Genomic DNA, 57671 nt, shown 5'->3' with positions numbered 1-57671 from the left:
AAGGTGTTCTCGAGATACGTGAAATTCAGACTGCCAACTCGAAACGCATGTTGGTCGGACAATTCCTGACTGGACATAAGGTCACGGTCGGTATGCGACTGGGCTCATCGGTCGCATAATCCTTTTCCTCACAACCGTTTTCACTTCTTAGATCAGATGAAAGCCCACGAACGAAATGTGGACAGTAATGCGCCGGGACCGTCATCGCGAGCGGTCGCCCTCTCTATCCTTCTCTCGAGTCGGCGGTCTGACCACGCACTTGATGAGTTGATCGAACAACAAGCCGCATCGGTGTCGCAGCCACGTGATCGTTCGTTGATTATGGAACTGGTGTATGGGGTTTTACGGCGGCAAGAGACGATCGATTGGAGACTCGACGCAGTACTCTCCAAGCCTCTCCACAGATTGCCTACCGTCGTTCAAATGCTGTTGCGGCTTGGCGCCTATCAGCTGTTGTTTCTAGATCGCATCCCTGCTTCAGCAGCGGTGAATGAATCCGTCCGGCTGGCCAAATCCTACGCCAAACAACTGGGACGCGATTGGAGTGGGTTGGTGAACGGAGTCCTGCGCACCCTCATTCGTGTACCGGCGCCGCCTTTTCCAGATCCAGCCGTAGACCCGGCTCGATCTCTGTCCATCCGCTATGGAATCCCTGAACGGCTGACGGAACGGTGGCTTGATCGTATGGGACTTGAGCAAGCAGAATCGGCTTGTCGAGCAAGCAACAGGGTTCCGAGCGTCACGCTTCGGGTGAACTCCAATCGACTAACCAGGGAAGAGTTCCTGGAGCGTTTGGGACAAGGAGGAGTGACTGCCCGCCCTACCATTTTCAGCCCGGTAGGAGTCGTGCTGGAAGAAGGCCAGGATGTCACGTCGCTGCCGGGGTTCCAGGCGGGCGATTTCTACGTGGAAGATGAGGCGGCTCAACTCATTCCTCCGATCCTTGATCCCCAACCGGGCGAAATCGTGCTGGATGCCTGCGCCGCTCCGGGCGGCAAGACGACGCACCTTGCCGAACTCATGGGCGATCGCGGAACGATCTACGCGGTGGATCGAAAGACTTCCCGGATAGACCTGCTGCGACAAAATTGTGGAAGATTGTACGTTCAGAGCGTCGTGCCGATCGTCGGCGATGTGAGAAACCCGTCCGAATGGTCTGGAGTGATTGCGCAGGGATCGAACCTTCGTGATGGACCGTTGTTCGATCGCATCCTCGTGGATGCCCCTTGCAGCGGCGTGGGCGTGTTGCGTCGACATCCTGAAGCGAAATGGCGGAAGGACAGTTTGGCGTTCGCCAGGCACCAGAAGCTTCAAGCCGAAATCCTTGCCTCGGTGGCTACTTGCTTGCGACCCGGTGGAGTGCTGGTCTATAGTACCTGTTCAACCGAAACGGAAGAAACCGAAGAGGTCGTGAGCCGTTTTTGCCAGGCCTATCCTGGATGGATGCGTGAATCCGTGGCTCCGTGGCTTCCCACCATCGCGCTTCCTTTTGTGACAGACCGAGGGGCGCTCTCCACTATGGGTAATAGCTTCGGGATGGACGGTTTTTATGCCGTCCGCTTGCGGAGGAACGAGTGATGGGTCATCCGATTTACATCGCGCCCTCGATTCTTTCTGCGGATTTCGCGCGCTTGGCCGACGAGGTTTCCGCAGTGGAGCGAGCGGGTGCCGACCTGCTGCATGTCGATGTGATGGACGGTCATTTCGTTCCCAACCTGACGGTGGGGCCGCCCATTGTTGAGAGTCTGAAAAAGGTCACCAAGCTGCCGCTCGACGTTCATTTGATGATCACCAACGCCGATGCCTTCATCCCTGAGTTTGCTGAGGCAGGCGCTGATTATCTGACCGTTCACGTTGAAGCCTGTCCACATCTTCACCGGACGGTTCAATCGATTAAGGAACGGGGAGTCAAGGCCGGAGTGACGTTAAATCCTGCCACTCCCCTCTCGTTGCTTCAGGAGATCTTGGGGGATGTCGATCTGGTGTTGATCATGTCGGTGAATCCAGGATTCGGTGGGCAGACATTTATCCCATCGGTACTCAAGAAAATCGCCGAAGCCCGGACGCTATTGGACAGGATCAACAGCCGGGCCCTGCTTGAAGTAGATGGCGGCGTGAAGGTGGACAATGCACGGGAAATCGTGGCTGCCGGCGCCACGGCTCTTGTAGCAGGCTCAGCTATTTTTTCTCACCACGACTATACGGCGACGATCGCCGCCATGCGAGCAGTCGCAGAGACGGTCGTTCAACCGGCGCCCCGCGCAGCGGTCAATCGATAGGCCATTGAGGGTGGACATCTCCACAGTCATCGACAGCCTTCATCCCCTCGAAATCAAAGTCCTCACGACGTTGGGTGCAGGGCCGCCTGGAACCGCTTTGGACAGCGAGCAGTTGGCCGCAGCCGCTGAATTAGAGCCTTCCCAACTCAGCATGGCCGTGGAATGGCTGCTTGCCAAATCGCTGATCGCAATCCAGACAGAGACTGTGACTCCCATGGTGTCGCTGACGAAGATTGGGGAGGAGTATTACCTGACTGCTTCGCCTCTCGAGCGAGTTCTGGCTGCCGCGCGTGAAGCAACCGGCACAGGGACGCGACTGACCATTCCCGATCTTCAGGCCCAAGGAGGACTAGATCCTTCCGATGTCAGCAAAGCCGTTGGACGACTCAAGAAGGAAGGGGCGCTCCTGATCATTCAAGGAGGTTGTGTCGAAACGACCGGACGCCAGAGTCCTACGGCTGAGGCACTCCGAACGCTCCTGGGAGAAATACATCACTCGCCGAAGGAGCTGAAGAGTTTCACGGAAGCCCATCGACAGGTCATTGAAGACTTTGCCGTGAAACGTGGCAATGCCAAAGAGCCGTTTCGGATAGACGAGCGAGCGGCCCGCTCATTCATATTATCTACGGATGGCGCAAGCGCGGCGGAACAACTGCTGAAGCAAGGCGTGGCTGAGGAGGTATCGCAGTTGACTCCCGACCTGTTGAAGGATGGGAGTTGGCGTCAGAAGCGATTTAGAAAGTACACGATCAGTCTGCGCCCGCCTCGCATCGGAACCGGGAAGAAGCACCCCTATCGCGAATTTCTCGATACCGTAAAAACTAAACTCGTGAGCATGGGGTTTCAAGAGATGCGGGGAGCGCTGGTCGAAACGGAGTTCTGGGACATGGATGCCCTGTTCATGCCGCAATTCCATCCTGCCCGGGACATTCATGACGTCTATTTCGTCAAGGAGCCCAGTCATACTACCGCCGTGGACGAGCCGTTCTTGTCGCGTGTTGCCAAGGTGCATGAGAACGGCGCAGAAACTGGTTCCACGGGGTGGGGTTATTCCTTCGATGTTGACCGGGCCAGACGTTTGGTGTTGCGGAGTCAGGGCACGGCGGTTTCGGCTCGAACGCTTGCCGCCTCTCCCAACATTCCCGGGAAGTATTTCTCGATTGCCCGGTGTTTTCGATATGACCAGGTTGATGCCACCCACGCAACGGATTTTTTCCAGGTGGAGGGGATCGTGCTGGGAGAAGACATCAATTTCAGGACGCTGTTGGGGCTCCTGAATTTGTTTGCCCACGAAGTTGCCCAGGCCAAGGAACTGAAGTTCGTGCCGGCGTATTTCCCCTTCACCGAACCGTCGGTCGAGTTGCATGTGCGGCATCCACGCTTGGGATGGATCGAACTCGGCGGTGCCGGTCTCTTTCGTTCAGAAGTGACCCTGCCGCTCGGTGTTACGGTGCCGGTCATTGCTTGGGGGTTGGGGCTTGATCGCATGGCGATGGTGGCGTTGGGCATCCACGACATACGTGAACTCTTCACCGACAACCTGGAATTGATCCGCACGACCAGAGGACTGTTCTAACTGCGCTCATGCCCACGATCACTATTTTTAAAGACGATTTGGAATCGCTTCTCACGAGTGATCGCGGTGCCGGCCGTGGCATCACGATGGCTCAGTTGGAGGAGTGGCTCATGCTCGTGAAAGGCGAGTTGAAGGGGCACAACCCTGAAACCGGAGAGCTGCGCATCGAACTACAAGATAGCAATCGGCCGGACCTCTGGTGTTGCGAGGGAATTGCCAGACAAATTCGCATTAAGCAACAAGGCGGGCTGACGCCCTATGCTTTCTTCGTTCAAAAACCGAGGTCGCTGCATTATCTGATCGTGAAACCCGGTATGGAGCAAGTACGTCCATATGTGGCAGCCTGTACGGCCAAGGGGTATCGAGTGACTGAGAAAGGCTTGGCTCAGCTGATTCAAACGCAGGAGAAGTTGGCCGACATCTTTGGGCGCAAGCGCAGGACCGTCTCCATAGGGATCTATCAATTGCCCAGGGTCACGTTTCCCATTACCTATGAGCTTGTGAACCCGGATGAGGTGCGGTTTACCCCATTGGGTATGGAAACGACGATGACCCTCTCGGAAATTCTCATGGTTCACCCCAAGGGATTGGAGTATGGCCACATCCTGGCCGTAAAAAGCCTGCTGCCTGTTCTCCGCGATGCGAAGAATCAGCCGTTATCGTTCCCGCCGATCATTAACAGCCGGGAAATCGGAGAAGTACGGGTAGGTGATGATGAACTCTTCGTCGAGGTGACCGGGACAGATCTGCGCATGGTGATGCTTGTGCTGAACATCTTCGCGGCGAATTTGGCCGACCGTGGCGCAACCATTGAGCCGGTGGAAATACAGTATCCGACGAGCACGATCCTGGGTAAACGGGTGAAAACACCTCAAGATTTCGGGAAGCCAAAAACGATTCGAATCAAAGCGATTGAACAGGCGCTGGGCCAGGAACTCGGCGAGACGGTTGTGAAGCAAGCGCTTGAGGCGTATGGGTACGGCGTGTCGGCAGAAAAGGGATCGGTTAAGGCAAAACTCCCGCCGTACCGGCACGATTTGATGCATACGATGGATGTGGTCGAAGACGTTGCGATGAGCCGTGGCTATGCCGAGTTTACCCCTGTCATGCCGGTGCAATTTACGGTGGGCGGATTGTCCGCCATTGAGCAGCTGTCCGATCGATCCCGAGAATTGATGGTGGGGCTCGGGTTTCAAGAAATCATTTCGAACATTCTCGGCTCACCGGATCATTATTCCCGTCTTATGCGTCTGGAGGGAACGGAATGGGGACGTATGGTTGAGGTCGACAATGTCATGTCCTTGAGCTTCTCTTGCCTCCGACAATGGATGTTGCCCTCTTTGCTGCGCATCGAAGCGGCCTCGAGCCGGGCGTTCTATCCCCATCGGCTCTTCGAAGCGGGCGATGTGGCGATTCCCGACGGAACCCATGAGTTGGGGTCTCGAACGGAAACCGTCTTGGGCGCCTTGATCGCTCACGCCACCACCCATTTCTCAGAAATCCATTCCAGTCTCGATGTCCTGTTTTACTACCTCGGTAAGGAGTACAGTCTGGAGCCAATGCAGCATCCGTCCTTCCTAGAAGGCCGAGCCGGCCGGATTCTCGTCTCAGGCAAGCCCGTCGGCGTCATCGGCGAAGTCCATCCTGAAGTCCTCGAACGTTGGCAGATCGCCATGCCGGTCGTCGCCTTCGATGTGAACCTGTCGCAGCTAGCTTCTTGAGTCGAAAACCCTTCTCAAAATTGCATCGCGGCACTCGATCGGAGGCGAACCCTCCTCATGGGACCAAATGGCCTGGTATGGTATAAGGCCATCTTCTGACTTGCGTATTTTCAGGAATTCCGTAGAGTCTCACCCGTATATGGTTACCGCGACTGTCTTACCCGCGTAGTTTGAGAGAGCACTCGGTTCCTAAATCACAAACGTGAGACCGGAGTGATGATGCACGCGACCCTGTGGTGTCTGTGGCGGTCACTGAAGCGTCGAGGGCTGGTCGCCGCTACGGCATTTGCCCTGACCTGCCTCGTCATTCTGTCCGGAGTCGCCGCCGACATCAGCTACGTGTATGACGATGCGGGCCGCCTCATGGCGGTCATCGATCCAGCCAGCGACACGGCGATGTATGCCTACGATAGCGTCGGCAATCTGACTGGCATCACGCGGCAATCCTCTTCGACCCTGGCCATTATCCAGTTCACACCTTCCTCTGGTCAGGTCGGGATGACAGTGACCATCTACGGCACCGGGTTCAGCGCCACACCAGCCTCAAACACCGTCAAGTTCAACGGCACGACCGCGACCGTCCTGACGGCGTCCACGACCGTCTTGACCGCCAATGTCCCCGGCGGCGCGACGTCCGGTCCGATCAGCGTCACAGTCGGAGCGACCACCGTCACCAGTTCCACGTCTTTTACCGTCGGGGCAAGTCCTGTCCCAACCATCTCCAATTTTTCACCGTCGGTCGGGACTGCCGGCACAGCCGTGACGATCACAGGAACGAGCTACGACACCACGCCTACCAAGAACAAGGTAACCTTCAGTCCCACCTACTCAGTGGTGGCCACGGCGTCGTCTACCTCCCTGAGTACAACCGTGCCTGTAGGCGCTCAATCCGGCAAGATTGGTGTGACGACAGTGAATGGAAACGTTCTCAGCGCGAACGAATTCTTCGTGACCCCCTCGGGTGTGTCTTCTGCCGATGTGCAATATACAGGTCGCATCGTCGTGGGCGGGAGCACCTTGACCGCCACGATCAGCACAGCAAACAAAGTCGGACTGGTCGTCTTCGATGGAGTGGCGGGACAGCGAGTCAGCCTTGGTATGACGAGCGTATCCATCACTTCCAGTACGGTGTCTTTGTATAGACCAGATGGGTCCCTGATGAATTACGGCACGTACAGTACTGGGGGAGGCGTATTGGACTCGCCAGTACTGCCGGTGACTGGTACCTATGCCATCGTCATTGATCCGACTAGCACTTACACAGGCAGCATGACGCTGACTCTATCGACGGAACTGACCGGCACCATTACGATTGCGGGATCACCGGTTTCCTTTTCCATTACACGAGTGGGCCAGAACGCGCGGTATTCCTTCACCGGGACCGCGGGTCAGACAGTGAGTCTCGGTGTGACCAGTGTGACCATTCCCTCATCCAATGTGTCCATATACAAGCCAGATGGCAGCTTTTTGGTCGAACCGACCAGCATCACGAGCGGAGGTGGTGCGCTAGATAGCCAAGTACTACCGGTCACGGGCACATACGCCATCCTCGTCGACCCGTTGAACTTGGGGATTGGCAACATGACACTCACCCTATATGGAACTCCGGATGTCACCGGCTCGATCACGATCGATGGAGCCACGGTCACTCCGACCTTGACCGTTCCCGGTCAGCGTGCCCGCTATACGTTCACCGGGACAGCTGGCCAATGGGTGAATCTTGGTATGACCAGCGTGACCATCAACTCCAGTACCGTCTCGATGCTGAAGCCGGATGGGACGCAGCTCATATCAACGTCTATCGGAACCGGCGGTGGGAGCGTTGATCCCACCACTGCCTTACCAACCACCGGGACCTACACCATCGTGGTGGATCCATCCGGCCTCGCGACCGGCAGCATGACTCTCACCCTCACATCGCCACTGACAGGCACCGTGACGTTGGATGGCGCTTCAGTGCCAATCAGTCTCACCAAGGCGGGTCAAACAGCGCGCTATACATTCAGTGGAACTAGCGGGCAGTGGGTGAGTATCGGTTTCACGTCGGTGACGATTGCCTTTAGCACCGTCACGCTCCTCAAGCCCGACGGAACTACCTTAGCCTCCAACACGATCGGCACAGCTGGCGGCGGACTCGAACCACCCAGCACCCTGCCGACGACCGGGACCTACACCCTTGTGGTCGATCCATCTGGAACAAATACCGGGAATATCACCCTTACACTGATGTCCTATCTCTCCGGCACACTCAATCTGGACGGCACACCGACCACCACCACGATCACTCCGATCGGCCGAAATGCGCGGTACACCTTTACGGGGACAGCAGGACAATGGGTCAGTCTTGGCATGACGAGTGTCACCATCACCTCGGCCACCGTCACCCTCTGGAAGCCGGACGGGACCCAGCTCAATTACACAACCATCAGCACCAGTGGTGGGAGCCTCGATACTCCAACTGCCCTCCCGACCACCGGGACGTATACGGTCACGGTGAACCCCGCCGCGCAGTACACCGGTAACCTGACGCTGACGCTCTCCACCGAAGTGACGGGTTCGGTAACGATTAATGCCGCCGCGACTCCAATCACTATCGGCCGTGCCGGACAAAACGCTCGCTACACCTTTGTGGGTACCGCGAGTCAGCAGGTGACGGTCAGAATCACGGGTAGTGGACTCGGAAGTATCTCGGTGAATCTGTACACGCCAACCGGTGCCTTCCAAACCGGTGGAGGGAGTTCGGCCGCAAACTTCAATCTGCCGACCGTGACGCTCGCCACAACTGGAACCTATACCGTCACGATCAACCCAAATACCACGGCCACCGGCAGTCTCAACCTCCAGGTGACGAACCCATGAATACGAAATGGACAGAGGTCTATGCGCGGACTCTCCTGAGCATCGTGTGTCAGCTCGGTAGTCCAGCTACCGGATGGGCAAGCGAAGGGGCGACTGTCAATGGACAAAGTATCAGTAGCGGTTTCATTTTAAAGTGTGGCCAGTCAGGAAGTGTGAATGTCTCTGGTCAAGCCGGAAATCTCACAGCGAGCTGGCCGGCCGGGTGTAATTCCGGTTACGATGCGATCGGATTCTTCAAGCGGCCACCAGACAATATCACATCGACTATCCCACCAGGTTGGAATTCTATTAGTGGCATCATCCAACAATGTAATTCACAGTTTCCCGATCATCTACCCAATGACGGATCATTTTACAAAGCATTGATCAGAGATTTGAATCTGAACATTATTGTGAATACCCAATCGCCAAATCCACTCCCGACCTGGTGCTACTGGGATCCTGCCAAAGGAGCCTTTCACGATATCTGGGATCAAGCGGTTCACCCTGTCAATAATCCCAACCCACCGAATTGGGCACCTGATCCTCCAGCGCAACAGGCTAAGGATGGGGAGAAGAAAAGTGCTGGCGATCCAGTCGAGCTCGCGACGGGTCTGTTCATCATGGAGCAGATCGACTTGGCCATTCCCGATCTCATCCCACTGATCCTCACCCGCACCTATCGTCAAAATGATACGGCATCGCGCCCCTTTGGAATCGGAGCGACCCACCCCTATGACATCTGGTTGACGCGGGATGATTATTGCAGCGTCATGCAGTTAATTCTTCCTGACGGCGCACGCGAGACGTATACCCGCACGAGCGGCACCAATTGTTTCACGGCGTCCTTGGTCAATCAAAACTCGCCGAGCGCTGCGCTGCAATCCACGCTGAACTGGGATGCCGGGCGACAACGGTGGAGTCTTCGCCGTAAGGATGGCACGATTTATCGCTTCTCGTCGATGACGGCCTATCCGCAACTCTTGCTCACGGAGATTGAAGATCGTAACAGCAATCTCACCACGCTGGTTCGGGATTCCCTGGGTCGGTTGAAAAATGTCCTCAGCCCATCGGGCAAGTCTCTCCAGTTCACGTATGATGCGAGCAACCGCATCACGCAGGTGAGCGACAATGCCGGACGCACTGTCACTTACACCTATGATGCCAGCGGTCGCTTGTGGAAGGTCACGAATCCAGCCAATGGAATCACCGAATATACCTACGACGCCGGCCATCGGATGTTGACGATCAAGGATCCCAAGAACATTACCTATTTGACGAACACCTACGATGCCAATGGGCGTGTCGCCACGCAGACGCAAGCCGACAGTACCACCTTTCAGTTTGCCTATACGCTGGATGGGAGCGGCAAGGTGACACAGACCGATGTGACAGATCCTCGGAATGTCGTGCGACGTGTCACCTTCAACAGCGACGGATATGCGCTCACAGATACGGCGGCCTTCGGCCAGCCCGAAGCTCAAACGCTCACCTATGAGCGACAAGCCGTGTCGAATTTAATCTTGAGCGTGACGGACGCACTCAATCGCAAGACGGCGTACACCTATGACGCGAAGGGCAATGTTCTGACCGTCACGCGGTTGGCGACCACGCCGAATGCCGTCACGACGACGTTTACCTACGAGTCGACGTATAACCAGGTGGCCACGATCACCGATCCGCTCAATCACACGACCACGTTGGGGTACGATTCAAAAGGCAATCTGACGGCAATTACAAATGCCCTGAGTGAAATCACCACCCTCACCGTGAACACTCAAGGCCAGCCACTCACGATCACCGATCCTTTGAACAATACCACTACATTGACCTATACACAGGGGGATCTCGCCACCACGACCGATCCCCTGAGCCGTACGTCCACGCGGTTTGTCGATGCCATAGGCCGATTGCTGGCGCTCACCGATCCGAACAAGAATCAGACTCGATATGATGTGGATACCATGAATCGTGTCACGAAGCTTATCGACGCGCTCAATGGCCAGACGCAGTTGGCATATGATCCCAACGGCAATCTGCTGACGGTGGCGGATGCCAAGAGCCAGGTGACCACATACACGTACAACAACATGGATCGTCTGGCGACGCGACAAGATGCGTTGCTCAATACGGAGACTTACACATACGATAATAACGGCAATGTGTCGACGGTCCTCGACCGGAAGAATCAGACCACCACCTATACCTATGATCTGTTGAACAGACGCACGAAGGCGACATTTCAGGACAGCACCAGCACGAACTACACGTATGATGCTGGAAATCGGATCACGCAAGTGCAAGAGAAGAATTCAGGCGGCACCGTCACGGCGACGATCACCAGGACGTATGATGGCTTGGATCGGCTCACGCAGGAAGTGACCCCTGAAGGCACGGTGAACTACACCTACGATAATGCCAGCCGTCGAGCCACGATGACGGTGGTCGGTCAAACGCAAGTCACCTATACCTACGACAACGCTGACCGCCTCACCCAAGTCCAGCAGGGAACGAGTACGACCTCGATCGCCTATGATATCGCTGGGCGGCGAACCAGTCTCACCCTGCCCAACACGAATAGCATTGTCTACGCATACAATGCGGCCTCAGAGCTCACCAGCCTGACCTATAAGCAAGGCGCCACGACTCTCGGGGACTTGGCCTATACTTATGAGGCCACTGGCAACAGGATTAAGACCGGTGGCACCTTCGCGAGGACCAACCTTCCACCTGTGCTTACCACGACGAATTACAACGCGAACAATCAACAAACCACATTCGGCGCGAGTACGGAGACCTATGACCTCAATGGCAACTTAGCGACGGTGACACAGGGCGGCAACACTACAACCTACACCTGGAACGCACGCAATCAGCTAACGGCGATCAGTGGTCCTGGAGTCACCGCGTCCTTCACATATGATTCCTTTGGCCGGCGCACGGGCAAGACCATCAACGGCACCACCACCAACTTTGTGTACGATGGGCTCAACCCAGTCCAGGAAAAGAATGGCGGGACGGTGACGGCAAATTTGCTCACCGGCCTGGGAATTGATGAATTTTTCACCAGGACGGACGGAGCTGGAGCACGGGCGCTTCTTCCCGACGCACTCGGCTCAACGGTTGCACTTGGAGACAATACTGGCACACTTCAAACTCAATATACGTATGAGCCGTTTGGGGTTGTCAGTCAGACCGGCGCGGCTAGTACGAACAGTTATAAGTACACCGGACGGGAAGATGATGGGACAGGGCTCTTCTACTACCGGGCACGATATTATCAACCACGAGTGCAGCGATTCATCGCGGAGGATCCGCTTGGCTTTGGGGGTAGAGACTTCAATGTGTATGCCTATGTCCAGAATAATCCAAATCGATTTATCGATCCCCTGGGGTGGGAAAAGAAAGATTGGATGCGTGACCCCACGAAAAATCCGTTATGCTTTTTATCGTTTATCGAATGTGACGTTCCTTCTGGGTTTCTGCCCTATATTCCAACAGTAGGGCAAACTGGCAGCGGGAACGTAAATCGTGGCGATTTACAAAAGTTGCCAACATCAGAGGCCAACAGGATTGCACAACAGAACGGTTACGCAAATGCGGAAGAAATGAAAGCTGCCTTTAGTAGTGAGACAAAGGGAGGCAGATTTAACTTGTCTGTCGATAAATCGAGTGGCCAGATTGTGCTTACACCTGTAAATCCGGGGAGTGGGCCGAATATTCCAACTGGTGTGTTTCGCCAATGATACAGGGAGACATGTCCTCGAAGGCTCCCGTTATATGGACAAAGTTTTGTATCGAGGGTGATGAGCTCGACCCGGATGCGTTTACTCGCCTTGTCGGAGTACAACCTTCTCGTACAGGGAGAAGGGGCGAGTTATCTGCAAATCCCATGGCTGCAAAGCGTGGCGTCCAAATACCGCAAACATTTTGGTGCATCGAAGTAGAGCACCGATCGTATAGCATGAATGAAAGCCTTCAAGTACTATTGGCTCAGATCTGGCCACACCGAGAAAAACTTCTCGAATATCTCAAAACTCGACCAACCGTGACGGTTGGGATGAATTCGACCATCCATATCGATGAAGATCGGCCAGTCTATGAAATTAGTCTTGATAGTATTAAGAAGCTGGCAGAGTTGGAGTGCCCATTTATGCTCAACGACATTTATCCGCTCGAATAAACTGAAATGGTAGGATGGAATAAATTTCTTCACAGTGTCACCTATCCGCTCAATTAGGGTCGTAACTTACCGAAGTCCCGAATAAGACAAAGCGAGCCCCCGCGCGACGATGACCGTCGTGGGCCAGCCCCAAGTGACCTACAAGTACGACAATGCCGATCGGCTCACGCAAGTCCAACAGGGAACAAACACCGTGACCATCGGCTACGATGCTGCCGGACGGCGAACCAGTCTCACGTTGCCCAACACAAACAGTATTACCTATGCGTACAATGCAGCGTCTGAAGTGACGAGCCTCACCTATAAACAAGGTGCCACAACGATCGAAGATCTGACCTACACCTACGACAAAGCGGGCAATCGGATAAAAACTGGTGGAAGCTTTGCGCGAACCAATAAGCGGAAAGCATCGGGGTCGGATCTTGTATTGTGCATCAGGAAACACTGAAACGAGTTGACCGCCGCAACGCCGAAACCATCAATGCTTCGACAGAGGTCGGCACCGGCTGCATGACGATCTCGTGTGGATGCATGAGAACAAAGGAGTCGACCTGCAATCCTAAACTCGCCGCTCACCGGTACCTGTGGGCCGGGAAGATGATAACCCTTGCGTGAACGTTTAGGGCGGTCCGTGATGAAGTGAAATCAAGCGGGGGGAATAACAGTGCGTTATTTCCCCGCTCTCTCCGTTTGAGACAACGTGCGTGTGAGAACTTATGCCGGAGCCGGAATGTGCTGCTTGGCAAGACCGATCAACTTTTCAAAGCCCGCGGCGTCTTTGATCGCTATGTCCGAGAGGACTTTTCGATCCAATAAGACATTGGCCTTCTTGAGCGCGTTGATAAACCGCCCATAGCTCATCCCCTGCGCGCGAACGGCGGCGCTGATGCGCGCAATCCACAATTTCCGGAAGTCACGCTTTCGATCCTTTCGTCCGACGTATGCGTATTGCAGTCCCTTATCAACACTTTCCGTCGCCGAACGGAAGAGCCGGCTTTTCCCTCCGTACTGACCTGACGCCAGCTTGATCCGTTTCTTTCTCCGCTGCCGAGTTTTTGGTCCACCTTTTACGCGAGGCATGATTCATTACTCCTTTTGGGTCCTGAAAGTCACAACACTACACGATCGTCGTCTATGCATACGGCAGGAGTCGATTCAAAGTAGAAACAACTGTGGAATCCACCAGTGCTGTTCCGCTCAGGCGGCGTTTCCGGTCATGCCGCTTGCTGGTCAGTATGTGCCGCTTGCCCGCCTTGCGGCGGACAAGCTTGCCGCTTCCCGTTTTGGTAAATCGTTTGCTCGTCCCTGAATGCGTCTTCATTTTCATGTTGGAGGTTCCTTTGGTTGAGCAATCACTGCACTGTACGTTAGTGTTTCGGAGCGACGATCATAATCAAACTGCGTCCTTCCATGCGAGGAGCATATTCAATGGTACCGGCTTGGGCCAACTGTTCAATGACGGAATTCATCACCGCGCGACCCATCTCTTGGTTGGCCATTTCTCGTCCGCGGTAGGTGAGGGTGACCTTGGTCTTGTTGCCCTCCTCTAGAAAACTCTTCATCTGACGGACCTTGATTTCAAGGTCATGTTTATCGGTCCGTGGGCGCAACTTGATTTCCTTCACTTGGGTGGACTTTTGATGACGCCGGCTTTGATGATCTTTTTTGCTCAGCTCATACTTATACTTCCCAAAGTCCATAATTCTACAGACCGGGGGAACCGAGTTGGGAGCGACCTCCACCAAATCATAGCCGCTTTCTTGAGCCTGACGAAAGGCATCCGGAGTCGGAAGAATACCGAGTTGCTCTCCCTCCGGACCAATGACACGAACTTCTCGGACTCGGATCTCACGATTCACGCGTAGTTTGGGAACGATAGGCCACCTCTTTTTTAATGTGTGTGGTGAAAGTCTTGCTGTGCGTGTGTGACCTCAGTTTGCAGGAGATCCAACACTTCAGCCACTGTCTTATTCCCTATATTTGACCCGCTTCGGCCTCGTACCGAGAGAGTCCCGTCTTGCATTTCGCGATTTCCCGCTACCAGCATGAACGGGACTTTCGCCTTTTCCGCTTCACGAATCTTGAACCCGATCTTTTCATTCCGAAGGTCCGCTTCGGCACGGAAACCGGCCGCCTTCAATTGCGCGACGACAGCTGCGATGTAGTCTCGCTGGTGATCGGTGATGTTCATGACCACCGCCTGCACCGGAGCCAGCCAGGTCGGGAACGCGCCCCCGTAGTGCTCGATCAGAATGCCGAAAAAACGTTCGATGGATCCCATCAAGGCGCGATGGATCATGATGGGGCGATGGGCTTTGCCGTCCTCTCCAATGTAACTTAACTCAAACCGCTCCGGATTGTTGAAATCCACTTGGACCGTGGAACATTGCCAGGAGCGACCCAACGCATCTTTGATCTTAATGTCGATCTTCGGGCCGTAAAATGCCCCCCCTCCCAGATCAAGGTGAAAGGAGATATTACGGCTTTTCAGCGCCGCTTCCAACGCGCTGGTGGCCAAGGTCCAATGTTCATCGCCGCCCACGGACTCTTTGGGCCGCGTGGATAAAAACACTTCGAATTGATGGAATCCGAATGTCCGTAACACGAAAAATGTAAAGTCCAGCACCCGGCTGACTTCCTGCTCCATCTGATCCGGGCGGCAGAAGAGATGAGCGTCATCCTGCGTGAATCCGCGCACACGCATGAGCCCATGCAGCACACCGGTTCGTTCATAGCGATAGACCGTTCCCAGTTCCCCATAGCGAATGGGGAGGTCTCGATAGCTGCGAAGATGACTCTGATAGATCATGATATGGTACGGACAATTCATCGGTTTCAGCTGGTATTCACTGCCTTCCAGCTTCATCGATGGGAACATGTTTTCGCGGTAGTACTCGAGGTGCCCACTGGTTTTCCAGAGATCAAGACGCGCGGTATGAGGCGAATAGACCAGCTGGTACCCATCCCGAATATGTTGTTCTCGCCAGAAGTTTTCAATCAACAGGCGGACTGCCGCGCCTTTCGGATGCCAGAGTACCAATCCGGGTCCGATTTCATCCTGAATGCTGATCAAATCAAGCTCTTTTCCTACTCTTCTGTGGTCGCGCCGCTTAATTTCCTCCAGCCGGGCCAGATAGGCATCCACCTCCTCACTCGTCGGAAAGGATGTCCCGTAGATCCGTTGTAACATCGGATTACGTTCATCGCCGCGCCAATAGGCTCCCGCCGTGTTGAGCAATTTTATGGTACCAATAGAGCCGGTGGTAGGGAGATGAGGCCCGCGACAGAGATCGACGAAGTCGCCTTGTGTGTAGGCGGTGATCGGCTCTCCATCGGGGAAACCTTGAATCAGCTCGACCTTGTAGTGCTCGCCACGGGCCTTGAAAAAATCTATCGCGTCCTGTTTCGAAAACTCCCGCCTTGTGATGGTGAGATTACGCTTGATGATTTCGGCAGCGCGTTCTTCGATTCTTTCCAAGTCTTCGGGAGTAAAGGGACGTTCGAAGGCAAAGTCATAATAAAAACTATCTTCAAGGGCTGGACCGATGGTCAGTTGTGCAGACGGGAAGAGTTCCTTGACTGCCTGCGCCATGATATGAGTACTGCTGTGGCGGTATACCTCACGGCCTTCTGAACTGTCGAATCTCAGTGGTTCGACTATCGAATTCGCAGACAGAGGACGCGACAGATCAACCACCGCGCCGTCGACTTTGGCTGCCAGAATATCCAGGCTTGCGATTCCTAACTCAGATAGAGCGTCACCCACCGTTTCCCCGGTCCGAATGTCAGCGCTTGGACCGTCTTTAACTGATATCTTCATGACTTATGGATTCGATCCACAGTACAAAAACAAAAGAAACTGAGCCCCTAAATAAGAGACAAACCAGCAGCTCAAGGTAAATGGTAGGCGCGGACGGTCTTGAACCGTCGACCTCTACCGTGTCAAGGTAGCGCTCTCCCCCTGAGCTACGCGCCTATCGAAGAGAAGGCATGCTAATATAGCCTCGTTGACACTGTCAAGAAAACGAAAGAGAAGGTCTCATTCCTTCAGCCGTCCGAAAGAAGGGCGACCTTCTCTTTCATGGCCCGGGTCAGACACCTCTCAGTCTGCGTACCGTCACCTCACAGCAGAGCGAAGCTCTTTTCCTGCTGAAAACTTAGGGACCTTTGCGGCCGGGATTCGAAGTGATTCACCTGTCCGTGGATTCCTTCCCATTCGTGCTTTTCGCTTTGAAATCGTAAAGGTGCCGAAATTGACGAGGGAGACGCGTTGCCCTTTTTTCAACGAGGAAGTCACCGCCCCGGTGAATGCCTCAAGGGCGGTTCCGGCTGCAACCTTGGTAATTCCTGCTGAAGCGGCCATCTTTGCGATCAACTCTTCCTTGGTCATGATGTCCCTCCTTCATGAGTTTTGAGAGTTGGTATGGGAAGTACGCCCGCAGCACATCTGTGGAAGTTCGGTTCAGGCACGCTGACTCGCCCTCGCTTTCGTTTGCTTCAAGGGAATGTGAAGACTCACGATTTTTTTTCGCAACGTGTTACGGTTGAGTCCAAGCAGTTCAGCCGCTTGTATTTGATTGCCTCCTGTCTCGCGCAGGGCTGACGTGATGAGAGGGCGTTCTACGGCGGAAATCAGGATCGGATGGAGGTTCTTAGCCGATCCATTTCTCATCCCCTTCACGAATTCACCCATTTTCACCTCTAAGTAACTTTCGAGGGAGGCCTCGCGGGCTTTGTTCTGCTGAGGGCTGTCCGGCTGATTCATCAACTGGATCGTTTTCAGCGTCTTTTTCAAGGCAGCCCTAGACCCTCCAATACAGAGGGTGCGGGCTGGGTCAAGGTGATCATTCAGCGCGCCCACCTGTTCCTGTCCGCCTTGCGACTCCATCACGACGGCATCAAACCGATGTTTTCGCAACTCCCTCTGAAAGGTCGAAGCGTCCCGAGCGATCGTAACGGAAGCGTCCTTGAATACCTGCCTCACCAGGGCTTGCACGGCCGTATCATTCGTGAATAACAGAATAGTAAATGAGGATGACGGCACAGACATGAAGGCACCACCGAAAGAAGAGGGCGGATTATTGCCGAGGGCGTAAGCGATGTCAATTGGATTCTATGGCCGCGACGTCCTTCCGGCCGGCTTTCCGTATGGCTTTGCAGATATGAAGTCAGTAAGGAGATTGGTTTCCGGTTCGATCAGGACTTTCAACTTCACCCCAAAGAATATCTTCCAGCTAAATAATGACGATCATCTTAACCTGGCAAGCTCCTGGTATCTTGACAGATATGGAGAGAAGAATGTATATTTTCGATTCCCTACAGGAATAGTAAAGAATGAAAGTGTCCAAGCGTGCGACATACGGAATTATGGTAGCCGTTGATCTTGCGATACATGCAAGCGAAGCTCCGATTCAAGCGCGGACGATCGCGAGGCGCCACGGGATTCCCGTCCGTTTTCTCGAGCAAGTTCTTCATGCGATGAAGAACGCCGGCTTAGTAGAAAGCCAGCGAGGTGCCCAAGGAGGGTATCTCCTCATGCATGAGCCGGCGGCAATGTCGATCGCCGATATATTCGAGGCGTTGGAAGGGCCGGTCTTTCATCGATCCTTTGTCGGTCAACGGGCACGCGATCGTCATGCCACCAAGCCGGAGCTGCTGTTGGATGACGTCTGGGAGCAAGTTCAGCAGGCGGAACGGAAAGTTCTCGAAAACATTACTGTCGAACACTTGGCGCTGCGTCTACGGACGATCGACGCTCAGCGCAATCCGATGTACCACATTTGACTTAGAAGGCTCCTCTCTAGAGGAGGCAAGGAGATCGGTATATGAACCCAGTTGAATCCCTCACTATCCCCAAAATTGTCACGAATCCGATTCCGCCGGCCATTCTGGAAGAAATAGAAACCTTCGAGGCTGAAGCCGTGCGAACATTGGGCGGAGAGCTCCCTGCCGATATTTTCAAGCCTTTCCGCCTGCAATACGGCATTTACGGCCAGCGTCAGCCTGGTGTGCAAATGGTCCGTATCAAGATCCCGTTCGGCGGCATCAGCGCGAATCAGCTGCGACGTGTGGCGGAGCTCGCCGACCGATATGCGACCGGAGTCGGCCATGTCACGACGAGACAAGATATTCAGATGCACTTCGTCGAGCTGAAGGATGTGCCGAGTATCATGCGAGGGCTCGCTGAAGTTGGTCTGACCACCAGGGAGGCCTGTGCCAATACCGTGCGGAATGTGACGGCATGTCACCTCGCCGGCGTGTGCCAAGGAGAAGTATTCGATGTGACGCCGTATGCGAAGACAGTCGCGTATCATTTGTTGCGGAACCCCTTGAATCAAAGCCTCCCGCGAAAGTTCAAAATTGCTTTCTCTGGCTGTGCGCACGATTGCGCCCTGACTCCGATCCACGACATCGGCTTGCTGGCGGTGAAACGAGCGGACGGAGTGATCGGCTTTCGAATGGTGGTGGGTGGAGGACTGGGCTCTACTCCACGGATTGCACAACTGCTCCGTGAGTTCACTCCAATGGAGGAACTGATTCCTAGCATTGAGGCCGTCATCAAGGTCTTCGATACCCTCGGCAATCGAAAAAATCGAAACAAGGCCCGGATGAAGTTCGTGATCGACAAGCTGGGCTTCGAGGAATTCAAACGGCGTTGGGAGGCAGCCTATGTTGCTATGGGTCACGCGCTTCCCAAGAACGGTTCCCTGACTCTGCTTGAGCATCAGGATGAGCCGAAACTCATCATGCCGACCCGCAACGGCATGATCAATGGAGCTGGGAACGGCAACGGAAATGGGAATCGACCTCATGGTAATGGCCACGAGACGCCGTTTGAGATGTGGAAGCGAACCAACGTCGTCAAGCAGAAACAAGATGGGTATGTCACAGCGGCCATCAAGTTGTTCATGGGGGACATTACGGCTGAACAGATGCTCTTCGTCGCCGATCTGGCTGAGCGTTATTCGAACGGCAATCTTCGCACCACGATCAATCAAAATCTGGTCATCCGATGGGTTCCTATCGATCAGATCCCATACTTTTACGAGGATCTGACGTCTCATGGATTGGCAGATCCCGGTGCGGAGCTGGTTGAAGACATTATTGCCTGCCCCGGCACAGATACCTGCGGTCTTGGGATCACATCATCCAAAGGCCTTGCGCGCGCACTGGCCGAGGTGTTTCCAGCCGGTCGTGTGCCGGAAGATCTGGCAGGAGTCGATGTCAAAATCAGCGGATGCCATAATTCCTGCGCACAGCATCACATTTCAACGATCGGGCTGCATGGAGTTGGAAAACGCCTTGGTGACCACGTCGCGCCGCATTATGAATTGCATCTCGGTGGTTCGGTGAACGGCACGGCAAAGATCGGCCAGATGACGGTGAAGTTGCCGGCGAAGGCCGTCCCGGCGGCGATTTCTCATCTGATCGACGTCTACCGGCGTGACCGCCAAGCGAACGAGAATTTGCCGAAATTCATCGCACGCGTCGGGAAGAACAAGCTGAAAGAAGAGTTGATCCCGTACACCATCGTGCCGTCTTATGAAGCGGATCCCACGTTTTATTATGATTGGGAGGGTGAAGAAGAATTTATCCTTGAGGATCTCGGCCCAGGCGAATGTGCCGGTGGCGCGCTCGAGATGATCGAAAACGGCATTCTGGAGGCCGATCAAGAGCTCTACCAAGCGAAGTTACTCGTTGAGAAGCATCAGTATTCCGTATCAGTGAACAAATCCTATCGAGCCGTACTGGCTGCCGCTAAGGCAATGCTGGTGACAGAAGGACTGGAGCCCTCGACGGACTCCGAAACGTTCATCGAGTTCGACAGCAGGATTGCACAGAAAGGTGTTGTGCCGTCCGTCTATCGAGACTTGAGCAAGAAGGTCGGCGATCTGGGCCCGAAAGAGACGTCGGCCGAATCGGCCCGGGAGAAGATGGCATTTGCCAAGGGTTTTGTCGATGCCTGCCGTGCGGCGACTGATCAGATGGGGAAGGACCTGAAGCTGTCGGCGATGAAAGAAGGAAAGCCTCCGGTCGCGCCTGCACCAGTTGAAACCAAACCGGCTATCCCAATTGCAACGGGTGCGCCTGTTTACGATTTGCGCGGTGTCGCATGCCCAATGAACTATGTGAAGACGAAGTTGAAACTGGAAATGATGGATACTGGTGAACAGTTGGAAGTGTGGCTCGACGCGGGTGAACCGATCAAGAACGTGCCGATGAGCCTTAAGAATGACGGACATAAGGTGCTGATACAGGAAGCGTTGGAACCGGAAGCCTCGCATTATCGGATTCTGGTGGAGAAGGTCGAAGGGTAAGGGATCTGATTCGCCATGACCGTTAATGGACATTCCGAACTGGTCGCAGAGCTCAAAGGTTGGAGCGCTTGGTTTGAGACGAAGCAGCCGCAAGATGTACTGACAGCGGCCATTGAACGATACGAGAAGATTGTTCTGGCCTGCAGTTTTGGGGCCGAAGATGTCGTGCTTGTCGATATGGTCCATCGCGTCAATCCCACGGTGCCGTTGTTCTATCTCGATACCGATTTTTTATTTCCTGAAACCTATGCCACGCGAGACCAAGTGATTGAACGATACGGTCTTCAGGCGGCGCAGGTTATCCAGGTGAAGTCCTTGCTCACACCAAAGGCACAAGCGGAATCGTACGGCGAGGCCCTGTGGGTTCGAGATCCGGACCAGTGCTGCCGGCTTCGGAAAGTCGAACCACTGACCCGTGTTCTGCGAGGATACGACGCATGGATTACCGGAATCAGGCGTGATCAAGCCCCGTCCCGTGCGAATGCCGGGTTGATTGAGTGGGATCAGAAATTTGAATTGATCAAAGTGAACCCACTGGCCCGATGGACGTGGACCGATGTGTGGACCTACATCAAGGTCTACGAAGTTCCCTACAACCCTCTGCACGATCAAAATTATCCCAGCATCGGCTGCACCTACTGCACCACCCCAGTGGCACCCGGCGACGATCCCAGGGCCGGTCGCTGGAAGAATTTTGCCAAGACCGAATGCGGGCTACACAAGTCGTAACATGCCGATTCAAGATCTCCTTGCCAAGATTGCAAAGGGCCCGAAAGCATCCAAGGATCTTACATGGGATGAGTGCAAACAGGCGATGAAGGCGTTGATTGAGGGTGAGGCCACGCCGATGCAAGTTGGGGCTTTTCTCATTGCCATGCGATTCAAAACGGAATCGGTTACCGAATTGGCGGCGCTGACGGCTGCGGCTCGGCAATATGTGCCGCCACTCGTTGTCTCGCGTGACTTGGCCCTGGTGGATGTCCCGACCTATGCCGGGAAGCAGGACACGTTTCACGCGACTATTGCCGCGTCCATTGTTGCAGTTGCAGCCGGAGCTGCAGTCTTGATGCACGGCTATGACGGCATTCCTGGCCGGCCGGGCAGTGCCGGAGTGCTGAGAGCCATGGGCATTCCGGTTGATGCCGATCCCAGGATGGTTTCCGAAGACGTGAACAAGAAAGGTTTTGCCTACCTGGATATCGGACTGTACCATCCACCCCTCTATCGATTTCTGGAGATGCGTCAAGAGCTCGGCGTCAGAAATGTGTTCCATCCGATCGCCAGGCTTCTGAACCCCGCTCGGGCATCGGTGCAAGTCGTAGGGTTGACGCATCCGCCGCATTTTGAAAAGACAGCCGAGGTCTTGCGAATCCTTGGGTGCCGACGAGCATTGGTGATCCGTGGAGTTGAAGGTGATCCGGAGTTGTCCGCCTCGATGGCGACGAGAGTTCTGGAACTGCGTGATGAGCGCATCATGCCGCTGGGAGTGGCTCCGAAAGATTTCGGCTTAGCGTTTGCCCCATCAAGGGAGATGGCAGGATTTCCACCTGAGCAACGTGAGAAAGAGGCCGATCTGCTCCGGCGCATTCTTCAGAATCAGGTGCAGGGTGGGCCGCGAGATTGGGTATTGATGAATGCGGCCATGTTGCTCTATGCGGCGGGCAAAGGCGTGTCCCTGTCGACCTGCTTTCCGGCTGCACGCGCGGCGCTTGATGGAGGAGCCGCAGGGCGCAAGCTCGATGAATTGGTGCGACAGCCGGTCGCGGCGTAAGATTTTACGGAACAAGCCTATGAAACACCTACGGCAACTTGAAGATCAAAGCGTTTACATCCTTCGAGAAGCCTATAAGCATTTCGACAACCTTGCCATGCTGTGGTCGATGGGGAAGGATTCGACCGTGTTGCTTTGGCTTGCCCGCAAGGCCTTCTTCGGGCATGTGCCGTTTCCGCTCCTTCATGTCGATACCAGCTACAAGATTCCGGCGATGATCGAGTACCGTGACCGTCTGGCTCGGGAGTGGGGGTTGAATTTGGTCGTCGGCCAAAACAAGGAAGCCTTGGCGGCTGGGATGAACCACACGATGGGCCGAGTGGTCTGCTGCACAGCGCTGAAGACCAACGGCCTCAAACAACTGCTGGAGAATAAAGGTTACACCGGCGTGATCCTCGGCGTCCGCGCGGATGAAGAGGGGACCAGGGCGAAAGAGCGCTATTTTTCCCCACGGGATAAACACGGAGACTGGGATTTTCGCGATCAACCACCGGAGCTCTGGGACCAATACAAGACAACCTTTCCTCCCGGCACGCATATCCGTATTCATCCCCTGCTGGATTGGACGGAAATCAATATTTGGGAGTACATCAAGCTCGAGAATATTCCCTTCATCGATTTGTATCTCGACAAAGGTGATGGCACGCGCTATCGCAGCCTCGGTTGCGCGCCCTGTACCTCGCCGATCAGATCCACCGCTAAGAGCGTAGACGACATTATCGAAGAACTCCGCCATACCACCGTGGCTGAACGGTCCGGTCGAGCACAAGATGAAGGGCGAGGGATGGAGTTACTGAGGAAAGATGGTTACATGTGACCATGAGTGAGACGACCAAGCCATCTGAGAACCTCAACATCGTCATCGTCGGCCATGTGGATCACGGCAAATCCACCTTGCTGGGTCGGCTCTATGCCGACACCGGCTCACTGCCCGACGGCAAGTTGGACAAGGTACGGGCTATCTGCAAACAACAGGGGAAGGAATTTGAATATGCGTTCCTCTTCGATGCCTTTCTCGAGGAGCAGGAGCAGGGGATTACGATCGATACGGCTCGCACCTTTTTCATGTGGAAGGGCCGGCAATACATCATCATCGATGCACCCGGGCACAAAGAGTTCCTGAAGAACATGATTTCCGGTGCAGCGCGTGCCGAGGCGGCATTGCTGCTCATCGATGCCTTGGAAGGCGTAAGGGAGCAGTCGAAGAAACACGGCTACCTTCTGTCGTTGTTAGGCGTCCGGCAGTTTGCGGTGGTCGTCAACAAAATGGATTTGGTCGGTTACCGGCAGGACGTGTTCGACGGGATCGAGAAGGAATACCGGGAATTTCTGGGACAGTTCAAAGCCGTGCCGTCGCAGTTTGTCCCGGTGAGTGCCAAGCTCGGTGATAACATCGCCAACCGCAGCAAGCAGATGTCGTGGTACAGCGGCCCAACCGTCTTGGAAACTCTCAGCGCTTTCCAGAAGGAAGCGGCACGGTCGGAGCAGCCCCTTCGACTGCCAGTGCAGGACGTCTACAAGTTCGATGCACGCCGAATCATCACCGGCCGCATCACCGCCGGACGTCTAAAGGTGGGAGATCACCTCGTCTTCTCGCCGTCCAATAAGCGGGCCAATATCAGGACGGTCGAGGCCTTCAACATCGAGCCGCAACCGACCGAAGGCCAGGCCGGACAATCGATCGGGGTGACGCTTGACGAACAGATCTTTGTCGAACGCGGCGAAGTTGCCTCGCATCAGGAACATCTGCCCCTCGTCTCCACGGCCTTTCGTGCCAATCTGTTCTGGCTCGGCAAACGGCCATTAGAAAAAGGGCGCAAATATCTCCTGCGCGTGGCGACAAAAGAAGTGGATTGCGAAGTGGCCTCGATCCATCGGATCATCGATACAATGGACCTCGCTCAGCAACAGGGCAGCAGTACCATCAGCAAGAACCAAGTGGCCGAACTGACCTTGCGTACAAAAGCGCCGGTGGCGTTCGATCTGTCGACGTCGTTCGAATCCACCGGCCGGTTCGTCCTCGTGGACGAATACGACATCGCAGGCGGTGGGATCATCACTGAACTGGTCCATGACGACCAGGAGTTTCTCCGCGAAGAAGCCAGACGACGCGACTTTGCATGGGTGAAGGGCGAAGTCACGGTTGAGGATCGTGCGCAACAGTATGGCCATCGGGCTGCGGTCGTCCTGATTACCGGGGGACGGCACACCAGCAAATCGTTCTTGGCTAGAAAGCTTGAAGGTCGCCTCGTCGCGGACGGGCGCCATGCCTACTTGCTGGACGGGGAAAACCTTCGCCGTGGGCTGGATGCCGATCTGAGCGAAGAAGAACGAGGGCAGACGACTGAAATGGCGCGGCGCTACGGCGAAGTCGCACGCCTGCTCACCGACACCGGTCTGATCGTTGTCTCCACGACGAATCCATTCGGCCTTGCTTATCGAGAGGCTTCTCAGGCGATCAGGACTCTCGTGCATCCCGCACCGGTCATCGCTGTCCACATGAGCAAGTCCGAAGAAGAGCCACCACCGAATACCGATGTTGTCCTCAGTGGCCCGACGGATTTCGACGCAGCGACTGCTCGCATCCTGGACGAGTTAAAACGCCGAGGCGTTCTGGCTCAGGCCATCGGGGCCAAGCCGATCTTCCAGTATTCGATCTAACCTCACAATCAGACCAACGTCATCTGCGCCTCAGCCACTGAGACGTTTGGGAGAGCGCATCGCGAACTGGCCTGCTCACGCTCGACGGTCGTTTTCATAGGTGACCCTTGCAAATGCATTGTCCGGTAGGTCCGAGTGAACGTCGCAAGGTCTTCGAAACCGAAGATGCTTGGTCAGAGTTCATGAATAGGAATCGTAACTTGTGGGACATAATGAAACTGTGGTAATTCCTCGCGAAGCTAAGTCCTCCCACTGTTAGTCGGGGGATTATCGTTGCGACCGACCACGAAATTCCTTCTCCCAGCCTTCTCCTTGGTTCGGATCGTTGATACCGTAGTCAACTACGCTCAACCGGCGAGTCTTGGTCGATACCTCCCCCAATGGTCGATCTCCAGTGGTTCATCGTTGACGAATCCTGACGGCCGCTCTGACCGGGAACCATCTCGATGGTACTTTTCATTGTGACGTGGTTACAGAAAGCAGCGTGGATCTGGCTGTTTTTCTGCGCTCTTCTTTGCATCCCACTCCTGGCTCAGAGTCAGGATACCGGACCTGTCAGTTCCGGCTGGCACTTTGGGGGCTTCCTCGATCTCGGCTATGCCGTGGACTTCAATTTTCCCGAAAATCACCAATGGCGCAGCAAGACCACCACAGCGCGGGTTAATGAGTTTGCTCCCAATATGGCCTTGGCCTACGTCAAGAAGAACATCTCTCTGTCGTCCCCATGGGGCATGGAGTTCGCGGTCCAAGCCGGATATGACACGGATGGGCTGGTCCCTCAACCGGTCCCTGAACGAGACAAACCGATCTCCGGCGCGGATACCCTGCGGCACTTCTCTCGGGCCAATGTGTCGTATCTGATCCCCATGGGAAAAGGTCTGGTGGTCACAGCGGGATTATTCAACAGCTACATTGGGTACGAATCCATCTATGCGAAATACAACCTGAATTATACGCGACCCTACATAGCGGACAACGCTCCCTATTTTATGTTTGGACTCCGGGTTCGGTACCCCGTGAGTGACACCGTGAACGTCGGCTTCTATGCGATCAATGGGTATAACTACCTCTCCCATATCAATGATCAATTCAGCTATGGGACCCAGGTCGCCTGGAAATTGCGCCCCGATCTCACGTTCACCCAAAACCTGTATTATGGTCCCGATCAAGCCAACACTGCGCTCGAGTTCTGGCGGTTCTTCTCCGACAGCATCCTGGAATGGCAACGAAAACCTGTCGTCCTGGCGATCAGCTATGACATCGGCACCGAGAATGCCGCCGAGCAAGTCGGGCACCCTCGAACATTTTGGACGGGTGCGGCCTTTAACGCTCGGTGGAACGTGCAAGGACCTTGGAGTGTGGCGCTCCGGCCTGAAGTCTATTGGGATCCCGACGGCCGGATCACCGGGTCGGAACAACTGCTCAAGGCGATCACGACGACGTTGGAATACGAGTTTGTGCGGGAATGGACCAGCGCGCTCCTGCGTTTGGAATACCGTTATGACGAATCGACGGGACCGAATGGGGGCTTCTTCAAGGGAGGGGAAGTCGCCCCTGGGGTCATCGGACTCGCACGCGGCCAACAGCTCGTGATTCTGTCACTGATCTGTTCATTCGATAAGTAGCCCGCATTATTTCCACCTCAATCGGACTCTTGGTCCCTGACCGGTCGAATCGGCCGATTCACTATAGTAGGAGCGCTCCAGAATAATGCGTGCTTATGGAGCCTCGTCCGATGCGATCACCGGCAACTGAAAATGTGCAATCGCAGGCCGTTGGGTTGCACTCTGCACCGTGGCCATGAAGGTTCTCTTGCCGGCGGAATCGAATTCGACCATGGCACTGAAGATATCGAACTTCCCCGGGACAGGCCGCATTCGGACGGTGGCCTTCGTCCCTTCTGCCGATTGATAGGTGAGCAGGACATCGCTCTTGACCGTGGCTTTCCTTGTCGGTGCATTGACTTCCAAAAAAATCTGATTCGTGCCCACACGTGCCGGAGAGGGTTCGCTCCACAACTTCAGAGTCAGCCCTTCGACTATCTGCACTTGTGGCGGCTGCGCCGAGGTCGGCCGGTCGGTCGTCGCACATCCCACAAGCTGGCAAGCAAGAAGCACGGCGCAATACCACCGAGCCGGAGCACGGAAGATCATGAAACTTCCCGTTTCCATGAAGCAATAAATGGAGGTCAGGCCTTCATGTAAATCCACCCTGTCGGTCGGACAGAATGTACCAATCAACCCGCCTCTCTCGTCAAGGCCTCTCGTAGAGTTTTGTGTCGGAACAAGCAATCCAAGCGCCTGAAGCGACGTGAGCCGTTCAGCCGCCAGCGCGGCTGTTCACGGGAACTGGAGGCCGACGGCAAACGCCGCCTCGTAGCCATCGGCCGCTGCCGCCGGAGCCAGCATGAGTTGATCGCCGCCACGCCGGAAGATGCGATCATGCTGGTTTCGCGCGGTACGCATTCCTCTCGCGGCATACGGCGGGTCAGCATGGACGCGATCCGTCAATCCGTCGTCGAAATACATTTGCGACGTGAACTCAAAAGCCCGTGGGGCCGCTGGGGCGGTCCGTATCTTGAAATGGATATGCACCGTCCGGCCTTCATACCAACCGGGGTATATGGTAACGAATCGGACCTCGCCGCGCTCGTCGGTGATCTGGTAGCCGCGGAAGAACTTCCGGCCGATCGTATTGAACCCCGGATCACGCACGTCGGAGTAGAGGCCCATTGCATCGCAGTGCCAAATATCGACTTGAGCCCCCGGGAGAGGCTGACAGCCTCCGGCATTGACGCGAGAGACGACAAGCGTGAGAACCAATGGAGTACCGGGCCTGACCAGTCCATCAGCTGGATCCGAACGGATGTCGGACCGATGCAAACGCTCGTCGACGAAATACGGCCCTTCGGTTTGCTCCGGCCGGACGACGCAAGACAACCCGCGGGTATCCGCAAGCGCTCGCCGGAGGGGCAGGCCTCCCGTGAGCCACAGCAGGCCCGTGACGCCCAACAGCGCCACAGTCTCGCGGCGGGAAAGGAGACATCCCACAGGTGCGTCTTCATGCGTCATGGATAATCTCCTTCTCGATGTGTGCGTTCAGTTCTTTGTCGGTAGCCTTGAGACATGCTATGCGAAGAGTTTGTGCAGAGACCGGAGGGCCGGCAAACAGGAGAAGGACCGATAACAACTGGCGCAAAAATTCTGGTGCCTTCATGTGAGGCGCGGCAATTCGCGGGCGGCGCGCCATGCTTCAGCGATGGCGGCATCCATACAGGCCCTGACTCCGGCATCGGGGTTCGCAATGGTGATCCGTTCCAGCAGGCGCCGCCCAAGAATATGGTGCCCCTTCCCCAGAGCCGTGTGACCAACGATTGACCGTCCCATGGGATAAGGGTCAATGAGATAAGGGTCAGACTTTGATATCTTACCCTCAGATCCTCGACGAAGTGAAGCGCCGGGTCGTCCTGGCCCAGGCCATCGAGGCGAAGCCGATCTTCCGGTATTCCATCCAAATGGCCACGTGAAGTATAAGGCTCACCGAGAGGCTTAGCACAGGGGTCAGAGTTGAGTGTCCAGCGGCAACCGACGCAGTCGAATGCGCTGGTCTTCAATCGTGACAATCACACCTTGTTCGAGGTCAGACTCAAGAGCAGGAAGCATTCGCTGTAGTACTGCGTTGACGATCTCAACCTTCGAGGAATTCAGGCGGAGGGAAAGCAGTGACGGTGTTTGTCGACCAGAGAGTGCAATGATCGATAAAAAACGAGGTCCTGTGTGAGAATGGTTCTGCGTTCTTGTGCGGCACGTTCAACAATCACCTCGTCTGCCGAATCCGCAGGAAGGAGGTCGGTGACCCGAACTACGTCATGACCCAGCGTCCGGAGGAATTCAACAGTTCGAGGGGCGATATGAAGATCAGCCAACAGCCTCATGAAGCGGCGGACGTGCGCTCACTGGCGAGCCAGGCGCCATATTTCGCCGCCTGGTACACATCCTCCATCTCAAGTTCTGGATACTCCCGTACGATATCGGCGGCCGTGTACCCATCGCCCAACAGCTTCAACACAAAATCCACTGATATGCGAAGGCCACGAACAGTGGCTTTCCCACCGCAGACACGTGGATCAATCCGAATCCGATCGAGCGGCATGTTCCTAGCGTAACTGACTGTCACCTGACGGTGCAAGAGAATCGGCCTAACCGGATGTTGCGTAGTGGGGTGAAGTGTTCGATGGGCACCTCGTCACTGATTCTCGTCCACCCGACTCCTATCATCGCCATCCATATGAGCAAGACCGAAGAAAAGCCGCCGCCGAACATCGATGTCGTCCTCGCAGGCCTGACGGATTTCGACGCAGCTACGATAGCCTGCGTGAGATCAAGCGCGCCGGACGCCTGCACTATTCGACGATCGGTCGCATCGTGCATCCACGGAAACTGGTGATGCACAAATCAAGATCTGACCCCGCTTATGACACCATAACCATTCTCATACGATACACCGAGGTTGAAGCAGCTTTCCGCTACCCCGCCGTCACAAGCTTTTCGGTAGAGCGCCGCGGCTTGGACTATGTCTTGGGGGACCCCCTTCCCAATATCAAACATGGCGCCGAGTTTGAAGCAGTCATTCGGCTGTCCCCCGTCACAGCCTTTCCTCAACAAAGCCGCAGCTTGAACCTTGTCTTGTGGAACACTAATCTCCTTCGCAAGCATCGCGTTATGATTGGAACAGCCTCCGAAGAACAGCACACCAATGATGATGAGTGTAGGAAGAAGAGCGCGAAGATAGGCGACGTCGCTCACGTCGCTACCTCAACGAGGACCTCGGGATCGCGTTCGGCAAGATTCAAGAGCTGCTTCGCGGCCCCGGATGATTTGCGACGGCCTTGCTCCCGTTGCTCTAGGGTGCGCTTCGAAACACCCAACGCAGCGGCAAACTCCGCCTGTGATAGTCCGCTCTTTAGCCGCACACGAACGACATACGAGTTGGCATCAACTTTCGTCTTTTTGCCCCCCGCCGGCTTTGATCTCCCGTCCGCTGTCCAGGACTTCTTGCCACACATTGCGTTTGGCTTCGAATTTGGCGAGAGCCCTACCGGTCAATTTGTTACCCATGAAATGCCTCAAGTAGCTCCAGCGGCCGTCTTTTCTTTAGTCCATTCTGTCACTGATTTCGACGATCTTCTCTCCCGCCTTGAGGAGCTTCTCAGCAACCGCCCATGCCTTTGTAAGGATGGTCATCAGTTTGGCATTGGACGTGTTACCACACGTAATCCACAAGACCTGAGGCGGTGATCCAAGTTGAGTGACGAGGTCGGCCATGTCGCTGTCCTTGGTTAAGATAATCGCCTTCGTCTCCCGGGCGGAGAGGAAGATGTCTCGATCCCGTGCATCACGTAAGCGCAGGTCTCTCACTGGCACCGCTTCCACGCCATAGGTCGAACTAAGCCACTGAGCGATCACGGGAGAGAGCTGAGCATCAACCCAGAGCTTCACGCTGTGAGAATGGGATGATTGAGTCGGCTGCTGGCGAACTTCAGGCAAGCGGATATATCTTCCGCTACAAGGTCAGGTAATTCTTCAAGAACTTGCTGCTGAGAGAGACCCGCGGCCAGCAAATCCAGCACATCGACAACTCGAATCCGCATCCCACGAATACAGGGCCTCCCACCACATTGCTCCAGGTTGACTGTGATGCGTTCGACGAGGTCAGCCATGATTGATGTTCATGTGCAGGTAAACCGTCTGGATACGGTGATGAATCACCTGATCCAGTAATTCTGAGGAGCGAGTCTACTGAAACCCCAAACGATTATCAACCAGAGCGAGAAGCACAAGGCTGAGCGACTCGGATATCTCGCATATAAAAGCCCAGGCGTGCGCCAATGCCGAAGCGTTGGAACTGATCAAAATCCTAGCGGATGACGTGAGCATCGGCACAATCATGGAAGAGTTGTTCTTCAAGCAACAGGTGGAGAGAGGCCTTCAGGATGTCGCCGAGGGTCGGGATTTCACACACAACGAGCTGAAAGTAAGAAGTTGGGCGATGGCGAAAGTCCGCTGGTCGCCGACCGCAGGGAACGAGCTTCAGGACATCGAAGACCTTATCGCCAGGGATTCTGAACTCCATGCGGTTCCCTTGGTCGATAGTATCGGTGCCATATCCGTAGCTATTAGTGTGTAAAAGTATGGGGTCAGGCTTTAGTATGGGGGTCAGGCTTTTACATATTGACGACCATAGGCTCCGCCGCTCTCGAGTGCCTCGACGGGGTCTTACATGACTATTGACTCCTATTTGCGATCTTGTTTGCTCGCCCTGTATGACCACGGTCTCTCTCGCTTGCCATGTCTCACGCCTCGTAAGCTTGCTTTTTTGTACGGCTGGGCATAGCCTGATCAATACTGGCGATGAGGGAGGAATCACATGGCCAAGGCCAAAGCTGAAGCGTTGGAACTGATCAAAAACCTACCGGATGATGTGAGCACCGGCACAATCATGGAAGAGTTGTTCTTCAAACAACAGGTGGAGCGAGGCCTGAAGGATGTCGCCGAGGGACGGGTCCTCACCCACAACGAGCTGAAAGAAAGAATCGGCCGATGGCGCAAGTCCGCTGGTCGCTGACCGCCGCCTCCTTACCTTACCTTCCGCCGGTTTGACTCATTGAAAATCCTTGTGATAGCGTAGCTTGATTGCAATTTTAGACAATCTTAAGCGGTCGGAATATGGCGTCTGAAAAGGATCTGAAAGCCATCCTTGGGAAATTGAAGTATTCGGACGATGCAAAGGTCATTCAACAGATGACCGAGCAGACTGAGCAGGTCCGTGCACGGATGGCCGGTATCAAGCACAAGCTTGTGGTCATGAGCGGGAAGGGCGGTGTCGGGAAAAGCATGACCACCGTGAATCTCGCACTGGCCTTCGCCCGTCAAGGCGCCACAGTGGGCTTGCTCGATGTGGACCTGAACGGTCCCTGTGTGCCGCGCATGCTGGGGCTTCATGGCCAATCATTGACCATGACGTCAGAAGGAGCCATTCCTCCTGTGGGACCTCTCGGAGTCAAGGTTGCTTCAATGGATTTCTTCTTGGACGAGGCCTCCCCCGTCCGGTGGAAAGGGCCGATGGATGTCAGCCCTGTCTGGCTCGGGCTTATGGAAATGAACGTGATCCGAGAATTTCTGGCCGATGCCGTCTGGGGTGAACTGGACTTTTTGCTCGCTGATTTGCCTCCGGGTGCTGCAGCAGACAAGCCTCCGGTCATCGCGGGGTTCATTCCCGACTTGGCCGGCGCAATTGTGGTGACGACACCCTCAGAGGTCGCCTCCGATGTCGTGCAGAAGTCCGTGACCTATGCGCGCGATATGGGCGTCAAAGTGCTGGGGATCGTCGAAAACATGAGTGAGTATCGATGTCCGTCTTGCGGCGAATTGAACCAGCTGTTCGAGGGCAATACCGAAGCCATGTGCGAGGTGCTCGATCTCCCGCTCCTCGGGCGGATTCCATTTGATCGCACACTCGCCCGCACGTTCGATAAGGGAGCCCCTTTGCTCGACGAGACCTATCCCACGATTCAACGGTACCAGGAAATTGCCGGTCGCATCAGGACGTTGCTGGACTACAAGAAGGTGTTGGCAGAGAAACTGTGACGGTGGTGCGGCTGTGAGAGAGGAGTCACTATGAAATTTGTTTGCCTCAACTGCGAAACCTACATGAACTTTGAGAAAGTGGAGAAGCCCGGCGAAGCATCGCTCGGGGTGTTTTTTGGCTGTCCATCCTGCGGAGCGAAGTTCTCCATGATTACCAATCCAGGAGAAACGCAGATGGTCAGTTCGTTGGGCGTGAAATTGGGTGGACGGACTGTTGCAGCTGAACCGTTCGAAATGACTCGGGGGACGTTGAAAGATGAAGCATTGGCCGGCGCAGGCCAGATGGGGGCCTACCTCAACGAGAAGATTCAGGCCGGGGAACCTGTCGCCGCATCGGCATCTCCAGCCAAAGCCGGAGAAAAAACGAGCGGCTGTCCGTTCTCGGCGATGGTAGCCGAGATGGGACTGACGGCCGGCGGCAAGCCGGGGAACGGCACGAACGCAGGGTCCTCCGAGTTCACCTGGACTGTCGATGCCAAGGAGAAGCTTGACCGGCTTCCCGCCTTCGTGAAACCGATGGTCCAGAGCAGTGTGGAAGCTTATGCGCGCAAGAATGGATTCAAAACCATCACATTGCAAGTCATGGATGATTCGAAGAACGATTCGCCGAACGGTATGACCTGGTCACGGGAGGCTGAACAACGGCTCGACAATATCCCAGACTTCATCCGTCCCATGGCGCGAAAAGAAATCGAGCGGTTGGCAAAGGAACGTGGGGTGTCGACCATCACCGCTCAAGTGATGGACGAGGCGAAGGACAAGTTCATGAAGTTCATGTAGTCGAGAGCTGCATGAATCAGGTGTCGCGAAGGCCCATCCGGCCTCCCGGATGGGCCTTCAGATTGTTTGTGTGCATTCGTTCGGCAGTTCTCGCATGAAGCAGTGGACTTGTTTCCTGTTTGTTCTGGTGCTCATGGTCGTGCAGTCTCCCTGGGGGGCAGATGTGCGCGCTCAATCATCGCCGGAGCATCATACAGTCTCCATCGCCCCTGGTACAACGAACAATCCGCACGGCGAACATGCCGATGGAGGATGGGAAGGGTCTGCGCGAGGCGTCGCCTATTCTGAGTTCAATCATCACTTTGCCGGGCTATTCGTCCTGCTGTTTGGTCTGGCTGAGTTAGGGCATGCGCTGCGGTACTCGTTGCCATTCTGGACTCGTCTCATTCTGCCAAGTGCGCTCGGGGTCATCGGAGCCTACCTGATGGTCTGGAGTGACCATCAGGCCTGGCCGATCGGACCGCTGAGTTTTGTTCAGACGTTTTCCGGACAAGACCCAGAAATTCTCCAGCATAAATTCTACGGAGTGTTTGCCTCTATTGCTGCGGTGAGTGAGACGCTCCGCCGAATCGGTTGGGCTCGCCACCCGGCCTGGGCGGCTCCAATGCTGTTCTTTGGCCTGACCGGAGCGCTGATGCTCTTTGCCCACTCCCATGGGAATCACCCGGCGAATCACACGATCGAGCTGCACCATGCACTTCTCGGAAGCCTCGGTCTTGGGGCTGCCATATCGAATGCGATGGTCTCGTGGACTTCCGGTGCCTCGCATCATCACGTGAAGAGGTGGGAAATGGCTTGGGGGGGATTTGTGATCGCAATCGGCATTCAGCTTCTCTTGTATTTCGAGTAGATGGATCGGATCGGCTTCCGACATAATTGACACCTTTCCGAAGCCTGTGCTACGTCTACACCTCTACAATCATTGCAGCTGCACCAGACATCTCTAACCAGCTCACAGAATTCGGGTCGGGGTAGGGGAGGATCGCTATGGGTGGACATAGTCACTGGGCCACGATCAAACGGCACAAGGGAGCCCAGGACGCGAAGCGTGGAAAGATCTTCACGCGAATCATCCGGGAGCTTACCATTGCGGCTCGGTCCGGTGGTGACCCCGACGGGAATCCCCGGCTGCGTCTGGCGATTGCCAAGGCCAAGGAAGCCAATATGCCTGGCGACACCATGAAGAAAGCCGTCCAGCGTGGGACCGGTGAACTACCTGGTGTGACCTATGAGGAATTTTCTTTAGAGGGATATGGGCCTGGCGGGACGGCACTCCTGCTGGAAATCACCAGCGACAACCGGAATCGGACAGTTGCGGAGATTCGCAGTCTCCTGACGAAAAATCACGGCAATATGTCGGAAGCGGGCGCCGTCGCCTGGCAGTTCCATAAGAAGGGGCTCGTTGCGATTGAGAAGGGGAAGGTTGATGAGGATACGCTTCTTTCATTGGCGTTGGATGCCGGAGCCGAGGATGTCAAGACGAGTGAGAAATCCATCGAGGTCATCACCGGCCCTCATGAGTTTGAAGCCGTGAAAAAGGCGCTGGCGGACGCCAAGATCGAAACGACGCTTGCGGAAATTACGTATCTACCTCAGAATACCATCAGGTTGGAAGAGAAGTCTGCCGAGCAAATGTTGAAATTGATGGAAGTTTTGGACGAACATGATGACGTCCAGAAGGTCCACGCAAACTTCGATATTCCAGATGAGGTTATGGAGAAAGTCGCTGCGACTGCGACGGGATAATTCAGCTCATCACCATGGTTCTTGCCCTCGGATAACGAGACGAGATGATCGCCTTTCTCACGGGGCGGTTGGCGTTCAAGGCTCCTACCCACCTCACGCTCGATGTGCAAGGGGTCGGGTACGAGGTTCATATTCCACTCAGCACCTATTACGCCCTTCCGAACCTTGACGAAATCACCGCACTGAATATTCATACGCATCTCAGGGAAGATGCAATTCAGCTGTTCGGCTTTCTCTCGCACAGCGAGAAGGAGTCGTTTTTGTTGTTGACGAGCGTGTCGGGCATTGGTCCAAAGCTGGCCCTCAGCGTGCTTTCGAGCCTGTCGGTCACGGATCTTGTTCATGCGATCCAGTCTGAGGATGTCGAAAAGCTTGCCACCGTTCCGGGGATCGGGAAGAAATCGGCGGGGCGTATTGCGCTTGAACTGAAAGATAAGGTGGACAAAATCCAGGGTGTTCGTCCCCAAGTCGCTGCTCCTGACGCACCCGAGTTGGATGGCCTGTACGAGGATGCACTCTCCGCTCTGGTAAACTTGGGTTATCGTTCCCAGGATGTCAAGGAAGCCTTGAAGCGGGTGACAAAGGCGGCGACAGGATCGTTGGCGTTGAAAGATCTCATCCGCAAAGGGCTCAAGGAGCTAGCAAGGGGGTAAGCCTATGCCGCTCGACGTGAGGAACATCGGCAAGATGCTCGTGCACGGCATTTCGATCGGGGCCGTTCTCGTGGTCGCGTTCCCATTTCGGAGTATCGCGCAAGAGGCCACGGAGCCGAAAAGCATCAGAATGACCTGCGGAGCCTGCCCTGAAGGGTATGCCACGACCGGCGTCACCCAGTCCTCAGAAATCTGTAAAGACGACGACCCGACTCTCGTGCAATGCGTGCCGCTGGGGGCAAACATGCTTGGTGTGTGTGGATCCTGTCCCGACGGCTATGCTGAAATCGGCAGTTCCTCGCTTCCTGCTCGATGCGGCAGCAAAGACGGTGGCCGGCTGACACAATGCCAGTTGAAAAAAATGGAGCAGAATTTTCCCGACTCGACCCAGGGATACAAAAGATGTCCTCCTGATTGCGGCAGCACGGCCCAGCCTGGGCAGGGAGCTCTGCCGTCCCCTCCAAAGTATCAACAGATGCAGGAGAGCAGGTAGACGTAGGCATCGCACCATGACTGAACGGTTCGTAACCAATCGTGCTACGGACGAAGAGCGGGGTCAGGAGAATGCTCTTCGACCTCAGACGCTCGATGAATACGTCGGCCAAGACAAAATGAAGGAATCGCTTCGAATTTGTATCGAAGCGGCTAAGCAGCGGGAAGAGGCACTCGACCATGCCATCTTCTACGGACCGCCCGGTCTCGGAAAGACGACGATTGCCCACATTATCGCCAGGGAGATGGGCGCGGCATTGCGGTCGACGTCAGGGTTGGTCTTAGCCCATGCTGGCGATGTGGCGGCGATTCTGACCAACCTTCAGGAACATGATGTGCTCTTTATCGATGAGATTCACCGCCTGCCCGCGTCCGTTGAGGAAGCGCTGTATCCAGCCATGGAGGATTTTCAGCTGGACCTGGTGATTGGACAGGGGCCTGCCGCGAGAACAGTCAAGCTTGATTTGCCGCCTTTCACGCTTGTGGGGGCGACGACCAGGGCCGGCTCTCTGACGTCCCCGCTGCGGGACCGATTCGGCTTAGTTTATCGGCTGGAGTTCTATGGGGCGTCCGAGCTGGAAGCGATTGTGACGCGCTCGGCCAGGGTCTTAGGTATTGGGATTGATCGGGCGGGTGCCGAGGAAATCTCGCGTCGAGCGCGCGGAACACCGCGGATAGTGAATCGGCTGATTAAGAGGATCAGGGACTATGCCCAAATCAAGGCTGATGGGTATATCACCGAACGGGTGGCTAAGGAAGGATTAGCTTGGGTTGGGATCGATGAGGCAGGCTTTGACGAGATGGACCGCAAAATTCTGATCACCATCATCGAGAAGTTCAATGGGGGACCCGTCGGTGTGGAGTCCTTGGCTGCCGCAGTCCAGGAAGACAAGGGCACAATCGAGGATGTGTATGAGCCCTACCTAATCCAAGCCGGTTTCCTTGATCGTACCGGTCGTGGCCGGCAAGTGACTCGTTTGGCGTACGATCACTTTAAACGGCCTTCTCCCTTGCTGATGTGAGCCCTGTATGTTCGAATGCTTCGAAACTCCTGATATCCAAGCGCTATCCTTGCAATAGATTCCACCGTTCCTGTAGAATTCTTCACTTGCCGATGTGATCCCCCTCCGGTCACAGGGATGAGGTAGTCCTTCCGGATCTGGTGTCAGAGGTCAGGCTCACCATGCCAAGAGATATGTTTGAACATCGCAAAGAAATCGACAGGATCGATGACGAAATCGTTCGGCTTCTCAATGAGCGATCGAAGAGTGTCATCGAAATCGGCAAACTTAAGAAAGAAAAGGATCCAGCAGCCAACTTCCATACTGCGGGCCGAGAAGCGGAAATTACCGAACGATTAACGAAGCTCAACACGGGCCCTTTCCCCAGCGACGCCATCCGATCGGTGTATCGTGAAATCATGTCGGCTTCCTTGTCGCTGGAGGCGCCGCAGAAGGTGGCGTATCTGGGACCGCGGGCGACCTTTACCCACATGGCTTGCATGCAGAAGTTCGGTTCGTCGGTCCAATATATGGCCGTTCATAGTATTAAAGAGGTGTTCAGCGAAGTTGAGCGAGGTCGAGCCAATTTCGGCGTGGTGCCGATTGAAAACACCACGGAGGGTGTGGTGAATCACACTCTCGACATGTTTATCGATTCCAATTTGACGATCTATGGGGAGGTCCTTCAGGAGGTCTCACATCACCTCCTCTCAAAATCCGGACTCATCGAGGATGTGAAGAAAATCTATTCTCATCCCCATGCCCTTGCGCAATGCCGGAACTGGTTGGAGGCCAATCTTCCGCATGTGCCGGCGGTTGAAGTCGCCAGTACCGCTCGGGCAGCCGAACTGTGTATCGATGAACCAGCCTCGACTGCCATTGCGTCGGAATTAGCCGGCCAACTGTACGGGCTCAAAGTCATTAAGGCCCGCATCGAAGATAACCTCAACAACTTTACTCGCTTCCTGATTCTGTCGCAGAAGCCGTCGGAGCGAACGGGGAAAGATAAAACGTCGTTAATGTTCTCGGTCAAGGATAAAGTCGGTGCCCTGTATGACCTCCTCCGCCCATTTGCTTCTCACGGAATCAACATGACCAAGATCGAATCTCGTCCCTCCCAGCGAAAGGCTTGGGAGTATATTTTTTTCGTGGATGTCGAAGGCCATATCAATGAGGAACGCGTCAATAGAGCGGTGGAAGAAGTAAAGGGACGCTGTCTCTTCATGAAGATTTTGGGTTCCTACCCAATCCATAGCTGACCATGGCGCTACAGGTTCATCCAGATATCCGATCGCTCAGTCCGTACGTCCCGGGTAAACCGATCGATGAATTACAGCGAGAGCTTGGCCTCACCCGGGTCATCAAGCTTGCCTCCAACGAAAATCCACTCGGGCCTTCACCGAAAGCATTGGCAGCGTTGAGCGGGGCGCAGGATATGCTGCATCGATATCCGGACGGGGGTGCCTATCGACTTCGACAAGCGATTGCCGATCGTTGGAAGGTGGCAAGAGAGCAAGTCATTCTAGGTAACGGGTCCGATGAGATCCTTGGCTTGTTGGCTAGGACGTTCTTGACTCCGGGTGATGAAGCCATCATGGCCGATCACACGTTTGTCATCTATAAAATGGAGGTTACTGCCGTCCACGGCAAGCCGGTGGTCGTACCACTGGTCAACTGGACGCACGACCTCGAGTCAATGCTACGTGTCGTGGCACCTCGAACCAGATTGCTCTTTCTCTGCAATCCAAATAATCCGACAGGGACCATGGTATCCGCGGAAGCGGTCGATCGGCTCATGGCAAAAGTGCCGGAAGATGTCATCGTCGTGTTTGACGAAGCGTACTTTGAGTATGTCCGCAATCCTCGATTTCCCGATGCGATGGCCTACGTGAAACAGGGGCGGAACGCGATCGTGTTAAGAACATTCTCCAAAATCTATGGGTTAGCGGGATTGCGCGTCGGGTATGGTATCAGCACGTTGGAGATCATCGACCTTCTTAATAGAGTTCGCCCTCCATTCAATGCCAACAGTCTCGCCCAGAGAGCCGCGCTGGCTGCGTTGGAAGATGACGAACATGTGGCCAAGAGCCGGACGATTAACGTGGCTGGGATGGAACAGCTGGAACGGGGGTTGGGTGCGCTGGGCATCACTTCGGTCCCGAGCGAGACAAATTTTCTTTATTTTGATGCAAAGCAGAATGGGCGACTGGTGTTCGAAGCATTGCTGCGAGAGGGCATTATTGTGCGCCATATCGATGGAACCATGCTTCGTGTCACCATCGGTCAGCCCGACGAAAATGCCGCCTTTCTCCAAGCCCTTGAGAAAGTCTTGCATGGAGAAAGTGAAGAACCAGCGAGGAAATTATGATTATCGTGTTGAAGCCGGAAGCGTCGGAAAGCGAAGTTGACCATATTATCGACCGATTGAGAGATCTAGGCTTGAAATCGCAGATATCCACCGGGCAAGAGCGTACCATTATCGGCGTCATCGGAGACGACCGCATCCTGCACAATCAGCCCTTGACGGCGCTTCCCGGCGTGGAAAGTGTCCTGCCGATCCTTGCGCCCTGGAAACTGGTCAGTCGTGAGTTTAAAAAGGAAGCCACCATCATCGACGTCAGCGGTGTTAAGATCGGGGCCAAAAAACTGGCCATCATGGCGGGACCCTGCGCGGTCGAGCGACTTGAGCTTACGGTGGGGATTGCACATGAAGTGAAGGCTTCCGGGGCCACGATTCTTCGTGGAGGGGCCTATAAGCCCAGAACGTCGCCTTATTCCTTTCAAGGGTTGGGCCGTGAGGGGTTGGATTACTTAGTCGAAGCAAGAAAACAAACCGGGTTGCCGGTTGTCAGTGAGATCTTGGACACGAGGGACATCGAACTCTTTCTCGAAAAGGCGGACATCATTCAGATCGGCGCTCGGAACATGCAGAACTTCGAACTCCTCAAGGAGGTCGGCGCGTACGACAAGCCGGTACTCCTGAAACGGGGCCTGTCGGCGACGATCAAAGAGTTTCTTCTGTCGGCCGAGTACATCATGTCACGCGGCAACCAGAACGTCATGCTGTGCGAGCGGGGCATTCGCACGTTCGAAACTCAATATCGGAATACACTGGATCTCGCGGCCATTCCCACGTTGAAAGAGCTCTCGCATCTGCCGGTTATCGTTGATCCCAGTCATGCCACCGGGAAGTGGGATCTTGTCGCTCCGATGTCAAAGGCTGCAGTGGCAGCCGGGGCCGACGGCCTGCTCATCGAAGTTCATTCGAACCCAGAATGCGCACTGTGTGACGGTGAAGAGTCCATCAAGCCCTCGAAGTTCAAAGCCTTGATGACTGATCTCAGAAATATCGCGAAGGCCGTAGGCAGAGAGCTGTAAAGCCGGTATGGCCGTTCATTTCAAACAGGTTGCCATCATTGGAGTGGGGTTGATCGGCGGGTCGCTCGGCATGATCCTTCGGCGAAAAGCCTTGGCAGACCTGGTTGTCGGCGTCGGCCGGCGTATCGAGAATCTCAAGACAGCGGTCGCGTTGGGGGCGATCGATCGATATGTGGCCGATCCTCAAGAAGGTGTGCGTGGGGCGGATTTGGTGGTCCTTGCGACACCTGTCGATACCTATGAACGGCACCTCCATGAATGGGCCCATTGTCTGGCTCCCGGCGCGGTCGTCAGCGACGTGGGTAGTGTGAAAGGAACCTTGGTCGAGCGGTCGGAATCGGCTTTACCGGCAAGCGTACACTTTGTGGGGGCGCATCCGATCGCAGGAAAGGAAAAAACAGGAGTCGCGGCCGGGTCGGATCAGCTATTCAAGGGCGCACGCTGCATTCTGACCCCGACAAACCGAACGGATCCCACGGCACTGGAGCGAGTCAGGCAACTGTGGGAAGAGGCCGGTTCGATTGTCTTAACAATGGATCCGTATCTGCATGACCAAATCCTGGGTGCAGTCAGTCATCTGCCTCACGTGGTCGCCTTTGCACTGATGAATGCCTTAGCCGAGCTCCGTGATCAGCAGGTGCCTTCCTTGGATCTTGTCGGCCATTCTGGAGGAGGATTACGGGATACCACCAGGATCGCCGCGAGTTCTCCGGAAATGTGGCGAGACATTTTCTTGTGGAATCGGGATAATGTGGTGACTTATATCGACAGGTATGCACAGGCCCTGGAAGAATTGAAGCAACTGATTAAGGGTGGGGATGCAGCCGCAATTGAGAAGTCGCTTGAACGCGCCAAAGACGAGCGTGAAAAATTGAACAGTTCCTCTCCGAGCAACTCATGACATCATTGACGATCACCCCGGGCCGGCCACTCAGGGGAATGACCACAGTTTCTGGCGACAAGTCTCTTACCCATCGGGCGATCATCCTCACCGCACTGGCAGAAGGAACGAGCACGATAGCAGGCTACTGCCAGGGAGAGGACTGTCTGAACACGATGAGGGCCTTTCAGGGACTGGGTATTCCCATCACGCAGACTCCAACCGAATTAACCGTCTGCGGGAAGGGGTTTTGGGGGTTGTCCGAACCAAACGCTCCGATCGACTGCGGCAACTCCGGAACCGGGATGCGTCTGCTGACAGGCCTCTTGGCCGGACAAGATTTTTTCTCAGTTCTCACGGGCGACGAATCGATCAGACGGCGTCCTATGGGGCGGGTCGTCAAGCCACTGCGCGAGATGGGCGCGGTTATTGGAGGGCGTAAAGGCGGAGAGCTGGCTCCCCTGGCGATTACAGGAGCCGGCCTTCACGGTATCGAGTACACCTCGACCGTGGCCAGCGCGCAGATTAAGTCGTCCCTCCTACTCGCCGGCCTCTTTGCTCAAGGGAAGACTCGGTATAAGGAACCAAGTCTGTCACGAGACCATACCGAGCGGATGTTCCAGTTCTTTGGGATACCTCTCGCAAAAGAAGCAGGCACCCTGGTCTTACAAGGGCGACCTTCGAGCGGCTGGGGAGGCGTTCATGTGACCATTCCAGGCGATTTCTCCGCAGCCGCATTCTTCATCGTCGGAGCAACGATCGTGCAGGGATCCGACATCACTATTTACAATGTCGGGATGAATCCGACGAGGACCGGCTTGATCGAGGTCATGAGGAAGATGGGAGCCGACATTCAGGTTCTGGGCCTGCGAGAAGCGGCCGGCGAACCGGTCGGGGATCTTCGTGTGAAGTCATCCGCACTGAAGGGCGTGACGATCGGTCACGACCTCATTCCGAAAACGATCGATGAATTTCCCGTATTGTGCGTGGCTGCCGCCGTGGCGGAGGGGGACACCGTGATTTCCGGAGCAGCGGAACTCCGGGTCAAAGAGAGCGATCGGATTGCGACCATGAGCCACGAATTGAAGGCCATGGGAACCCTCGTCGAGGAACGGCCGGACGGGATGATCATCCGCGGATTAGGCCGAGGGGGAGAGAACGGCAAGTTGAGAGCTGCGGACAAGGCCCAGAGCCATGGAGACCATCGTGTGGCCATGTCTCTCGCCATCGGTGGCCTTACGGCGGAACAAAGCATGACGATTGCCGACACGAGCTGCGTGGAGACGTCATTTCCAAACTTTGAGAAGGCACTCGTCGATTTGTTGACGCCACTTGCGTGAGAACCGTGCGACGGATCGTACGGTTCGAGAAGTGTGGGGGCTGAGTGATTATTGCGATTGATGGACCGGCCGGAGTGGGCAAGAGTACAGTAGCGAGACTATTGGCCGCTCGGCTTGGTTACCTTTATCTTGATACAGGAGCACTGTACCGAGCCGTCGCATGGAAAACCTTGCAATCAGGGATACGTCCGACGGATCATGAGTCGGTGACAACATTATTGCCGACCACCTTGATTCACATGCAGTTTCTCAATGGCGCAATGCAGGTATCGGTCGATGGCCGCGACGTCACCGGGGAGCTCAGGGCACCCGAAGTCACCGCAACGGCCTCCATCGTGTCGGCCATTCCAGCTGTCCGTGAGTGGCTGCTGCCGATCCAGCGTCAGATCGGTCAGAGAGGTTCGGTGGTTGCAGAAGGACGCGACGTCGGCACAAAGGTCTTTCCGACCGCTCCCTATAAATTCTTCTTGGAGGCAGATGCAGACGTTCGAGTCGCGCGGCGGCACCGTGAACTGGTCGCCGCAGGCCGTGGTGGGACGGTTGAGACAACGTCCTGTGATCTATCGGACCGAGATAGGCGGGATCGGACCCGTTCGATCGCCCCATTGATTCCAGCGGGTGACGCACGATTCATCGATACCTCTGCCCTCAGTCCTGACCAAGTGGTGGAGCAGATGATTGCGACAGTGTCGACCGGGTCGTGAGCGGGATTCTCTATGGATTCTTGTGGGCCCTGGTACGAGTCGTTGCGTGGATTTGCTTTCGATATCGTGTCGAAGGGGAGATTCCTCGGACCGGAGGTCTGCTGATCGCCGCAAACCATGCCAGCTACCTTGACATTCCGCTACTCGGCTGTGGGATGCGTCGAAGGGCCTGGTATTTGGGACGCAATGACTTGTTTCCGATCCCAGTATTAAACAGTATTTTGCAGGCGTTAGGCTGGATACCCGTGAGGTTGGGACGCCTCGACCGAGAGGCGTTTGGGAAGGCGATCAACCTGATTCGAGCAGGTCACGTGGTGGTCATTTTCCCGGAAGGTCGACGTAGTCACGATGGCCACCTTCGGGAGCCGAAGGCGGGTATGGGAGTGATTGTGTCGCAGACGGGTTGCCCAGTTGTTCCGGCGTATCTGAAAGGGACCTTCGAGGTGCTCCCCACGGGGGCTCGCTGGCCTCGGTTGCGTCAGGTTACGGTACGATTCGGGGATCCTATTCAGTTCGAAACGGGGAAACACAAAGAGAGGGCAGAAACGAAACAGTTCTATCAACAGGTCAGCCGTACGGTGATCGAGCACATTGCGGCCTTAGGTCAAGTTCCCGTTCCAAAGGGGAGGAATGACCTGGCCCCCGAAACACCGGACAGGCCGACCGCTGACGCTCACAACGCTGAGTGAGCCCGGCGACTTCACCATCAGCACCCGACGAGAGTCGGAAGAGTAGGACGTTCATATGGGTACAGTATCCAACAGCAGTGACGCGCAGTTAGACCGCAATGCCTTGGCGGCATTATACGAAGAAACCTTCCGTAACCTGGAAGAAGGCACGATTACAGAAGGCCGGGTGGTGGCCCTGACCAAAGACAAGGTCATCGTTGATATCGGGTACAAATCAGAGGGCATGATCCCGAGCGATCAGTTCTCATCCGAGGAACTTCACAACCTCAAGATCGGCGACCGGCTCCAAGTCTATATCGAAGAATGTGAAGATGCAGACGGCAATCTCGTTCTTTCCAAGGAAAAAGCGGACAAGATGAAGATTTGGGAAGAACTCGAAAAGCTCTACAAAGAAGAGAAGAGTATCGAAGGTAAGATCGTCTCACGCATCAAGGGCGGCATGATGGTCGATATCGGCGTCAAAGCATTCTTGCCCGGTTCGCAGATTGATCTTCATCCGGTTCGTGATCTGGATGGGCTCGTTGGAAAGACCTTCCCCCTCAAGATCATCAAGATCAACCACAGGCGAGGCAATGTGGTCGTGTCGCGCCGTGTGTTGTTGGAGGAAACCAGGGATAAAAAACGGCAGACGACGCTGGCCAATCTCAAAGAAGGTCAGCTCATCCAGGGTACCGTCAAGAACATCACCGATTACGGATCGTTCATCGACCTCGGCGGTATTGACGGGTTGCTACACATTACCGACATGTCCTGGGGTCGAGTCGGACACCCATCGGAACTGTTTACCGTGGGAGACAAGGTTGAAGTCGCGGTGTTGAAATATGATCGTGAAACGGGTCGTATTTCTCTGGGGCTCAAGCAGAAGAGTGCGGATCCCTGGACCAATGTCGCCGGCAAGTATCCCATCGGTACCAGGGTCCGTGGTCGTGTGGTCAGCCTGACCGATTATGGAGCGTTCGTGGAACTTGAGCCGGGAGTTGAAGGATTGGTGCATGTGTCTGAGATGTCGTGGACGCACGAAGTCCGACATCCGTCCAGAGTCGTGGCGGTCGGTGATCAAGTGGAAGCCGCGGTGCTCAACGTCGATCCCGCGAGCCGCAAAATCTCATTGGGCATGAAACAGACGGCTCCGAATCCCTGGGACATGATTGAGGGCAAATATCCGATCGGGACCCGTATCGAGGGGAAGGTGAAGAGCCTGACCGATTTCGGCGCCTTTGTCGGACTTGAAGAGGGGATCGATGGACTCATCCATATTTCGGATATGTCCTGGACGAGGCATATCAAGCATCCCTCTGAGCTGTTTAAAAAAGGACAAAAAGTGGAAGCGGTCGTGTTGCGCATCGACAAAGAGAAAGAGCGGCTCTCGTTGGGATACAAACAGCTGGCCCGTGATCCCTGGGATGAGGCGATCCCCGCACGGTATCACGTTGGTGACTCGGTGACCGGCAAGGTGTCGAAAGTCGCCGATTTTGGGATCTTCATCGAACTGGACGGTGAGGTGGAAGGTTTGATCCATGTCAGCGAATCCGGTGTTGAACCTCCCGCGAAGCTCGAAGAAAAGTTTAAGTTGCAGGATGATGTCACGGCGAAGATAATCAAAGTCGATCGAGAGGAACGCAAAATCGCCCTTAGCCTGCGTGACCATCAGCTGGATTGGGAACGCAAGCAGGTTGATGATTATCACTCGACACAGGGCGTGCTTGACCAGAGTCTAGGACGGGCCGCGAAACAGAGCCGGAAACGGTCGCAATCGGAAGATCAAAGCTAAGCCGGCTTGGTTGAGGGAGGGTGCGGGAGAGGAGCGATGGCGGATGAAGCAACACAGGCGGAACGTCCGCGAAAACGTCATCTGTTGCGGAAGACCTTGTGGTTTTTTGCGATGGGACTGGGTGTCTTGGTCCTAATCAATCTCTTTGTCCCCGACCTTGATCTATCGACCGGAGACCGAATCGCCCTGGTTCGAGTCGAAGGGGTCATTTTGGATTCTCAGACGACCATTGAGGATCTGAAGCGATTCAGCGAGAATCCTTCCGTCAAAGCCATCGTGATAAGAATCGATAGTCCCGGGGGCGGCGTCGTGCCATCGCAAGAGATTTACGATGCCGTCAAGCGGGTCAGAAGCAAGAACAACAAGGCGGTTATCGCATCGATGGGGAGCCTTGCCGCATCGGGAGGGTATTACATCGCGGCTGCAGCAGATCGGATCGTGGCCAATCCCGGGACGCTGACTGGAAGCATCGGAGTCATCATGGAAACGGCCAACCTGGAGGGATTGCTTCAGAAAATCGGGGTGGAAGGGGTCGTCATTAAGAGCGGGAGATATAAGGATGTGGGCTCTCCACTCCGGAAAATGAGCGCGGACGAAAGACGTTTGTTGCAAGCCGTGATGGATGATGTCCATAAGCAGTTTATCGAGGCGGTGGCCGAGGGCCGTTCCCTCGAGATTCGAGCTGCCCAAGCGTTGGCCGACGGTCGAATCTTTACCGGACGCCAGGCCAAGGAAGCGAAGCTGGTCGATGAACTGGGCGACTTGGAAGACGCCATTCAGTTGGCTGCGGAGGTGGTCGGAATCGAGGGGGAACCGAAGGTCGTCGAGCCGAGGCGCCGGTTTTCCCTCCGCGAAATTCTGGACTCAAAACTCAGCATGATGTTTCCGAAGTTTGATATGCAACCGGGCGTGAGCTTGAAATACCTTATGGCCTTCTAGCTGTGTCAATCTAGCTGTATCAATAAAGGTGCGGCCGTCCTCGCGACGAAGGGAGAGTGGATATGACCAAGGCGCAGATCATCGAAAAAGTTACTGAGCAAGTCACCACCTTGACGAAGCGACAGGCCGAAGTGGTCGTCAACACCATTTTCGATTGTGTCAGGGATTCTTTGAGAAACGGCGACAAAACGGAGATCCGAGGCTTCGGCAGCTTTCGGCTGCGGGCTCGTCGGATGAAGGAAGGGCGGAATCCAAAGACCGGGGAGACGGTTGCGGTACCAGCCAAGCGGGTTCCGTTTTTCAAAGCCGGCAAAGAGCTGAAGGAATTGCTCAATCAATAACGATCGACTGATTGAACAGGAACCAATGTCGGCATCAGATTCTTCGCAGACGAATACAACCCAAGTCCGTTGGGCTGAGGGTGCGCTCAAACGAATGGAGCGTGCACCGATATTTCTGCGTGGCATGGTCCGTCGTTTGGCTGAAAAGAAAGCGCGTGAATTGGGGTACGAGGAAATCACCGAGGAGATTCTCGATCAGTTTAAGGGACAGATGATGGGGCGCATGGGCGGTGAAGCCGGCATGGCATCTGCTGTCGAAGAGATGGTCAATGGCCGTCTTCCATGGACCGCCGCCGCCAAAGAACGGTTGGATACCGTTCCTGAATTTATGCGGGCGATGACCAAGCAGATTGCGGAGGAGATCGCAAAGGAACGGGGGCATCTCGAAGTGAACGTCGAGTTGTTTGAAAAAGTGGAAGCGCTTGGTGATCTTCACGAGGAGAGCGGACCCTCGATGGAATGGACCGAGGAGGCATTGGCCCTGCTTCAAGACAAGTTAAAGCAATCGCCGCCCATTGCACTGGAATTCGTGACCGATATGTTAAAGCGAGATACGGAAGATCTCGCCAGAGCCAAAAGGCTGATCCGCATCGACGCATCGGTTCTGCAGGACCTATGGGAAGCGCCTCAGGAACGAATTGCCTGGACCGACGAGGCATGGAAGCGGCTTCAGACATCTCCGGATTTCGTGCGCAGTGGGATCAGAAAAGCAGCCGAACGGCGGGCCCGCAAGCTGGGATTGAAAGAAATCAATGCCGACCATTTGACGACGTTTCGGAACCAGGCGATGATGAAAGCCGTCAAGCGTATCCGCTCATTCGGTTACCATGAATTGACATTCGATGCCTTTGATACCGCTCTCCAGAACACCAAGCGACTGCAAGGTAATGATCAGGCAGAGAAACGCCTCCAGGAAATCCGGGGCCACTTTGCCGATCCGTTGACGAAGAAGCCTGAAGGCGGAACCCTGGGGGCCGAGCTCATGGATCGTTTTCGTAGGTATCTCAAAGGCGAAGGAACTCTCTGACAGGATCACGCTTCTAGTCCGGCAGTTCCAACGTACGTTCCAAGGGTGCCCCACCAACCGGATCGGTGCTTCGCTTCAGTGGGCTCCCGCCTGATGAGGCCAAAATTTGTGTCGGATTTGGGGGAGCGGTTCGTTGTCAAAATTGGGAATGTCGTAGAGACAACGATCGATCGTCGCGACTTCGTCTTCGGTTAACGGCAACGTTACTTTTTTCTTCCAGAACTGATCGAGCGTGAAATAGTCCCCCGACTGAGGCTTCTGCGCCAACAACTCCTGCATCTTTTTGAAGCCCGGCGTATCGACGCCTGGGACACGTCCCTTGTTCCGATCAAGACACCACATCAGAACTTCAGCTATCCCGTACATCGTGATATCAACGTTCACAATTTTGCTCATGACCTTCCTCCTAAAAGTAACGCGGCATCATAACGTAAGCAGAGGGCAAAATTCAAAGGTCCATGAGCTACTGCCGTGGATTGCGGGGGCGAAGACCCCCTCTGTATACTGAGTCTCCTGATCCACCACCATAGGCTCATTGGTCCAGCCGCTTAGGGTGTGAGAGACCGAGTGAACATTCTTATCGAGCGGAAATTGCACGCGGTCAGGCGGCTTTTCTCTCTGCTATGGCTGTCCTTTCTTATCGGTCACGGTCTGTGGGCTTGTTCCAGGAGCGAGCCATATACCCCACCTGATCCTTTTTATTATTTTGCCAGCTACAAGGTCGGCAAGAATCCGACCACTATTATCACCGAAGACCTTAATCATGACTCATTCACCGATCTCATCACCACCAATATTGCGAGTAATACCCTCTCGATTCTGTTGGGGAATGGTGACGGCACATTTAGAGATCAGGTTCAGCTCCATGTCTGCCAGGAACCGCGGTCCCTTGTGATGGGCAACTTCAATCAGGACCGACATCCCGATGTCGCCCTGGCATGCTCCGGTGGCGACGAGGTTATGGTCTTGTTCGGACATGGAGATGGAAAGTTTGAAGAAGGACCACGTTATCCGGTCCATCGTGCACCGATCGCACTGGCCGCAGACGATATCAATGGCGATCACCATACGGATCTTGTCGTCGCTCTACGGAACGACAAGGTCAAAGTCTTTCTCGGGAATGGGACCGGCGAATTTCGACACGTCGTTCAATACGAACATGGCGACACTCCCACATCCGTTGCGTTGGCTGATCTCAACGGCGATGGGAAATTGGAATTGGTGGTGACGAATGGAGGACCTATGTCGAATGCCGTCTCCATTTGGCTCGGGAACGGCGACGGTACCTTTCGTGATCCCAACGATTATTCCACGGGCCGCCGACCCCTTGGCGTGAGTTTTGCCGACTTCAATAACGATCATCACAGGGACCTACTGGTCATCAACGGAGAGCAGGATAGCTTCACAACGTTTCTCGGCAACGGCAACGCGACATTCCGACCCGGCAAGGATTCCGGAGCTGATGCCGGTCCCAACTTTGGGTTGGCACGGGATTTCAATGGCGACCGGTTCGAGGATGTGGCGATCGTGAATATCCAGTCAAATGACCTCTCGATCTTGTTCGGGAAGGGCGATGGTACCTTTCATTACCCTCCGAGAAATTACCGCACGAAGTCCGGCCCGTTTGCGCTTTCATCCTTTCGTGTCACGACCTTCGGGCTGGAGGAACCGGGATTGGCCATCGCCGACAACGGAAGTGGCAGCGTCTCGATCTTCCTTCACCGTGGACTCAAACCAGCGGCGAAGTCGGAGACAAGAGAGTAGGAAGCGAGCGATCGCTGTCGATTCTTGACAGCCTGGAAGGCCTTCGTTAGAGTGGCCGATGGGTAAAAGGCCCTAAATTTTTGAACACTACTATGGCGCTTCGATCCTTTGCATGGTGGTTTATGATTGGGGCTCTGATGACCCTCTCGGTGCTGATGGTCCAGGGTGGAATCCGAGACCTGTGGGAAGGGACACAACCCTCTGGGGATACGAACGTATTCGTGTATTTTGGCACGACCCTCATCGGCGGCGGCTTGCTCGCCGGGTGCGTCGCCTTAGTCATGAATCGCCTTCGGTAATTGGAGAGAATGGGAAATGTATGCAGTGCCTCAAGTGCAAAGGGTTCATGCTTGTAGAGCGTCACTATACGTTCGTCAACAGGAGGATATACGCCCGCTGCCTCAATTGTGGGTTCTGGATAGATTTGGCTGACCTCCTGCGATTTTTTCATAAAGTTCTCGATAGTGGACGGAAAGGTGATAAAGTACGGGAATCGTTCATATTCTAAAAGAGGCGGTCGTTCGTGGCACAGCGCGACCCTATCCCGCTCCATTATCACAGGCAGAGCCGAGGCGGTGCCATCACCCACCTTGTTCTGGTTTCGGCCGCCTCTCTTTCGTTCCTCGCTTTCACAATATGCCCAGCCTTGGGGATGGAGTATCAATCTCGCAGTCAGACCACCCATCCTGTCGGTTATGTTCCGCAACCTCTCCCCTGGAAGCGCATCCCGGCGCACAGTATCCTCCTAAAGGAATTGCGATCAGGCCGTATCCTGTTCGAGCACGAGGTTGAGAAGCGCCTGTCGCCGGCGAGTCTCACCAAGATTATGTCGGCATTGATTATTCTTGAGAAAGGCCACCTTGATGATCTGGCTACCGTGAGCAGAAATGCCGCGAGAGCGCCCAAGACCCACCTACGGCTCAAGGTCGGGGAAGTGTTTCGTCTTGGCGATTTGCTCAAGGCGATGATGATGGTGTCGGCCAATGATGCCTGCCTGACAGCTGTTGAGCATGTCGGAGGCGATGAAGAGCAGTTTGTGAAGATGATGAACGCCAAGGCTGCTACCCTTGGGTTATCAGACACGCACTTCAGCAACGGGTGTGGTTTCGACGGCCCAGACCACTACTCGACAGCTGAAGATCTCGCCACACTCAGTGAAGTGGCGATGCGAAACGCTGTGTTCCGAGAACTCGTCAAAGCGGAGCGCGAAATCATCACACCTGTCAGTGGATATCGCGCCTATGTCCTGCATAACACGAACCGTTTGCTTGGTCGCATTCCCGGCGTGGAAGGGGTGAAGACCGGATTCACTTCCAAAGCAGGTCGATGTTTGATTGCAAAAGTCTCTCATAATGGTAACGATCTGCTACTCGTGATCCTGAACTCTAACCGCCGATGGAATACCGCGAAAAGCCTGATCGATTACGGGTTCCGTCTCACCAGCACCATCCAATAGCCGCTGCGTCTCATTTTAAGCATCTACTCGTGAGTCGCCAGGGTCGGCTCAAGTCGTCGATTAACGCTACCGATATACAACGGGAATCGGATGCAGGTCCGAATTGGTGCGGATCGTGCGATAGAGCAGCTCCAATCGATGGGTTCGAGAAATATCCAAAACGTTGCCCCAACCACACCCGTTGATTGTTCATTGGCCCTATGCTGGGCTGACGGGGATCGATCGCTGCTCGCCGAAATCACGGAGACGTTTGTCGAGGACTGCCCGCAGCGGATGAAGGAGTTAGAGCTGGCTGTATGGGAAGGTAATTCGAATCTGATTAGGCAAGTTGCGCATAGCATCAAGGGGATGGTCTCCTGCTTTGGGGCGCATCAGGCCAAATCGCTGGCGCAGGAGATGGAGCAATTCGGGCGAAGCGAACAGGTTTCAGAGGCCGCCGCTCTCTTGCCGCGAGTGGTACATGAGTTGTCGCACGTGATCGAACATCTCAAGAAGATAGATTGGCAGATTATCTCCTAACTTGCTGAGCTTCTCTCTGCAGACAGACAGGCCAAGAAATGGATGTGCCAGTGGCGAAGATTGTCGTGGCGGACGATGACCGAATGCTTAGAAAGGCGACTGAAACGACTCTGCGTCGTCATGGTTATGTTGTATCGACAGCTTCCGACGGAGAGGAGGCGCTTCGCCTCATCCGCTCGGAACAGCCCGATATCATCGTCCTCGATTTAATCATGCCGAAGGTCCAGGGGTTCGATGTGCTCCAGATCCTCAAGCAGGATGTTGTGACATCATCCATCCCCGTCATTGTGTTGAGCAGCCTTGCACAGGAGCGGGATAAGGAAGAGGCGCTGAGTCTTGGAGCGGTCGCCTATTTCAATAAGTCTTCGTTTTCTCTCGGCGAGTTGGGCAAACAGGTCGAAACGGCCCTCACTCAAGGACGAAATTAATGGCGGAAATACAAGTCACCGAAGAAGAGCTTCGATCACTGTTCGTTGAAAATCTCGGAGTCATTGATCAGACGGACTTCGACAGGGCGGGCAAATTGGCCAAGCGACTGAGAGTGCCGCTCATGCACACCTTGGTCGAGCAAGGCCGCATCCCGCAAGGCTTTCTGTTGGACCAACTTGCCCGTAGTTGGAATGTCAGCTTTGTTGATTTGAAGATCGGCCAGGTCAAGAGCGATGCGATCCACTTGTTGCAAGAGACCTTCGCGCGCAAACAAGTCCTTATCCCGTTCGAGCGGGAGGGAACACAGTTGCACGTTGCGATGATGGATCCTCGCGAGCTGAAAGTCGTGAATGAGGTGGAACGGCTGACAGGACTGCGCGTACGTCCCTTCTTGGCCACAGAGGCTGCGATCAAGCGCGCCCAGCTCTTATATAGGAAAGAACTGCGCGAAATTCTCGATCGAGCGACGACGGAAAGGACTACCGACCTGATTCCGGCCAGGCAGCAGGAGGCCAACGAACCTGCCATCGTGGAGGCTGCTCAGCGCATCTTGCTCTATGCCGCTGTCACGCGGGCGTCCGACATCCATATCGAACCGTTTGAGCTTGAAACCGTAATCCGCTACCGAGTGGATGGAGTGATGCGTGAGGTCTTCAGTCTGGCGTCGATGCTCCATCTCCCTCTGGTCTCGCGCATTAAGATTTTGTCCGGGATGCGGATCGATGAGCGTCGCATTCCACAAGACGGGCGGTTCGAGGCTAATCTCGACGGATTCAAAATAGATCTTCGCGTGGCCTCGGTTCCTACGCAATGGGGTGAAAAACTCGTGCTTCGGATCCTTTCAAAGGACAACGTCATCATCGATCTGGAGGACCTTGGTTTGATCCCCTCGGACTATGAAATCGTGCTCCGCAATATTCTCAGACCGTTCGGCATGGTGCTCATCACTGGTCCTACCGGATCGGGCAAGTCGACCACGCTCTATGCCATGCTGATGCGGATTGGGACAGAGCGACAGAACATCGTCAATATTTCAACGATTGAAGAACCGGTTGAGTATTCGATCCCCCGAGTCAACCAGACTCAGGTAAATCATCAAACGGGCGTTCTATTTTCAACAGGCTTGAGGGCGCTGCTCCGTCAAGATCCAGACGTGATCATGGTTGGAGAAATTCGGGACTGCGAAACCGCGGAGATCGCCGTCCAAGCTGCCCTCGTTGGGCGGCTCCTCTTGTCCACACTTCATACGAACGACGCGACCGGAAGCATTCCTCGACTGCTCGACATCGGTGTGGAGCCCTATTTGCTGTCCTCGTCCTTATCGCTTGTGGTTGCGCAACGGCTGGTTCGAAGAATTTGCAAGAATTGCCGCGAGAGTGTGCCCCCCAGCGCGCGGGTCCTCGAATCCATTCAATCCCGGAGCGACTATTCCGAGACCGTTGCCATCTTACAACGGCAAGGCATCCTTCGAACAACCTATGACGGCCTTAGTGGCGTTCGGTTGTATCAAGGAAAAGGATGCGCACAATGTCAGGGAAGCGGTTTCACCGGTCGTGTGGGGCTGTTCGAGCTGTTTGAAGTCGATGAAGATATTCGAGATCTGATCATGCAGCGAAGGCCGGCATCGTTCATTCGCTCGACTGCGATCATGAAAGGGATGAAGACGATGTTTCAAGACGGACTGGCTAAGGCGTTCATGGGAGAGACAACGGTCGAAGAGGTATTACGAGTGGCGATATAACTATCGAGTTGGCCGATGGATTGGTGGAGCAGTAGGGGAATTAACGCGGCTGGGAAAATTCGATGTTGACGTCTTTGCCGAGGTAATTCACCTGGAAGCCTTGCTTGTCGTAAGCCAGCACTGCACCCATGACGTTTTCGTCACCGTACTCCTCCTGGCCTAACAACTTTCGGATGTCCTCGGTACTTTCGCTGTTGAGCACGTTTCGAAAGATGCCTCTGGTCTTGTACGCGAACCGATTATTGATGAAAAGGAGGTCGACCTTACCGTCCTGAATACGGACTCCGGCCATTGGACCGGTCGGTTTTCGTTGATCGAGCAGAAAGATGAACGTCGCTTCCTGCTCAGCCTTCACTCCTGAAATCTTTTCATTCACCAAGGTTTCGACGGCTTTGGATTCCGAATCGCCGAGTTTGACGCCGAACAGCGAAATCTCAGCGCTCGAAATGGCTTTTGGCTCCATGACATCGTTCTTGCTCAATTCGTACGGCTCGGCATGGGCTGAGCCGAGCGTTGCGAGGACGCTCGCCAGTAGGATGATCGGCATCCGCACCACATTTTCTTTCGTCCTCATGGTATGTAACGGTTCTTTCGTAAGGGTTGGGGACTTTGTCAGGATGAGAGAATTGGCAGAATCCAGATAGGCATGCAACGCATTGTATGCCAAGAGCGGCCGGACCTGCAAGGAACGTGAAGCGCGAGCGTTCGCCGGGTCCGATGGGCAGGTATCCTTGCATCATGGCTGAAGCTCTCTGGACAGCAACATCGCCCCGAGTTCTCGGAGCCGGCAAAAGTAAGCTTGGGGTTCGCCGTCCAATGCTTCCGTCAGTTCATCGAGGTCTCCCAAACAGTCTTTCACGATGGCAACCCGTTGGTCGTCGAGACCCTCGGAACCATGGAGGTAGTAGACCACACAGCCGCTAATGACCGTGTCGATGGTCATTAATTGCCCTTGATGTGGGCTCGAAAACTGAGGCCAACCATCGGCGCAATGTCGTTCCCACGCTGTTGCAATCATGCTTCGATCCATGAGGAGCTCCTTTCCCTCTCCGTCATGTGACGAGCCAGCATTCTAGTGGATACGGTAGCAGACAGCCAGGAGATCCCGATGGAACAGTGTGGAAGAATCGCAGGATCAAGGATACAGTCCACGCTGACGATGTGCTTGAGCAACTTGATCAATCCCACTCATGAGTGCCGCCATGCGCATCGACACTCGCCGTTCGGTCGAAAAATGAAGTGTCCGCTGAAAGGCGGACGTGATGATGCCTTGCAGTCGATTCTGGATGTCTGTCGCGCTCCAGAAAAATCGCTGAAAGTCCTGCACCCATTCGAAGTACGAGACGATGACACCGCCGGAATTCGCGAGGATATCCGGGATCACAAAGATTCCCTTCTCTGCGAGAAGGCGATCGGCTTCCAGGGTCGTCGGGCCGTTCGCACCTTCGGACAGGATTCGGCACCTCAGGGAATTCGCATTCTTAGCCGTGATCTGTTCAGACAGGGCAGCGGGCACGAGCACGGTGCAATCGAGTTCCAACAATTCCTCATTGGTGATTGCATCACCCTGCTTGGTTTCCCACAGCGGTTGTCTAGGATCGCGACGAAGCAACGCCGCGATATCCAACCCCTTCGGGTTGTAGATTCCACCATGGACATCGCTGACGGCAATGACGCGTGCACCTTGTTGCTGCATGATGCGAGCGGTGTGTGAGCCGACATTTCCGAATCCTTGGATCGCCACAGTGGCATTTTCAATCGACAACTTGAGGTGACGAAGCACCTCTTGCGTCACATAGACGACTCCACGTCCCGTCGCTTCTTCACGACCCAAGCTCCCCCCGATGGAGAGCGGTTTGCCGGTCACCACTCCAGGAACGGCGTAGCCGACTTGCTGGCTGTACGTATCCATGATCCATGCCATGGTCTGGGCATCGGTCCCGACGTCTGGGGCCGGGACATCCTTGTCCGGACCGATCAACGGGAAAATTTCTGCGGCGTATCGTCGTGTCAGTCGCTGTAACTCGGAGGGTGAAAGTTGCTTCGGCGCTACTGCGACTCCTCCTTTCGCTCCTCCGTACGGCAAGCCGGCCAATGCACATTTCCATGTCATCCACATCGCAAGGGCAGCCACCTCGCCGAGATTCACGTCGGGATGGTACCGCACGCCTCCCTTGGACGGGCCCCGCGACGAATCATGTTGAACGCGGTAGCCGGTAAAAACCTCCACGTGCCCGTCGTCCATCCGAACCGGAAGGCTGACGACGAGAGACCGTTGTGGAAGTTTAAGCCGTTCACGGAGATTTGGGTCAAGTCCCATCGCTTCCGCTGCCTGATCGAACTGCGCGACGGCCAGGCGAAAAGTCGCTGTATCAAGTTCCTGCATAGGACTCCTCTACGCAACCCCTCGTACGTCGGCTGGTCATGTAGTGGACCAGTTGAGGGCAAACACCGTCGCGAAGGTCCGAACGAGCTCCTGCTTGACAGCGTCGACTGAGACGGACGTTTGATGCACAGCCGCCATGGATGTCACTTTGCAATCGGGCAAGCCGCATGGATGAATCCGGCGGAAAGGCGACAAGTCCAGATCCACGTTGAGGGCAACCCCATGCAAGGTGATCCCGTGCTCGATTCGTATGCCGAGGAAAGCGATTTTCTGCGGTTCAGGTGCCATGACCCACACACCTGGCTTGCCGATGATACGAGATCCGGAAATGTTCCAACCGTTGAGCAATCGAATGATCACTTCTTCCAGTAACCAGACCAATTGTCTAGGCCCCGAAGCATACCGATTGAGCTTGAGAATGGGGTAGAGGACAATCTGTCCGGGGCCGTGAAAAGTCACAGATCCTCCACGATTGACGTGGTGCATTTCCGCTCCATCCGCGCATAAGGCGGATTCACGGCCTCCCCAATGCGACAGCCTTGTCCTGCGTCCGAGCGTGTAGACGGGTGGGTGTTCAAGAATCAGAACAGTATCCGGTTGGAGATCGAGGAGACGCTTCTCATGCAAGCGACACTGCATTTC

The 57671-nt window shown here is 55.1% G+C and carries 63 protein-coding genes and 1 tRNA gene (2 of these 64 only partly in view); 43 read left to right on the top strand and 21 right to left on the bottom strand.

The window, feature by feature from the left end; all coding sequences use genetic code 11:
* The 9 genes from fmt to P0120_19835 all read left to right on the top strand — a co-directional run.
* Positions 1 to 119, top strand: partial view of a methionyl-tRNA formyltransferase gene (gene fmt, locus P0120_19875; protein ID MDF0676569.1) — the final stretch only. 823 nt of this gene lie to the left of the window's left edge; only the last 119 of its 942 coding nucleotides appear in the window; its start codon lies off the left edge, out of view; its stop codon occupies positions 117 to 119.
* Between the two features lie 37 nt (positions 120 to 156).
* On the top strand, positions 157 to 1578 hold the full coding sequence (gene rsmB / locus P0120_19870; protein ID MDF0676568.1) for a 16S rRNA (cytosine(967)-C(5))-methyltransferase RsmB: 1422 nt from the start codon (positions 157 to 159) through the stop codon (positions 1576 to 1578).
* Positions 1578 to 2279, top strand: coding sequence for a ribulose-phosphate 3-epimerase (rpe, locus tag P0120_19865; protein ID MDF0676567.1), 702 nt, complete (start codon positions 1578 to 1580; stop codon positions 2277 to 2279). Before rsmB ends, rpe begins: the two co-directional genes overlap by 1 nt.
* A gap of 10 nt (positions 2280 to 2289) precedes the next feature.
* Positions 2290 to 3855 (top strand): phenylalanine--tRNA ligase subunit alpha, encoded by a 1566-nt coding sequence (locus P0120_19860; GenBank protein MDF0676566.1) that lies wholly within the window; start codon positions 2290 to 2292, stop codon positions 3853 to 3855.
* Between the two features lie 8 nt (positions 3856 to 3863).
* Positions 3864 to 5576, top strand: a complete 1713-nt coding sequence (gene pheT / locus P0120_19855) for a phenylalanine--tRNA ligase subunit beta (protein ID MDF0676565.1) — start codon at positions 3864 to 3866, stop codon at positions 5574 to 5576.
* Positions 5577 to 5792: 216 nt separating this feature from the next.
* Entirely contained in the window at positions 5793 to 8435 is a 2643-nt protein-coding gene (locus P0120_19850) for an IPT/TIG domain-containing protein (protein ID MDF0676564.1), read from the top strand.
* A complete protein-coding gene (locus P0120_19845) occupies positions 8432 to 12160 on the top strand; it encodes a DUF6531 domain-containing protein (GenBank protein ID MDF0676563.1) in 3729 nt (1242 codons plus the stop codon). The genes P0120_19850 and P0120_19845 overlap by 4 nt, the downstream gene beginning before the upstream one ends.
* Before the next feature lie 11 nt (positions 12161 to 12171).
* Positions 12172 to 12597: a DUF4279 domain-containing protein gene (locus tag P0120_19840; GenBank protein ID MDF0676562.1), complete on the top strand. Its 426-nt coding sequence runs from the start codon at positions 12172 to 12174 to the stop codon at positions 12595 to 12597.
* 118 nt (positions 12598 to 12715) lie between these two features.
* Positions 12716 to 13045 carry an RHS repeat protein gene (locus tag P0120_19835; GenBank protein ID MDF0676561.1) on the top strand — a complete coding sequence of 110 codons (330 nt, stop codon included), beginning with the start codon at positions 12716 to 12718 and terminating at the stop codon, positions 13043 to 13045.
* Positions 13046 to 13311: 266 nt separating this feature from the next.
* Here the strand turns inward: P0120_19835 and rplT are convergent, their stop codons facing one another.
* The 7 genes from rplT to P0120_19800 all read right to left on the bottom strand — a co-directional run bounded on the left by rplT (position 13312) and on the right by P0120_19800 (position 17647).
* Positions 13312 to 13677: a 50S ribosomal protein L20 gene (gene rplT, locus P0120_19830; protein ID MDF0676560.1), complete on the bottom strand. Its 366-nt coding sequence runs from the start codon at positions 13675 to 13677 to the stop codon at positions 13312 to 13314.
* Positions 13678 to 13729: 52 nt separating this feature from the next.
* Positions 13730 to 13924 carry a 50S ribosomal protein L35 gene (gene rpmI, locus P0120_19825; protein MDF0676559.1) on the bottom strand — a complete coding sequence of 65 codons (195 nt, stop codon included), beginning with the start codon at positions 13922 to 13924 and terminating at the stop codon, positions 13730 to 13732.
* Between the two features lie 40 nt (positions 13925 to 13964).
* A complete protein-coding gene (gene infC, locus P0120_19820; protein MDF0676558.1) occupies positions 13965 to 14456 on the bottom strand; it encodes a translation initiation factor IF-3 in 492 nt (163 codons plus the stop codon).
* A 32-nt stretch (positions 14457 to 14488) separates the two neighbouring features.
* Entirely contained in the window at positions 14489 to 16417 is a 1929-nt protein-coding gene (gene thrS / locus P0120_19815) for a threonine--tRNA ligase (GenBank protein MDF0676557.1), read from the bottom strand.
* A gap of 81 nt (positions 16418 to 16498) precedes the next feature.
* A tRNA-Val gene (locus P0120_19810) sits at positions 16499 to 16573 on the bottom strand.
* Between the two features lie 141 nt (positions 16574 to 16714).
* Positions 16715 to 16987 (bottom strand): HU family DNA-binding protein, encoded by a 273-nt coding sequence (locus P0120_19805; protein MDF0676556.1) that lies wholly within the window; start codon positions 16985 to 16987, stop codon positions 16715 to 16717.
* A gap of 72 nt (positions 16988 to 17059) precedes the next feature.
* The gene (locus P0120_19800; protein ID MDF0676555.1) at positions 17060 to 17647 is read right to left on the bottom strand and encodes a helix-turn-helix domain-containing protein; all 588 of its coding nucleotides are present in this window, start codon (positions 17645 to 17647) and stop codon (positions 17060 to 17062) included.
* 284 nt (positions 17648 to 17931) lie between these two features.
* Here P0120_19800 and P0120_19795 point away from each other — a divergent pair, with 284 nt between their 5' ends.
* The 7 genes from P0120_19795 (at position 17932) to P0120_19765 (ending at position 26972) form a co-directional block, all read left to right on the top strand.
* Positions 17932 to 18381: an Rrf2 family transcriptional regulator gene (locus P0120_19795; protein ID MDF0676554.1), complete on the top strand. Its 450-nt coding sequence runs from the start codon at positions 17932 to 17934 to the stop codon at positions 18379 to 18381.
* Between the two features lie 41 nt (positions 18382 to 18422).
* Positions 18423 to 20915: a sulfurtransferase TusA family protein gene (locus P0120_19790; protein ID MDF0676553.1), complete on the top strand. Its 2493-nt coding sequence runs from the start codon at positions 18423 to 18425 to the stop codon at positions 20913 to 20915.
* 15 nt (positions 20916 to 20930) lie between these two features.
* Positions 20931 to 21644: a phosphoadenylyl-sulfate reductase gene (locus P0120_19785; protein ID MDF0676552.1), complete on the top strand. Its 714-nt coding sequence runs from the start codon at positions 20931 to 20933 to the stop codon at positions 21642 to 21644.
* Position 21645: 1 nt separating this feature from the next.
* Positions 21646 to 22686, top strand: coding sequence for an anthranilate phosphoribosyltransferase (trpD, locus tag P0120_19780; protein ID MDF0676551.1), 1041 nt, complete (start codon positions 21646 to 21648; stop codon positions 22684 to 22686).
* Positions 22687 to 22705: 19 nt separating this feature from the next.
* Positions 22706 to 23503 (top strand): sulfate adenylyltransferase subunit 2, encoded by a 798-nt coding sequence (locus P0120_19775; protein MDF0676550.1) that lies wholly within the window; start codon positions 22706 to 22708, stop codon positions 23501 to 23503.
* A gap of 2 nt (positions 23504 to 23505) precedes the next feature.
* The gene (locus P0120_19770) at positions 23506 to 25347 is read left to right on the top strand and encodes a GTP-binding protein (GenBank protein MDF0676549.1); all 1842 of its coding nucleotides are present in this window, start codon (positions 23506 to 23508) and stop codon (positions 25345 to 25347) included.
* Between the two features lie 446 nt (positions 25348 to 25793).
* Complete coding sequence (locus P0120_19765; protein MDF0676548.1) at positions 25794 to 26972, top strand: outer membrane beta-barrel protein; 1179 nt, start codon at positions 25794 to 25796, stop codon at positions 26970 to 26972.
* A gap of 93 nt (positions 26973 to 27065) precedes the next feature.
* On the opposite strand, the gene P0120_19760 is transcribed toward P0120_19765, so the two are convergent.
* The 4 genes from P0120_19760 to P0120_19745 form a co-directional block, all read right to left on the bottom strand.
* Positions 27066 to 27500 carry a hypothetical protein gene (locus P0120_19760; GenBank protein ID MDF0676547.1) on the bottom strand — a complete coding sequence of 145 codons (435 nt, stop codon included), beginning with the start codon at positions 27498 to 27500 and terminating at the stop codon, positions 27066 to 27068.
* Positions 27501 to 27686: 186 nt separating this feature from the next.
* Positions 27687 to 28418, bottom strand: coding sequence for an intradiol ring-cleavage dioxygenase (locus P0120_19755; protein MDF0676546.1), 732 nt, complete (start codon positions 28416 to 28418; stop codon positions 27687 to 27689).
* 141 nt (positions 28419 to 28559) lie between these two features.
* On the bottom strand, positions 28560 to 28733 hold the full coding sequence (locus P0120_19750; GenBank protein MDF0676545.1) for a hypothetical protein: 174 nt from the start codon (positions 28731 to 28733) through the stop codon (positions 28560 to 28562).
* 544 nt (positions 28734 to 29277) lie between these two features.
* Positions 29278 to 29499, bottom strand: a complete 222-nt coding sequence (locus P0120_19745; protein MDF0676544.1) for a DUF433 domain-containing protein — start codon at positions 29497 to 29499, stop codon at positions 29278 to 29280.
* An 81-nt stretch (positions 29500 to 29580) separates the two neighbouring features.
* Here P0120_19745 and P0120_19740 point away from each other — a divergent pair, with 81 nt between their 5' ends.
* Positions 29581 to 29793: a hypothetical protein gene (locus tag P0120_19740; GenBank protein ID MDF0676543.1), complete on the top strand. Its 213-nt coding sequence runs from the start codon at positions 29581 to 29583 to the stop codon at positions 29791 to 29793.
* Between the two features lie 8 nt (positions 29794 to 29801).
* Here the strand turns inward: P0120_19740 and P0120_19735 are convergent, their stop codons facing one another.
* Genes P0120_19735 through P0120_19715 form a run of 5 tightly spaced genes read right to left on the bottom strand, consistent with a single transcriptional unit; the run spans position 29802 to position 31066 of the window.
* On the bottom strand, positions 29802 to 30152 hold the full coding sequence (locus P0120_19735; GenBank protein ID MDF0676542.1) for a tetratricopeptide repeat protein: 351 nt from the start codon (positions 30150 to 30152) through the stop codon (positions 29802 to 29804).
* Positions 30149 to 30319 (bottom strand): helix-turn-helix domain-containing protein, encoded by a 171-nt coding sequence (locus P0120_19730; protein MDF0676541.1) that lies wholly within the window; start codon positions 30317 to 30319, stop codon positions 30149 to 30151. Before P0120_19730 ends, P0120_19735 begins: the two co-directional genes overlap by 4 nt.
* 22 nt (positions 30320 to 30341) lie before the next feature.
* Positions 30342 to 30464, bottom strand: coding sequence for a hypothetical protein (locus P0120_19725; protein MDF0676540.1), 123 nt, complete (start codon positions 30462 to 30464; stop codon positions 30342 to 30344).
* A gap of 36 nt (positions 30465 to 30500) precedes the next feature.
* Positions 30501 to 30845, bottom strand: a complete 345-nt coding sequence (locus P0120_19720) for a DUF5615 family PIN-like protein (protein MDF0676539.1) — start codon at positions 30843 to 30845, stop codon at positions 30501 to 30503.
* Complete coding sequence (locus P0120_19715; protein MDF0676538.1) at positions 30842 to 31066, bottom strand: DUF433 domain-containing protein; 225 nt, start codon at positions 31064 to 31066, stop codon at positions 30842 to 30844. Before P0120_19715 ends, P0120_19720 begins: the two co-directional genes overlap by 4 nt.
* A 209-nt stretch (positions 31067 to 31275) precedes the next feature.
* Here P0120_19715 and P0120_19710 point away from each other — a divergent pair, with 209 nt between their 5' ends.
* The 20 genes from P0120_19710 (at position 31276) to P0120_19615 (ending at position 48734) form a co-directional block, all read left to right on the top strand.
* Positions 31276 to 31533 carry a hypothetical protein gene (locus P0120_19710; GenBank protein MDF0676537.1) on the top strand — a complete coding sequence of 86 codons (258 nt, stop codon included), beginning with the start codon at positions 31276 to 31278 and terminating at the stop codon, positions 31531 to 31533.
* 240 nt (positions 31534 to 31773) lie between these two features.
* The gene (locus tag P0120_19705) at positions 31774 to 31971 is read left to right on the top strand and encodes a hypothetical protein (GenBank protein MDF0676536.1); all 198 of its coding nucleotides are present in this window, start codon (positions 31774 to 31776) and stop codon (positions 31969 to 31971) included.
* Between the two features lie 101 nt (positions 31972 to 32072).
* Positions 32073 to 32993, top strand: a complete 921-nt coding sequence (locus tag P0120_19700; protein ID MDF0676535.1) for an Mrp/NBP35 family ATP-binding protein — start codon at positions 32073 to 32075, stop codon at positions 32991 to 32993.
* Between the two features lie 30 nt (positions 32994 to 33023).
* Entirely contained in the window at positions 33024 to 33773 is a 750-nt protein-coding gene (locus tag P0120_19695; protein ID MDF0676534.1) for a PCP reductase family protein, read from the top strand.
* A gap of 94 nt (positions 33774 to 33867) precedes the next feature.
* Entirely contained in the window at positions 33868 to 34623 is a 756-nt protein-coding gene (locus P0120_19690; protein ID MDF0676533.1) for a hypothetical protein, read from the top strand.
* Positions 34624 to 34760: 137 nt separating this feature from the next.
* Positions 34761 to 35519: a YebC/PmpR family DNA-binding transcriptional regulator gene (locus tag P0120_19685; GenBank protein ID MDF0676532.1), complete on the top strand. Its 759-nt coding sequence runs from the start codon at positions 34761 to 34763 to the stop codon at positions 35517 to 35519.
* A 44-nt stretch (positions 35520 to 35563) separates the two neighbouring features.
* Positions 35564 to 36172: a Holliday junction branch migration protein RuvA gene (gene ruvA, locus P0120_19680; protein ID MDF0676531.1), complete on the top strand. Its 609-nt coding sequence runs from the start codon at positions 35564 to 35566 to the stop codon at positions 36170 to 36172.
* Between the two features lie 4 nt (positions 36173 to 36176).
* Positions 36177 to 36665 carry a hypothetical protein gene (locus P0120_19675; GenBank protein MDF0676530.1) on the top strand — a complete coding sequence of 163 codons (489 nt, stop codon included), beginning with the start codon at positions 36177 to 36179 and terminating at the stop codon, positions 36663 to 36665.
* A 16-nt stretch (positions 36666 to 36681) separates the two neighbouring features.
* Complete coding sequence (ruvB, locus tag P0120_19670; protein ID MDF0676529.1) at positions 36682 to 37686, top strand: Holliday junction branch migration DNA helicase RuvB; 1005 nt, start codon at positions 36682 to 36684, stop codon at positions 37684 to 37686.
* A gap of 161 nt (positions 37687 to 37847) precedes the next feature.
* Positions 37848 to 38924: a prephenate dehydratase gene (gene pheA, locus P0120_19665; GenBank protein ID MDF0676528.1), complete on the top strand. Its 1077-nt coding sequence runs from the start codon at positions 37848 to 37850 to the stop codon at positions 38922 to 38924.
* A 2-nt stretch (positions 38925 to 38926) separates the two neighbouring features.
* On the top strand, positions 38927 to 40033 hold the full coding sequence (gene hisC / locus P0120_19660) for a histidinol-phosphate transaminase (protein MDF0676527.1): 1107 nt from the start codon (positions 38927 to 38929) through the stop codon (positions 40031 to 40033).
* The gene (aroF, locus tag P0120_19655; protein ID MDF0676526.1) at positions 40030 to 41043 is read left to right on the top strand and encodes a 3-deoxy-7-phosphoheptulonate synthase; all 1014 of its coding nucleotides are present in this window, start codon (positions 40030 to 40032) and stop codon (positions 41041 to 41043) included. Before hisC ends, aroF begins: the two co-directional genes overlap by 4 nt.
* A gap of 7 nt (positions 41044 to 41050) precedes the next feature.
* Entirely contained in the window at positions 41051 to 41944 is an 894-nt protein-coding gene (locus P0120_19650; protein ID MDF0676525.1) for a prephenate dehydrogenase/arogenate dehydrogenase family protein, read from the top strand.
* Positions 41941 to 43263 carry a 3-phosphoshikimate 1-carboxyvinyltransferase gene (gene aroA, locus P0120_19645; protein MDF0676524.1) on the top strand — a complete coding sequence of 441 codons (1323 nt, stop codon included), beginning with the start codon at positions 41941 to 41943 and terminating at the stop codon, positions 43261 to 43263. The genes P0120_19650 and aroA overlap by 4 nt, the downstream gene beginning before the upstream one ends.
* A 44-nt stretch (positions 43264 to 43307) precedes the next feature.
* Positions 43308 to 43967 carry a (d)CMP kinase gene (cmk, locus tag P0120_19640; protein ID MDF0676523.1) on the top strand — a complete coding sequence of 220 codons (660 nt, stop codon included), beginning with the start codon at positions 43308 to 43310 and terminating at the stop codon, positions 43965 to 43967.
* A complete protein-coding gene (locus P0120_19635) occupies positions 43964 to 44656 on the top strand; it encodes a lysophospholipid acyltransferase family protein (GenBank protein MDF0676522.1) in 693 nt (230 codons plus the stop codon). Before cmk ends, P0120_19635 begins: the two co-directional genes overlap by 4 nt.
* Before the next feature lie 55 nt (positions 44657 to 44711).
* Positions 44712 to 46427 (top strand): 30S ribosomal protein S1, encoded by a 1716-nt coding sequence (locus tag P0120_19630; protein ID MDF0676521.1) that lies wholly within the window; start codon positions 44712 to 44714, stop codon positions 46425 to 46427.
* Positions 46428 to 46463: 36 nt separating this feature from the next.
* Positions 46464 to 47366, top strand: coding sequence for a signal peptide peptidase SppA (gene sppA / locus P0120_19625; protein ID MDF0676520.1), 903 nt, complete (start codon positions 46464 to 46466; stop codon positions 47364 to 47366).
* Positions 47367 to 47428: 62 nt separating this feature from the next.
* Complete coding sequence (locus P0120_19620; protein MDF0676519.1) at positions 47429 to 47707, top strand: integration host factor subunit beta; 279 nt, start codon at positions 47429 to 47431, stop codon at positions 47705 to 47707.
* 25 nt (positions 47708 to 47732) lie between these two features.
* Positions 47733 to 48734 carry a PCP reductase family protein gene (locus P0120_19615; protein ID MDF0676518.1) on the top strand — a complete coding sequence of 334 codons (1002 nt, stop codon included), beginning with the start codon at positions 47733 to 47735 and terminating at the stop codon, positions 48732 to 48734.
* Between the two features lie 75 nt (positions 48735 to 48809).
* Here the strand turns inward: P0120_19615 and P0120_19610 are convergent, their stop codons facing one another.
* On the bottom strand, positions 48810 to 49130 hold the full coding sequence (locus tag P0120_19610; GenBank protein ID MDF0676517.1) for a hypothetical protein: 321 nt from the start codon (positions 49128 to 49130) through the stop codon (positions 48810 to 48812).
* A 171-nt stretch (positions 49131 to 49301) separates the two neighbouring features.
* Between P0120_19610 and P0120_19605 the strand changes: the two genes are divergently transcribed.
* The 6 genes from P0120_19605 to P0120_19580 all read left to right on the top strand — a co-directional run bounded on the left by P0120_19605 (position 49302) and on the right by P0120_19580 (position 54643).
* A complete protein-coding gene (locus tag P0120_19605) occupies positions 49302 to 50498 on the top strand; it encodes a VCBS repeat-containing protein (protein ID MDF0676516.1) in 1197 nt (398 codons plus the stop codon).
* A 92-nt stretch (positions 50499 to 50590) separates the two neighbouring features.
* On the top strand, positions 50591 to 50797 hold the full coding sequence (locus P0120_19600) for a hypothetical protein (GenBank protein ID MDF0676515.1): 207 nt from the start codon (positions 50591 to 50593) through the stop codon (positions 50795 to 50797).
* 224 nt (positions 50798 to 51021) lie between these two features.
* The gene (locus P0120_19595) at positions 51022 to 51954 is read left to right on the top strand and encodes a D-alanyl-D-alanine carboxypeptidase (GenBank protein MDF0676514.1); all 933 of its coding nucleotides are present in this window, start codon (positions 51022 to 51024) and stop codon (positions 51952 to 51954) included.
* A gap of 90 nt (positions 51955 to 52044) precedes the next feature.
* A complete protein-coding gene (locus tag P0120_19590) occupies positions 52045 to 52473 on the top strand; it encodes an Hpt domain-containing protein (protein MDF0676513.1) in 429 nt (142 codons plus the stop codon).
* Between the two features lie 50 nt (positions 52474 to 52523).
* Positions 52524 to 52901, top strand: coding sequence for a response regulator (locus P0120_19585; protein MDF0676512.1), 378 nt, complete (start codon positions 52524 to 52526; stop codon positions 52899 to 52901).
* Entirely contained in the window at positions 52901 to 54643 is a 1743-nt protein-coding gene (locus P0120_19580; protein MDF0676511.1) for a GspE/PulE family protein, read from the top strand. The genes P0120_19585 and P0120_19580 overlap by 1 nt, the downstream gene beginning before the upstream one ends.
* Positions 54644 to 54683: 40 nt before the next feature.
* Here the strand turns inward: P0120_19580 and P0120_19575 are convergent, their stop codons facing one another.
* The 4 genes from P0120_19575 to lipB all read right to left on the bottom strand — a co-directional run.
* The gene (locus P0120_19575; GenBank protein ID MDF0676510.1) at positions 54684 to 55217 is read right to left on the bottom strand and encodes a hypothetical protein; all 534 of its coding nucleotides are present in this window, start codon (positions 55215 to 55217) and stop codon (positions 54684 to 54686) included.
* Between the two features lie 162 nt (positions 55218 to 55379).
* Entirely contained in the window at positions 55380 to 55673 is a 294-nt protein-coding gene (locus P0120_19570) for a hypothetical protein (GenBank protein MDF0676509.1), read from the bottom strand.
* A gap of 105 nt (positions 55674 to 55778) precedes the next feature.
* A complete protein-coding gene (locus tag P0120_19565) occupies positions 55779 to 57029 on the bottom strand; it encodes a Glu/Leu/Phe/Val dehydrogenase (GenBank protein MDF0676508.1) in 1251 nt (416 codons plus the stop codon).
* A gap of 36 nt (positions 57030 to 57065) precedes the next feature.
* Positions 57066 to 57671: the 3' portion of a lipoyl(octanoyl) transferase LipB gene (gene lipB / locus P0120_19560; protein ID MDF0676507.1), read on the bottom strand. It continues 105 nt past the right edge of the window; 606 of the gene's 711 nt are visible here — the last part of the coding sequence; its start codon lies off the right edge, out of view; it ends in the stop codon at positions 57066 to 57068.

Source organism: Nitrospira sp., assembly GCA_029194675.1.
Lineage (GTDB): Bacteria > Nitrospirota > Nitrospiria > Nitrospirales > Nitrospiraceae > Nitrospira_D.
Note: the sequence above shows the minus strand (reverse complement) of the source record. Positions and strands in the feature narration are given on the sequence as shown.

Coding starts and splice junctions, on each gene's coding strand:
- P0120_19795 (MDF0676554.1), top strand. CDS start 17,932: ATGAAAGTGTCCAAGCGTGCGACATACGGAATTATGGTAGCCGTTGAT.
- P0120_19700 (MDF0676535.1), top strand. CDS start 32,073: ATGGCGTCTGAAAAGGATCTGAAAGCCATCCTTGGGAAATTGAAGTAT.
- P0120_19755 (MDF0676546.1), bottom strand. CDS start 28,418: ATGACGCATGAAGACGCACCTGTGGGATGTCTCCTTTCCCGCCGCGAG.
- P0120_19850 (MDF0676564.1), top strand. CDS start 5,793: ATGATGCACGCGACCCTGTGGTGTCTGTGGCGGTCACTGAAGCGTCGA.
- P0120_19840 (MDF0676562.1), top strand. CDS start 12,172: ATGTCCTCGAAGGCTCCCGTTATATGGACAAAGTTTTGTATCGAGGGT.
- P0120_19805 (MDF0676556.1), bottom strand. CDS start 16,987: ATGACCAAGGAAGAGTTGATCGCAAAGATGGCCGCTTCAGCAGGAATT.
- ruvB (MDF0676529.1), top strand. CDS start 36,682: ATGACTGAACGGTTCGTAACCAATCGTGCTACGGACGAAGAGCGGGGT.
- thrS (MDF0676557.1), bottom strand. CDS start 16,417: ATGAAGATATCAGTTAAAGACGGTCCAAGCGCTGACATTCGGACCGGG.
- rplT (MDF0676560.1), bottom strand. CDS start 13,677: ATGCCTCGCGTAAAAGGTGGACCAAAAACTCGGCAGCGGAGAAAGAAA.
- P0120_19590 (MDF0676513.1), top strand. CDS start 52,045: ATGCAGGTCCGAATTGGTGCGGATCGTGCGATAGAGCAGCTCCAATCG.
- P0120_19745 (MDF0676544.1), bottom strand. CDS start 29,499: ATGCCGCTCGATCGGATTCGGATTGATCCACGTGTCTGCGGTGGGAAA.
- P0120_19765 (MDF0676548.1), top strand. CDS start 25,794: ATGGTACTTTTCATTGTGACGTGGTTACAGAAAGCAGCGTGGATCTGG.
- P0120_19845 (MDF0676563.1), top strand. CDS start 8,432: ATGAATACGAAATGGACAGAGGTCTATGCGCGGACTCTCCTGAGCATC.
- P0120_19705 (MDF0676536.1), top strand. CDS start 31,774: ATGGCCAAGGCCAAAGCTGAAGCGTTGGAACTGATCAAAAACCTACCG.
- P0120_19760 (MDF0676547.1), bottom strand. CDS start 27,500: ATGATCTTCCGTGCTCCGGCTCGGTGGTATTGCGCCGTGCTTCTTGCT.
- P0120_19630 (MDF0676521.1), top strand. CDS start 44,712: ATGGGTACAGTATCCAACAGCAGTGACGCGCAGTTAGACCGCAATGCC.
- P0120_19615 (MDF0676518.1), top strand. CDS start 47,733: ATGTCGGCATCAGATTCTTCGCAGACGAATACAACCCAAGTCCGTTGG.
- P0120_19725 (MDF0676540.1), bottom strand. CDS start 30,464: ATGGGTAACAAATTGACCGGTAGGGCTCTCGCCAAATTCGAAGCCAAA.
- P0120_19675 (MDF0676530.1), top strand. CDS start 36,177: ATGCCGCTCGACGTGAGGAACATCGGCAAGATGCTCGTGCACGGCATT.
- P0120_19740 (MDF0676543.1), top strand. CDS start 29,581: ATGGGCACCTCGTCACTGATTCTCGTCCACCCGACTCCTATCATCGCC.
- rpmI (MDF0676559.1), bottom strand. CDS start 13,924: ATGAAAATGAAGACGCATTCAGGGACGAGCAAACGATTTACCAAAACG.
- P0120_19790 (MDF0676553.1), top strand. CDS start 18,423: ATGAACCCAGTTGAATCCCTCACTATCCCCAAAATTGTCACGAATCCG.
- P0120_19685 (MDF0676532.1), top strand. CDS start 34,761: ATGGGTGGACATAGTCACTGGGCCACGATCAAACGGCACAAGGGAGCC.
- P0120_19650 (MDF0676525.1), top strand. CDS start 41,051: ATGGCCGTTCATTTCAAACAGGTTGCCATCATTGGAGTGGGGTTGATC.
- P0120_19785 (MDF0676552.1), top strand. CDS start 20,931: ATGACCGTTAATGGACATTCCGAACTGGTCGCAGAGCTCAAAGGTTGG.
- P0120_19775 (MDF0676550.1), top strand. CDS start 22,706: ATGAAACACCTACGGCAACTTGAAGATCAAAGCGTTTACATCCTTCGA.
- P0120_19750 (MDF0676545.1), bottom strand. CDS start 28,733: ATGGGACGGTCAATCGTTGGTCACACGGCTCTGGGGAAGGGGCACCAT.
- pheT (MDF0676565.1), top strand. CDS start 3,864: ATGCCCACGATCACTATTTTTAAAGACGATTTGGAATCGCTTCTCACG.
- P0120_19770 (MDF0676549.1), top strand. CDS start 23,506: ATGAGTGAGACGACCAAGCCATCTGAGAACCTCAACATCGTCATCGTC.
- P0120_19690 (MDF0676533.1), top strand. CDS start 33,868: ATGAAGCAGTGGACTTGTTTCCTGTTTGTTCTGGTGCTCATGGTCGTG.
- aroF (MDF0676526.1), top strand. CDS start 40,030: ATGATTATCGTGTTGAAGCCGGAAGCGTCGGAAAGCGAAGTTGACCAT.
- rsmB (MDF0676568.1), top strand. CDS start 157: ATGAAAGCCCACGAACGAAATGTGGACAGTAATGCGCCGGGACCGTCA.
- rpe (MDF0676567.1), top strand. CDS start 1,578: ATGGGTCATCCGATTTACATCGCGCCCTCGATTCTTTCTGCGGATTTC.
- P0120_19695 (MDF0676534.1), top strand. CDS start 33,024: ATGAAATTTGTTTGCCTCAACTGCGAAACCTACATGAACTTTGAGAAA.
- P0120_19570 (MDF0676509.1), bottom strand. CDS start 55,673: ATGGATCGAAGCATGATTGCAACAGCGTGGGAACGACATTGCGCCGAT.
- aroA (MDF0676524.1), top strand. CDS start 41,941: ATGACATCATTGACGATCACCCCGGGCCGGCCACTCAGGGGAATGACC.
- sppA (MDF0676520.1), top strand. CDS start 46,464: ATGGCGGATGAAGCAACACAGGCGGAACGTCCGCGAAAACGTCATCTG.
- P0120_19715 (MDF0676538.1), bottom strand. CDS start 31,066: ATGGCTGACCTCGTCGAACGCATCACAGTCAACCTGGAGCAATGTGGT.
- P0120_19575 (MDF0676510.1), bottom strand. CDS start 55,217: ATGAGGACGAAAGAAAATGTGGTGCGGATGCCGATCATCCTACTGGCG.
- pheA (MDF0676528.1), top strand. CDS start 37,848: ATGCCAAGAGATATGTTTGAACATCGCAAAGAAATCGACAGGATCGAT.
- trpD (MDF0676551.1), top strand. CDS start 21,646: ATGCCGATTCAAGATCTCCTTGCCAAGATTGCAAAGGGCCCGAAAGCA.
- P0120_19620 (MDF0676519.1), top strand. CDS start 47,429: ATGACCAAGGCGCAGATCATCGAAAAAGTTACTGAGCAAGTCACCACC.
- ruvA (MDF0676531.1), top strand. CDS start 35,564: ATGATCGCCTTTCTCACGGGGCGGTTGGCGTTCAAGGCTCCTACCCAC.
- hisC (MDF0676527.1), top strand. CDS start 38,927: ATGGCGCTACAGGTTCATCCAGATATCCGATCGCTCAGTCCGTACGTC.
- P0120_19610 (MDF0676517.1), bottom strand. CDS start 49,130: ATGAGCAAAATTGTGAACGTTGATATCACGATGTACGGGATAGCTGAA.
- P0120_19800 (MDF0676555.1), bottom strand. CDS start 17,647: ATGTCTGTGCCGTCATCCTCATTTACTATTCTGTTATTCACGAATGAT.
- P0120_19565 (MDF0676508.1), bottom strand. CDS start 57,029: ATGCAGGAACTTGATACAGCGACTTTTCGCCTGGCCGTCGCGCAGTTC.
- P0120_19600 (MDF0676515.1), top strand. CDS start 50,591: ATGGCGCTTCGATCCTTTGCATGGTGGTTTATGATTGGGGCTCTGATG.
- P0120_19580 (MDF0676511.1), top strand. CDS start 52,901: ATGGCGGAAATACAAGTCACCGAAGAAGAGCTTCGATCACTGTTCGTT.